Consider the following 52,999-nt stretch of genomic DNA (forward strand, 5'->3'; position numbering starts at 1 on the left):
CGGAGTTGCTGCTGGAACGCGGCGTGTACGTGATCGGCTTCTCCTACCCGGTCGTCCCGCAGGGCCAGGCCCGCATCCGCGTGCAGCTCTCGGCGGCGCACTCCACGGACGACGTGAACCGTGCCGTCGACGCCTTCGTCGCGGCCCGTGCGGAGCTCGACGCCTGACCGTCGCGCACCGCTGCATTTGAGACAATCGATCCCATGATCGAAGCGCGGCGGCTCCACATCCTCCGTGCGGTGGCGGACCATCGCACGGTCACCGCGGCGGCCGCCGCGCTGTACCTCACCCCCTCGGCCGTCTCCCAGCAGCTCACCGCGCTGGAGCAGGAGACCGGCCACCGCCTGGTCGAGCGCGGCGCCAGGGGCGTACGGCTGACCCCCGCCGGGGAGATCCTGCTCAGCCACGCCAACGCGGTCCTGGCCCAGCTGGAGCGCGCCGAGGCCGAGCTGGCCGCGTACGGGGCGGGGGAGGCCGGCACCGTCACGGTGGCCGCCTTCGCCACCGGCATCGCGCAGGTCGTCGCTCCCGCCGTGGCCCGGCTCTCCGCCACGGCGCCCGGCATCCGCATCCGGGTGCAGGACGCCGAGGGCGACGCCAGTCTCCCGATGGTCCTGGACCGGCAGGTCGACGTCGCCGTGGCGGTCGAGTACCGCGGGGCCCCGCCCGCCGACGACCCACGTCTCACCCATGTCCCGCTCTACGCCGAGCCGTTCGACGCGGTCGTGCCCGTCTCCCACCGCCTGGCCGACGGCCCCGAGGTGCCGCTCGCGGAGCTGGCCAAGGACTCCTGGATCGGCCCGTACCCCGGCAACCCGTGCCATGACGTGGTCGTGCTGGCCTGCGAGAACGCCGGCTTCCAGCCCCGGCTCGAACACCTCTCGGACGACTTCCGCGCGGTCGTCGCGCTCGCCTCCGCGGACGTGGGCGTGGCCCTCGTCCCCCGCTCGGCGCTGCGCGGGACGGACCTCACGGGCGTGGTGGTACGCCCGGTCGACGGCGTGGCCCCCACCCGCCGCGTCTTCGCCGCCGTACGCCGGGGCGCGGAGGGCCACCCCCTGATCCGCCCGGTCCTGGACGCGCTCCACGCGGCGGCCGAGGACGCCTGAGACCCCCTTCCGGGGCGCCCATATCAGGGATACAGTCCCGGATATGGGACAGCAGGAGACCGCCCCCGATCCCGTCGACGTGCGCCTGGGCGCGCGGCTGGCCGAACTCCGGGCCGAACACGACTGGTCCTTGGGCGAGTTGGCGGAGCGCAGCGGTGTCAGCAGGTCCACGCTGTCGCGGGCCGAGCGGGCCGAGACCAGCCCCACCGCCTCCCTGCTCAACCGGCTCTGCGCCGTCTACGGCAGGACGATGTCCCAGCTGCTCAGCGAGGTCGAGGCGGAGCCGGCACCGGTGGTGCGCGCCGCCGACCAGCCCGTGTGGCAGGACCGCGCCTCCGGCTTCGTCCGCCGCTCCGTGTCCCCGCCGCACGCCGGACTGCGCGGCGAACTCGTCGAAGGCCGCCTCACCGCAGGCGCGGACATCCCCTACGACCGGCCGCCGGTACCGGGCCTCGAGCAGCACATCTGGGTGCTCGAAGGCGCCCTCGCCGTCACCGCCGGAGGCGCCGAACACCGGCTCGACGCGGGCGACTGCCTCCGGCTGCGCGTCTGGGGCCCCACCCGCTTCCGCTGCCCCGGCCCCGGGGACGTCCGCTACGTGCTGGCGGTGGTGCGGCCGTGAACGTCGAACGCCCCGACGCCGCCCGCCTGCTGGAGCTGACCGGCACGCTGGCCGACCTGCTGACCGACACCGTGGCGAGCGGCGCGTCCGTCGGCTTCCTCGCCCCGCTCGACCGTACGGCGGCCCTCACCTGGTGGACCGAGCGGTGCGCGGACGTCGCCGCCGGCCGCCTCACGGTGTGGACGGCGTACGAGGAACCCAGCCGCGTGCTGGGCACGGTGAGCCTCGCCCTGCCCGCAGGCAAGCCCAACAGCGCGCACCGCGCCGAGCTGGTGAAGCTGATGGTGCACCGCACGGCCCGCGGCACAGGGCTCGGCCGCCGGCTCCTGGCGGTCGCGGAGGAGGCGGCGGCCGCCGACGGCATCACCCTCCTGCACCTGGACACCGAGACCGGCAGCCCCGCCGAACACCTGTACCGCACGTCCGGCTGGACGGAGGTCGGCGCGATCCCCGACTACGCGGCGAACCCGGCCGGGTCACTGCGACCCACGACGATCTATTACAAGCGACTGGCGGCGACGCGCCTCTAGGGGCGCGGGGAACTGCGCGAGCGGGGGTCCGGGGGCGGAGCCCCCGAAAAACAGGAGGGCAGGACGCCGAACGTCCGATACAAGCGCCTGGCCGTAACGCGTCTTCAGGGGCGCGGGGAACTGCGCGAGCGGGGGCCCGGGGGCGGAGCCCCCGAAAAACAGGAGGGCAGGACGCCGAACGTCCGATACAAGCGCCTGGCCGTAACGCGCCTTCAGGGGCGCGGGGAACTGCGCGAACGGGGGTCCGGGGGCGGAGCCCCCGAGAACGGGACCGCAGGCGCCGCCGGGTGACTGTCGGTCCCACCCACTACCGTGCGAGCCATGCCCGATGCCGAAGACGTACGACGGATCGCCCTGTCCCTGCCGGACACGACGGAGAAGATCGCCTGGAGCATGCCCACGTTCCGGGTCGCGGGGAAGATGTTCGCCACCTTGCCGGAGGACGAGACGTCGATCGCCGTGCGCTGCCCGAAGGAGGAGCGGGACGAACTGGCCCTCGCCGAGCCGGAGAAGTTCTGGATCGCGGACCACGAGGCGCAGTTCGCCTGGGTGCGGGTCAGGCTCGCGGCGCTGGAGGACGAGGGCGAGTTGCGGGACATCCTCGCCGACTCCTGGCGCCAGGCGGCCCCGTCCCGGCTGCTCGAGGCGCATCCCCGGCTGGGGCTGCCGCCGGAGGGCTGACGCAGTCGGGGCCGTGCGGCCCCCTCCCGTTGATGCTCCTATTGCTGTCAAGCGGCTCGGAGCCAGTCGCGGTAGGCGTGGGCGAGGCCGTCGTCCCTGCTGAGTCCCCTTTCGAGTCTGGAGATGGTGGTGGGCCAGACACCGAAGTGCTGGGCGACGGCGGTGAGGGTGATGTTCTTGGCCTGCCGCAGAGGCCGTAGGTCGGCTATGCCCGGAATGTTGACCGTGGTGGTGAGGCAGCGGAACACCTCCCGGGCGATGGCCCGCTTCAACATCCGGATGATCTCTTTCTTCGTCCGTCCGGCGGCGACCTGCCGTGCGACGTAGGCGCGGGTGCGGGCGTCGTCGGACATTCGGACCAAGGCGATGCGGTAGAGCGCGGAGTTGGCGGTCCGGTCACCGCCCCGGGAAAGGCAGTGACGGTTGGTTCGGCCGCTGGATGCGGGGACCGGGGCGGCTCCGCACAGAGCCGCGAAGGACGCCTCGGTTCGCATCCGTTCGGGATTGCCGCCCGCGGTGATCAGCAGCTGCGCGGCAGTGTCGGGGCCGACACCGTAGGTCGCCCGCAGGCCCGGATTGTGTGTGGTGACCTCGGCATCCAGGGCCCGCGTCAGTGCCTCGTGCTCGGCGGTGAGCTCCTTGACGCGGCGGGCGAGGCTTCTCAGCGCGGTCAGGACAGCGGTGTGCAGGGCGTCGCCGGCCGGCCGCAGCCGGGCCAGGGCCTCGGTGCGGTCGGTGCCCTTGAGCTGCCCGTACTTCGCGCGGATCGCCTCCGGAGAGGTGACGAGTACATGGCCGATCTGGTTGAGTGCGGCGGTGCGGGCCTTGACGGCCGAGCGGGCGGTGTTGTGCAGGGCACGTATCCCGCCGACCGTGTCGTCTTTGGGGGAGCTGGTGGCGCGTCCGGACAGGGCGGCGCGTGCGGCGGCGTAGGCGTCGATGGGGTCGGACTTGCCGGTGCGGCGGCGTTCGGCCTTGTCGAGGCGGTTGACCTCGATGACCTGGTGTCCGTGGGAGCGGGCAGTCCGGGTGAAGCCGGCCCCGTAGGACGAGGTGCCTTCCACTCCGATCGCGATCACCCGCCCGTGGGCGGTCAGGAAGGCCAGGGCCGCTGCGTATCCGGCGGTGGTGGTGGCGAACTCCGCGTCGGCGAGGTGGCCTCCGTTGTCGCTGATGACAGCGACGTGGACGGTGTCGGTGTGGGAGTCGACCCCGCCGAACACATCCTGGTCCTCGGTGTCCGCCGCACCCTCTGATGTCATGCTGATACTGCCTTCCCAGCCGAAGGTAGGCGCCGGCCGGGCGGCGCAGACAGGACATTGAAGGGGCTTCTGACCAAGCTCCTATCAGGTCATGTTCCGCCCGGCCGGAGCCATGAGAACAAGCCCCGGCGGCCGGACAGAACAACGCGAAGACAGCCCAGCAGGACGTCAGTCAGTGCCCGGGTCACGACCACCGGAACCCGAGTATCAGCATCAATGTCAGTGCCCCGTGGCATGATCCCGATCACGCGTGGCCGCCGGGTCCGGAGGGGGGTCCCGGCGGCCGCACCGCGCGCACCCCGCTCCCGGGCACGCGGGTCAGACGCCGGCGGGCACGGCCCCTGCGGTGAACAGGGTGATCCGCTCGCGCAGCGACCGCGCGTCCAGCCCGTGCGCCGCGAGATGCTCCTCGAACTGTCCGTAACGGCGCAGCTCGGCGCGCCCCACGCCCAGCCCCAGCACCCGGTGCGGCACATCGGCCAGCGCGTCGTTCGCCGCGGCCGTCGACGTCCCCGCCAGATACGGCTCCACCAGCACGACGTCCGTCCCCGCGGTCGCGGTGGCCCGGCGCAGCGCGTCCGCGTCGAAGGGGCGCACGGTGGTCGCGTACAGGACGGTCACGTCCAGGCCCTCCGTCGCCGCGAGCACGGCGTCCAGCATCGGCCCCACCGCGACCACCACGCCCGAGCGCCCCTCCCGGACCGTGAGGAACCGCTGCCCGTCCACGGGCCGCCCCTCGGCGCTGGACTGGAGGGACAGCCGCACGTACACCTTGTCGTCACCGGCGGCGACCGCGTGCCGCAGCAGCGTCTCGGCCTCGTCCGGATGACCCGGCACGTGCACCGTCCACCCGTCCAGGGTGTCGAGGAGCGCCACGTCGCCCGGCGCCATATGGGTGTGGCCGCCGGTGGGCCAGTCGAAGGACGCGCCCGCGCTCACCAGCACCGCGCCGGCGTCCTGGTGCCCGAGGTCAAGCTTGACCTGCTCGAACGGCCGCTCGACGAGGAAGCTGGCGAAGGTGTGCACCACGGGCCGCAGCCCGGCCAGCGCCATTCCGGAGGCGGCGCCGACCAGCAGCTGTTCCCGGATGCCGACGTTGACCGCCCGGTCCGGGTGACGGCGGAACGCCTCCGTGAAGCGGTCCGCGGTGACCTCCGCGAGGACCACGGCGACCCGCGGGTCCTCGTCCAGCAGCCGGGTGACGACGGAGGCGAAACGATCACGCATGGTGTCCATGGAAATCGTCCTTTCGATGAGGGGGACAACAAAACAGGCGGAGAGGGGAACCGCTCACGCGTTCTTGGGCTCGACCTGGGCCACGACCACCAGCGGCCTGCCCGGGTGCGGGGCGGTGAACGCGGCGTGCAGCGCCTCGTGGTCACGGCCGTCGACCGTGCGGGCGGACCAGCCGGCCGCCTCGAACCGCGCGGCGATCCCGCCCGGACGGGCGTACGACGCCGAGGAGTTGTCGACGACGACCGTGTGCAGCCGGTCGAGGCCGGCGGGACCGGCGAAGGCGATGGCCTCGTGGTTGCTGCCCTCGTCCAGTTCCGCGTCCCCGACCAGCGTCCACACCGCCGGGTCGTGCAGTTCCTGGGCGCGCAGCCCGAGGGCCGTGCCCACCGCGATCGGCAGCCCGTGCCCCAGCGACCCGCTGCCGATCTCCACGCCCGGGATCAGCGTCCGGTCAGGGTGATGGCCGAGCGGGGAGTCGTAGGAGCCGAAGCCGGGCAGCCACGCGGCCGGCAGGAACCCCTTGGCGGCGAGGACGGCGTAGTACGCCATCGGCCCGTGCCCCTTCGACAGCAGGAACCGGTCCCGTCCGGGGGCGTCGGCGCTCTCCGGCCCGACCCGGAGCACCCGGTCGTACAGCACCCACAGCACGTCCAGCGTGGACGTCGCGGCGGGCCCGTGCTTCTCGTCGCCGGTCATCAGCCCCATCAGACGCGGGAGATCGGCGTATCCGTAGGTCTGCGTGCGCTGTTCGGTGATCGTCATGGGAGCGATCGTGCGACCTCAACCAAACTTGAGGTCAAGTGCAGTCCGAAGGCGCCGTGCCCGGAGAAACGGACGCGCGCTGACCGTCCCGAGTGCGGTATGGTTTCCGTGCGCGTTCGGCCGGGGGAATCCCCAGGTCAGGCGGGCAACGGGACGTGGCGCAGCTTGGTAGCGCACTTGACTGGGGGTCAAGGGGTCGCAGGTTCAAATCCTGTCGTCCCGACTTGGTACAAGTCGCAGGTCAGGGCCGGTTTCGGATCATCCGAGACCGGCCCTGACCGTTTTCGCGCCACGGTGGACGCGGCGGCGTCAGGCGGGGGCGCCGAGAGGCGGGTGCTCGAGCACCCGGGGCCGGTACTCGACCAGCTGGAGGCCGCCCTCGAAGGTGCGGTGTCCGGTCATCTCCAGGGCCACGTCCGGATAGCCGTCGTAGATGCGCTCCGCGCCCGTGGCCCCGGTGATCACCGGGAACATCACGACCCGGAAGCGGTCGACGAGACCGGCGCTCAGCAGGGACCGGCACAGGCTGACGCTGCCGATCGTGCTGAGCAGCCCCGCGTCACCCGCCTTCATCGCGCGGACCGTCTCGACGGCGTCGTCGCGGACGAGCGTGCAGTTCGCCCACTTCAGCGGGTCCTCCAGCGAGGAGGAGAACACCACCTTGGGCGCCTGCGTGAGCTCGTCGACACTCTCCTGCTCCTCGGGCCGGAACTCGTCCTGCCCGGCCGGAACGTCGCCCGCGGCGAAGCCCGACATCAGACGGTAGGTGTTCGCTCCCATCAGGTAGGTGACCTTCGGCTGCTCGCCGAGCCACGCGAGGTACTCCGGGCTCTCCAGGCCCCAAAAGCCGGGCCATCCCTCTGCTGACGCGTAACCGTCGAGGGAGGTGATGAAATCGACGAGGAGCTCCGACATGGCGCTGTCCTTTCCTGAGGTGTCACGAGTGCGGACCGGCCGGGAGCCGAGAACTCATCGGTCCCGGCGCCCGGAGCGCTGCCCGGCCCCCTCCGACGGGTGCGCGCAGCCCGAAGAATCGTAGGTGTATGTCCTTGATGTCGCTTTCGTGACTATCTAACGTTCCGCCGGGGAGACACCGTCTGGGTTCCGAGGCCCGTGACGCCGTCCCGGAAGCGAGGTGTGGAGCGATTGCACGCGAGGTGCGGACGTCACCGGAGGCCGCGACGCGCACGGGCGCTGCTCGCCCTGACCGTGCTCGCCTCGGCGCTCGCCGCCTGCGGCGGTGACGACGAAGGAGCCCGCCCCACCCTCAACTGGTACAACTTCCCCGACGACTCCGGCGCCCTCCAGGAGGCCGCCGACCGGTGCACCCGGGAGTCCGGGGGGCGCTACCGGATCGTCTACAACAAGCTGCCCCGCGCGGCCGACGGCCAGCGGCAGCAGATGGTGCGGCGGCTCGCCGCCGAGGACGACTCCCTCGACATCCTCGGCCTCGACGTCACCTGGGCCGCCGAGTTCGCCGAGGCCCGCTGGATCAAGGAGTGGACCGGCGAGAACAAGCGCCGGGCCACCGAGGGCACCCTCGACGTGCCGCTCCAGACGGCCACCTGGAAGGGCAAGCTCTACGCCGTCCCGTACAACACCAACATCCAGCTGCTCTGGTACCGCAGGGACCTCGTACCGAAGCCGCCCACGACCTGGGCCGAGATGCTGGACATGTCCCGCGACCTCGCCCGGCAGGGCAAACCCCACTACGTCGAGATCCAGGGCGCCCAGTACGAGGGCCTCACCGTCTGGTTCAACTCCCTGATCAACAGCGCCGGCGGCACCATCCTCAACCCGAGCGCCACCGAACCCTCCCTCGGCCCGCCCGCCGTACGGGCCGCCTCGATCATGCGGGACCTCGCCCGCTCCCCGGCCGCCGACCCCTCCCTGCCCAACCAGATGGAGGACCAGAACCGGCTCGCCATGGAGTCGGGGGTGGCCGCCTTCGAGATCAACTACCCGTTCGTCTATCCGTCGATGAAGAGCAACAACCCCACGCTCTTCAAGAACTTCCGCTGGGCCGTCTACCCCCGCGTGGACGCCGACCGCCCCTCCCGCCCCACCATCGGCGGCATCGACCTCGCCGTCAGCGCCTACTCCCGCCACCCCGACCTGGCCTTCGACGCGGCCCTGTGCCTGCGCAACCGGGAGAACCAGCTCACCGCGGCGCTCAAGGGCGGACTCCCGCCCACCCTGCGCGCCCTCTACGACGAACCGGACTTCATGGAGCAGTACCCCTTCTCCAAGGAGGTCCTCGCCTCCCTGGAGTCGGCGAGCGTACGGCCGCTCACCCCCGCCTACCAGAACGTGTCGATCGCCGTCTCGCACACCCTGTCCCCGCCCTCCGGCATCCAGCCGGAGAGCGACGTCGCCACCATCAGGGAACAGATCGACAAGGCCCTGCGATCCGAGGGTGTGATCCCGTGAGCACCATGGCAGAGCCGGCGAAGGACACGGCACAGGACACCAAGGCGCTGTCGGCCGGCGCCCGGCAGGAGCGGCGGCTCGGCTGGCTGCTGTGCGCGCCCGCCGTGATCGTCATGCTCGCCGTGACCGCCTACCCGATCGGCTACGCGGTCTACCTGTCCCTCCAGCGCTACGACCTGCGCTTTCCCGCCCGCGCCGAGTTCATCGGCCTGAGCAACTACGGGGCCGTGCTGACCTCCCCGTTCTGGTGGGACGCCTTCTGGGTCACGGTGTTCCTCACCGCCGTGTCCGTGGCCATCGAACTGGTCCTGGGCATGGGCCTCGCCCTGGTCATGCACCGCACCATCTTCACGCGCGGCACGGTCCGCACCGCCGTCCTGATCCCGTACGGCATCGTCACCGTCGTCGCCGCCTTCTCCTGGCAGTACGCCTGGACCCCCGAACTCGGCTATCTCGCCGGGCTGCTGCCCAGCGGGGACGCCCCGCTCACCGAGCAGTGGCCCGCGCTGTGGCTGATCATCCTGGCCGAGGTGTGGAAGACCACCCCCTTCATGGCGCTGCTGCTGCTGGCCGGCCTCGCCCTGGTCCCCGAGGAGACGCTGAGAGCCGCGATGGTCGACGGAGCCACCCCCTGGCAGCGGTTCACCAAGGTGATGCTGCCGCTGATGAAACCGGCGATCCTGGTCGCCCTGCTGTTCCGCACCCTGGACGCCTTCCGGATCTTCGACAACATCTACGTCCTGACCGCGGGCGCCCACGGCACCGGATCGCTGTCCATCCTCGGCTACGACAACCTGTTCACCGCGCTGAACCTGGGCATCGGGTCGGCGATCTCGGTCCTGATCTTCATCTGCGTCGGGATCATCGCCTTCACCTTCGTCAAGCTGTTCGGCGCCGCCGCACCGGGCGCGGAGGTGAAGCGCTGATGGCCGCCGTCGGCAGGTCGCACGCGACGCGATGGGGCGTCGTCAACCTCGTGGTGGTGCTGTACGCCCTGTTCCCGGTTTGGTGGATCGTCGCCCTGTCGTTCAAGGCGCCCAGCACCCTCACCGACGGCAGCTACGTCCCCACCGACTGGACCTGGGAGAACTACAAGGGCATCTTCCAGACCTCCGAGTTCACCCGCGCCCTGATCAACTCCATCGGCATCGCGCTCATCGCCACGGTGATCGCGGTCGTCCTCGGCACCATGGCCGCCTACGCGGTGGCCCGGCTGCGCTTCCCCGGCAAGCAGGTGCTCATCGGGATGTCGCTGCTGATCGCCATGTTCCCGCCGATCTCCCTGGTGTCCCCGCTGTTCAACATCGAGCGGAGCATCGGCATCTTCGACACCTGGCCCGGTCTGATCATCCCGTACATGACCTTCTCGCTGCCGCTGGCGATCTACACGCTGTCGGCGTTCTTCCGGGAGATCCCCTGGGATTTGGAGAAGGCCGCCAAGGTGGACGGGGCGACGCCCGCGCAGGCGTTCCGGCTGGTCATCGTGCCGCTCGCCGCGCCGGGCGTGTTCACCACCGCCATCCTCGTGTTCATCTTCTGCTGGAACGACTTCCTCTTCGCGATCTCGCTGACCTCCACCGAGTCCGCGCGCACGGTGCCCGCCGCGATCGCGTTCTTCACCGGCAGCTCGCAGTTCCAGCAGCCCACCGGATCGATCGCCGCGGCCGCCGTGGTGATCACCGTCCCGATCATCATCTTCGTCCTGCTCTTCCAGCGGCGGATCGTCGCCGGCCTGACCTCCGGCGCGGTCAAGGGATGAGCCCGAAGGCAAGGAGGCAGCACCCATGGCCGAGATCGTCCTCGAGGGAGTCACCAAGCGCTATCCCGACGGATCCCTCGCCGTGCGGGACGTGAACCTCGACATCGCCGACGGCGAGTTCGTCATCCTGGTCGGCCCGTCCGGGTGTGGCAAGTCGACCACCCTGAACATGATCGCGGGCCTGGAGGACATCACCGAGGGCACCCTGCGCATCGGCGGGCAGGTCGTCAACGACCTCGCCCCCAAGGAGCGCGACGTCGCCATGGTGTTCCAGAGCTACGCCCTCTACCCCCACATGAGCGTGCGGGAGAACATGGGCTTCCCGCTGCGGCTGGCCAAGGTGGACAAGGCCACCATCGACCGCAAGGTGGACGAGGCCGCCCGGGTGCTCGACCTCGTCGAGTTCCTGGACCGCAAGCCGGCCAACCTCTCCGGCGGCCAGCGCCAGCGGGTGGCGATGGGCCGGGCCATCGTCCGCGACCCCAAGGCGTTCCTCATGGACGAACCGCTGTCCAACCTGGATGCCAAGCTCCGCGTGCAGATGCGCACCCAGATCTCCCGCATCCAGCGCCGCCTGGGCACCACCACCGTGTACGTCACTCACGACCAGACCGAGGCCATGACCCTCGGCGACCGGGTCGTCGTGATGCGCCAGGGGCTGGTCCAGCAGGTCGGCACCCCCGCCGAGCTGTACGACATGCCCCGCAACCTGTTCGTCGCCGGCTTCATCGGCTCCCCGGCGATGAACTTCGTCCAGGCCTCCCTGACCCCGGACGCCCTGCGCACCCCGCTCGGCGACCTGCCGCTGGACGACCGGATGCGCCGGGAGCTTCAGCGGCGGGACGCGCCCCGGGAGGTCATCGTGGGGCTGCGGCCCGAGGCGTTCGAGGACGCGAGCCTGGCCCGCGACACGGGCGGCCCGGTCATCACCGCCACCGTGGACGTGCTGGAGTCGCTGGGCTCCGACGCCTACGTGTACTTCAGCGCCGAGGGCGGCCCGGTGAGCACCGCCGAACTGGACGAACTGGCCTCGGACTCGGGCCTGAAGGACACCGGCGCCGGGGCGGACCAGCAGATCGTGGCCCGGCTGGACGCGGCGACCCGCGCCCGGGAGGGGGCGCCCGTCGAGCTCCGCGTGGACCTGTCGAAGGCGCACGTCTTCGACCCGTCGAACGGCGCCAACCTCACCCACCCGGAGGCCTGAGCCCCTGCCGTCCGGACCGCCCCGTACGCGGCGGTCCGGACGGCGGGGCGGGTCAGATCACGCAGCCCGCGTGCGCCAGCGCCTGCTTCAGCAGCACCCCGTGCCCGCCCGGCATCTCGCTCTGCACCGCCCGCGACACGGCCTCCTGCGGGGTGAACCACACCAGGTCCAGCGCGTCCTGCCGGGGCCGGCAGTCACCGGTCACCGGCACGATGTACGCCAGCGACACCGCGTGCTGCCGGGGGTCGTGGAACGGCGTGATCCCCTGTGTGGGGAAGTACTCCGCGACCGTGAACGGCTGCAACGACGCCGGGACCCGGGGCAGCGCCACCGGGCCGAGGTCCTTCTCCAGATGACGCAGCAGCGCGTCGCGCACCCGCTCGTGGTGCAGCACCCGGCCGGAGACCAGGGTCCGGCTGACCGTCCCGTCGGGCCCGATGCGCAGCAGCAGACCGACACTGGTGACCTCACCACTGTCGTCCACACGCACGGGGACGGCCTCGACGTACAGGATCGGCATCTGGGCGCGTGCCTGCTCCAGGTCGTCGGAGGACAGCCAGCCCGGCGTGGTCTCGGTCATGTCAGACATTGCTTGATCATACTTTCGAGGGTCAGGGCTTCACGGCCACCGCGCCGTACTGGGGCACCGGAGTGGCGCCGGGTTCGGCGTGCCACTGCGAGCAGGAGACCAGGCCGGGTTCGACCAGCTCCAGTCCGTCGAAGAACGCGGTGATGTCCGCCGCGCCGCGGGCGGTGATCGGGGGAGTGGCGTTCGCGTTCCAGAACTCCATCGCGGGGACCTGGAGTTCGCCGCCCACCTCGGGGTCGAACGTGGGGTGGGTGAGCGCCAGGAAGCTGCCGGAGGGCACCTCCGCCATGATCCGGCGGACGACCTCCCGGGCCCGCTCCGTGTCCAGCACGAAGTTGAGGATGCCGAGCAGCATCACCGCGACCGGCCGGGAGAAGTCCAGCGTCGCGGACGCCCGCTCCACGATGGCCTCCGGGTCGTGCACGTCGGCGTCGATGTAGTCGGTGGCGCCCTCGGGCGTGCCGGTCAGCAGGGTCCGGGCGTGGACGAGGACGATCGGGTCGTTGTCGACGTAGACGATCCGCGCGTCCGGCGCGATCCGCTGCGCGATCTCATGGGTGTTGTCCGCCGTCGGCAGCCCGGTGCCGATGTCGAGGAACTGCCGCACCCCGCGGTCGCGCGTCAGATACGTCACCGCGCGGCCCAGGAAGTCCCGGTCCGCGCGGGCGATGTCCCGGACGACCGGGTTGATCGACGCGACATGGTCCCCGACCTGCTGGTCGACCTCGTAGTTGTCCTTGCCGCCGATCCAGTAGTTCCACACGCGCGCGTTGTGCGCCACACCGGTGTTCAGCATCGCCGAGCCGCTCGTCGGGGTGTGGCTCTCACTCACAGTCTCTCCCTCTCCCTCTCCCGCGCCCGGCCCGTGCGGGCCGACCCGGCCATTGTGCCTCGCGGTGATCACGTTGTCCCGGGAACGGACCGGGTCGCCCCGTCAACAACCGGGGCGACCCGCAAGGGAGCTGAGCGAGGATCAGCGGGACTCCGCTCTGCGCAGGGTGTCCTCCGCGACGCGCTTGTCGAGCGCCGCCCGCACCAGCGCCGAGGACAGCACGGCCGGTTCCGTCCGGCCCGCGAGGCCGAGCAGCCGGTCCGGGTCCTCCGGCAGCCCGAGCCGCCGCGCGCCCTGGAGGGCCTTGGCGTCCACCAGCGGGGCCGCCTCGGGCCACACCGACTGCGCCTCCCGCAGGAAGATGGCCGCGCCGGACGGGCCGACGCCGGGGAACTCCTGGAGCAGACGCCGCAGTTCGTCCACGTCGCCGTCCGCCTCCGCGCGCAGCCGGCGCAGATCGCCGCCCCAGCGGTCCAGCAACAGCTCCGCCGCCTCGCCGAGTTGGGTGGCGGTGCGCTCGTCGTAGCGCCGGTAGCCGCCCCGGCCGAGGGCGTCGACCCGCTCCTGCCAATCCGCGGCGGCCATCCGGCGGGGGTCGCGCAGCCCCGCGTCGTGCAGGGCACGGGCAGTGGCCACGGCGACCGAGCCGCGGATGCGCGCGCTGAGCAGATGGGCCAGCACCAGCAGCCGGTACAGCGGCTGGGGCGTGTTCCGCAGGGCGATGCCCGCCTCGTGCGCGTACGTCTCGCCGTGCGCGTCGACGAGGACGCGCACCACGGCCCGTTCGTCCGCCCGCCCGGTGTCGCCGCCGGCCACGGTCACGCCTTGAGCGGGTCGTGGCCCAGGGTCATCAGCCGGTGGCGGCGGGCGGTGTCCCCGGCCACCGGCTCGTTCTCCGGGTCCGTCTCCTCGGCGACGGCGTCCACGACCTCCTCCATCACGCGCAGGTCGTCCTCGGTGAGGTCGGTGCGGCGCTTCTGCAGGATGGCCAGGACGTGCTGTCCCGTGTCGCTGCCCGCCCGGTCCGGCAGCGGCTCCGTCGTCTCGCCGGCGTCACCCACCCGCAGCCACGCGGCCAGTTCCGCCGACGTCATGTTCACCGCGCGGTGGAAGTCCTCCCACAGCGCGTCCCTCTCGAGGGCGTCGGTCATCGTGTGCCCCTTCGTTCCCGTACGTCGCGCACCCGGGTGCTCAGGACTCCCCGGGGTGGTTCTCCGCCTCGAACATCCAGCGCTGCTTCTCCAGGTCGGCGGTGATGGTGATCAGCAGGTCCTGCGTGACCAGGTCGGCCTTCTCGGTGGCGTCGATCCGCTCGCGCAGCCGCGTGATCGCCGCGCCCAGCGCGTCGGTCATCACCTCGACGGCCTCCGAGTCGCGCAGCCAGCCCTCCGCGGGCGCCGGCAGCGAGAAGACCTTGGCGATCGTCCCCGGGCGGCCGTCCGGCGGCACGCCGATGGCCGAGGCGCGCTCCGCCACCGTGTCCGCGTGCGTGCGCGCGGCCGAGACCACCTCGTCCAGCTGGAGGTGGACCGAGCGGAACCGCGGGCCCACGACGTTCCAGTGCGCCTGCTTGCCGATCAGGGACAGGCCGAGCAGGTCGACCAGGGTGTCCTGGAGGGCCTCGCCGGAGATCCTGCGGGCCTCGTCCGGAAGTGTGCTCCTCACGACGGTCATGAAGTGGTGTTCCTCCCAGTTGGCGCGCGCGTGGCGCCGTTGACGCGCTCGTCGCGCGGTTGATGAGCTCGTGGCGCGGGTGCCGGCCCGCGTGCGATGCGCCGCGCGGGCCGCGCTCCGCGACCACTCCGTGAACGCGCGGGTGCCCCCGGCCCCCCGGGACAAACCCGGACGGCGGCAGGGCGGGAGGGGCCATGACCTCCAGGATCTTCCCCGGGAGGGGCGGGGCGGTCTATAGTCCGAAACTAGCGGTGCTAATTAAGTGAGCCTCAGTGAGCCGCCGAGCGGCACCCCGCCGTCGGCTTGTCGGATCAGGAGTTTCCGTGCGTCCCGTCCACTTCGCGGCCGCCCGCCGCACCCCCATCGGCAAACTGCGCGGAGCCCTCTCCGGCGTACGGCCCGACGACCTCGCGGCCGCCGTGATCCGCGGCCTGGTCGCCGACGTGCCCGCGCTGGACCCGGCCCGCGTCGACGACGTCTACTGGGGCGCCGCCAACCAGGCCGGCGAGGACAACCGCAACGTCGCCCGCATGGCCGCCCTGCTCGCCGGCCTCCCCGAGTCCGTCCCCGGCGCCACCGTCAACCGCCTCTGCGCCTCCGGCCTGGAGGCCGTCACCACCGCCGCCCGCACCGTCGCGGCCGGCGAGGCCGACATCGTGATCGCCGGCGGCTCCGAGTCCATGAGCCGCGCCCCCTTCGTCCTGCCCCGCCCCGACGAGGCCCTCCCGCACCGCATCGAGACGTACGACACGCGGCTCGGCTGGCGGCTCGTCAACCCGGCGATGAAGGACCTGCACGGCCTGCTCGCGATGGGCGAGACCGCCGAGGAGGTCGCCGGCCGGTACGGCATCTCGCGCGAGCGGCAGGACGAGTTCGCCCTGCGCAGCCACCGGCGCGCCGCCGAGGCCCGCAGATGCGGCCGCTTCGACGACGAACTGCTGCCGGTGACCCGGCCGGACGGCGTGGTCGTCGACGCCGACGAGTGCGTCCGCGAGGACACCTCCCTCGAAAAGCTCGGCCGGCTGAAGCCGGTGTTCCGCGCGGGCGGCTCGGTCACCGCCGGCAACGCCTCCCCGATGAACGACGGCGCCGCCGGACTCATCCTGGTCAGCGAGGAGGCCCTGAACGACCTCGGCCTGGAGTCCCTCGGCCGCTACGTCGCCGGCGGCTCGGCGGGCGTCCACCCGGACGTCATGGGCATCGGCCCCGTCCCCGCCACCCGCAAGGTGCTCGCCCGCGCCGGCTGGGACATCGGCGACGTTCAGGAGGCCGAGTTCAACGAGGCGTTCGCCGCCCAGGCGCTGGCCTGCGTCGACCAGCTCGGCATCGACCCGGAGCGGGTGAACCCCGACGGCGGCGCCATCGCCCTCGGCCACCCGCTGGGCTGCTCCGGCGCCCGCATCCTCACCACCCTGCTGCACCGCATGCGCCGCACCGGCGCCGAACGGGGCCTCGCCACCATGTGCGTGGGGGTGGGGCAGGGCAGCGCGGTACTGGTCGAACGCCACTGACGGGCGGCCGGCGCGGCGGCCGCCCGGACGGTCACCAGGTGGGACGCGCCTTACCGGCGGCCGATACCTGCACGTAGCATCGGTCGCCGCATGAACACTGTGACCCTCTGGGACCTCACCGGCTGGGAATTCGCCGCGCTGGCCTTCGCGGCCCTGCTCGTCGGGTTCTCCAAGACCGCCGTCAGCGGGGCGAACACGGTGAGTCTCGCCGTGTTCGCCGCCGTCCTGCCCGCCCGCGCGTCCACGGGCGTCCTGCTGCCGATCCTGATCGCCGGGGACGTCCTCGCCGTGCTGACCTACCGGCGGCACGCGCACTGGCCCACCCTGTGGCGGCTGTTCCCCGCCGTCGCGGCCGGCGTGGTCGTCGGCACGGTGTTCCTCCTGTGGGCGGACGACGGGATCGTACGGACCTCGATCGGGGCGATCCTGCTGCTGATGGCCGGCGTGACGGTGTGGCGACGGCGCCGCGCCGACGCCGGCGCCGCCGCCGAGGACGAACCCGACGGGGTGGTCACCCGGGCCGGCCGCCTCAAGGCCCGCTCCTACGGCGTCCTCGGCGGCTTCACCACCATGGTCGCCAACGCGGGCGGCCCGGTGATGTCGATGTACCTGCTCTCCGCGGGCTTCCGGAAGCTCGGCTTCCTGGGCACGTCGGCGTTCTTCTTCCTCATCGTCAACACCTCCAAGCTCCCGTTCAGCGCAGGCCTCGGCCTCATCGACGCGGACTCGCTGCTGCTGGACGCGGCACTGGTGCTGTTCGTGGTGCCGGGGGCACTGCTCGGCAAGTGGGCGGTGACGCGGATCAACCAACGGCTGTTCGAACAACTGGTCATCGCGGCGACGGTGGTGGGGGGATTGCAGCTGCTCCTGCGGTGAGTGCCCGGGTTCCCACCCGGGCGGCTGTCCTGTCCGGCGCGACGGCACGGCTGCTGGATCCCTGCCGGCGGGCGACGGGGTGACCGACCGCACGGGTGGTCGAATCGCCGAGGGTCGGGGCCGTGCGGCGCGGTGACCGGTCGCGGCGGAGGACGGCGCGCGCGACGGGCAGGAGGCTGGGCATGTCTCCTGCCCGGGCCGGGCGCGCTGCGCAGCTCCGCCCGTGCGGGAGGCGACGGACGCGGCGATCGTCCCGCCCCGGCGGGTGCGGCCGACGGCAGTGCAAGGCGCGGTGCCTTGATTCTCGCGGCTCGGACCGTCAGGTCATCGGTGTCCGTGGGCGCCGTTTCGGGGGCTTCGCCCCCGGGCCCCCGTCGCGCAGTTCCCCGCGCCCCTGGGGCGGTCGGTCCCCCGCGCCCCGACAGAGGCGCGGGGAACTGCGCGAACGGCGGTACAGGGCGCGTAGCCCTGAATCTCGCCGCTGCGTCGCCCCGCCGTGCGGGAGAGCGGCGTCGCGGTGCCGGCCCAAGGCGCAGACTCAGGTGTCCGACGGGCCGCCCGGAGGTGTTGTCCGGCCGTGGTCCTCCGGGTGACGTGACCTGGCGCGGGGCCGGTGGAGGCGGGTGGGGGCCGCCGTGCGGCCCACGGTCGCCGCCAGTTTGCGCAGGCGGCGCCAGTCCAGGCGGGGTGGCCCGGGGGCGACCCCGGGGCGTTTGCGCGGGACGCGCACCCGTAGCGCGCCCGGTGCGATGCGGCAGCGGACCGGCGCGGGCAGCACCATCGCCTCGCCGTCGACGCCCGCCTCGATCTCGTCCCGGTCCGCCTCGATCACGACCTCCGGCGCGGTCAGCACCGTCAGCCCCGCCGGGTCGGGGTACAGCAGCAGCGCCGCCGCGCTGATCGCGCCCTCGACCTTGACCCCGAGGACGCCCAGCGTCCCCGAGTCCAGACGCTCGCGCCGGCCGAGCCCGAACGGGTCGCCGGTGCGGTACGGGTTGTTGCTGATCAGCACCGCCTGCGGCGCGGTCAGCGTGCGGTCACCGGCGCGGGCGACCAGCCGGGGCCCCTGCTGCCCGGTGAGCAGGTCCGGCAGCATCTCCAGACTCGTGCCGATCTTGTCGTCCCGGTACGCCGGACTCTGCACGATCGCCGCGTACGCGCCGAACGAGGCGTTGTTGACGAACGGCTGGTCCCCGGCGAACCCCAGGTCGACCCGGAGCTCCACCCCGTCCGTCAGCGCGTCCAGGCACGCCGCCGGATCACCCCGGTCCAGGCCGAGGTCCAGCGCGAAGTGGTTGCGGGTGCCCGCGCTGATCACCAGGAACGGGATGTCGTGCTCCGCGGCCACGGCCGCGACCAGCGCCTGGGTGCCGTCGCCGCCCGCCGCGCCCAGCAGGTCCGCGCCGTCCGCGACGGCCTGCCGGGCCAGCTCGGTCACGTCCGTCTGCCGCCCCGGCTCCAGCAGCACCACCCGCGCACCCAGCCGCTCCGCCTTCTCCCGCAGCCGGAACCGGCCCACCTTGCCGCCGCCCGACCGCGGGTTCATGATCAGCACCGGCTTACGGGGCGGCGGCAGCCGACGCTCCCGCACCGGGGTGTGCCCGCCCGTCCCGCGCAGCGCGTACCTGCCGCTCCACACCGCCAGACCCCACAGCGCCAGCGACACCAGCAGCGCCCAGAACAGCGTCACCGCGAACAGCGCCAGCAGCCCCGCCGGCACGCACACGGCGACCACCGCGGCCCCCCACCGCAGCGGCCCGCGCACCGTCAGCATCCACCACACGGCCGCCGCGCTCAGCCCCATCCCGGCCACCCCCAGCACCAGGAGCAGCAGTCCGCGCAGCCCGCCGTAGACCAGGGGGGTCGCCACCGCGAGCGCCGCCGCGAGCAACGCCCCCCGCGCCGCCCACCGCTGGGCGTGATAGCCCCGCCTGCTCCAGTCCACGGCCATGACTCCTTTGATAGCCCGGCGTCATCGTAGGGCGAACGGCACACGCGTGCGGGCCGACCGCGATCTTCGTCCCACGGGCCGCCGCCGGACGCCGTGCCCGGCCGCCGTACCCTCGGCACATGTTCCCGCACGTGCTGATCCTCGGCGGCACCACCGAGGCGCGCCGGCTCGCCGCCGCGCTGGCCGCCCGCCCCGGTACCCGGGTGACGACCTCGCTCGCGGGACGGGTGACCAGGCCGGGCGCACTCGACGGCGAGGTGCGCGTGGGCGGCTTCGGCGGGCCGGACGGACTCGCGGCCTGGCTCCGTGCGGAGAGCGTGGACGCCGTCGTCGACGCGACCCACCCGTTCGCCGCGACGATCACCGCGAACGCGGCCGCCGCCACCGCCGCCGCGCGCGTCCCCCTGCTGGTGCTGCGCCGCCCCGGCTGGGGGCCCGGCCCCGGCGACCGCTGGCACCCGGTCCCTTCCCTGGACGCGGCCGCCGCAGCGCTGCCCGGGCTCGGCCGCCGGGTGTTCCTGACCACCGGACGCCTCGGCCTCGCGGCCTTCGCGGGGCTCACGGAGCTGAGTTTCGTCGTACGGTCCGTCGAGCCCCCCGAGCCGCCGCTGCCCCCGCACACCGACGTGCTGCTGGCCCGCGGCCCGTTCACCGTGGCCGACGAGACGGCGCTGCTGCGCGAGCACCGCGTCGACGTGCTGGTGACGAAGGACAGCGGCGGCGCGGCGACCTCCGCGAAGCTCACCGCCGCCCGCGACCTCGGGCTCCCCGTCGTGGTCGTCCGCCGCCCGCCCCTGCCGGAGGGCATCACCGCGCTCCCGGACGTGCCGGCGGCGCTGGAACGGCTGGACGAAACCCTCGCCCCCCGCGCGCGGCCCTAGCGTTCGCCGGGGGAGCGGCGCAGCAGATACGTGTCCATGATCCACCCCTTGCGCTCCCGCGCCTCGGCGCGCAGCCGCTCGATGCGCGGGGCGGCCTCGGCGACCGGACCGGAGACCAGGATCTCGTCCGGGGTGCCGATGTACGCGCCCCAGTAGATGTCCACGTCCTCGCCGGCGAAGGCGCGGAAACGCTGATGCGCGTCCAGCATCACCACCACGTCGTCGACGCCCGGAGGGAAGCCCTCCTCCGCGAGCCGCCGTCCCGTGGTGATCTGCACCGGGCGCGCCACCCGGTTGAGGCCGGTGCGGTGCCGGGCGACGAGGGCCGAGACGCTGCTGACGCCCGGCACGACGTCGTAGTCGAAGGCGACCGCGCCCCGCTCCCGCACCTCCTCGAGGATGCCGAGCGTGCTGTCGTACAGCGCGGGGTCGCCCCACACCAGGAACGCGCCGGTCTCCTCCTCGCCCAGCTCCTGGGCGATCAGCCGCTCGTAGATGTCGGCGCGGGCGCTGCGCCAGTCGCCGACGGCGGGGGAGTACGCCGAGCCGCCCGCCGAGCGGTCCCGCTCCGGGTCACGCGCCTCGACGACGCGGTACGCCCGGTCCGCCAGATGCGTCCGGAGCATGTCCCGGCGCAGCCCGGTCAGGTCCGCCTTCGCCTCGCCCTTGTCGAGCAGGAAGAACACGTCCGTGTCCCGCATGGCCTTGACCGCCTGGAGGGTCAGCTGGTCGGGGTCGCCGGCGCCGATACCGATCACATGAAGAGTCCGCACGCCCCGAGTCTGCCGCACGCCCCCGGCCGCACCGCACCCAGGTCAGGCGCCGCCCCGCAGCCGAGGCGCACGCGCCCCCGCGTCCGGCGGACCGCCCTCCCCGCGCTCCACCTCCGCCGCCAGCTCCCGCGCCCAGGCGATCACCCCGGGCAGGTCGATCCCGTGCGGCCGGAGCTCGCCGCCCGCCGCCCACTCCTCGGCCGCGACCGCCCCGCGCCGCAGCAGCCGCGCCCCGCCGGTCACGTTGCCGCGCGCGGCGTGCGTGAGCCCGACCGCCATCTGGGCCAGCCCCCGCCACAGCTCCCGCTCCGCCTCGGGACCCGACTTCCAGGCGTCCTCGAACACCTCGTGCGCGTGGAACGGCTTCCCCTCGTCCAGCAGCCGCTGCGCCTCGGCGACGCTCTCCTCCGGCCGCCGCACCACCCCCTCCGGCTGCCGGGGCACGCCCTCCTCGCCGTACGGCAGGGGCCGCCCCAGCCCGTCACGCGGGCGGGCATTGCGCGCCCGCCCCTCGCTGTCCCGGTCCCGCGCGGCGGCCGTCCGGCCCGACGACGTGTTCTCCCTGCTACCCATACGCCGATTGTCCCGCGCCCCACCCGATTCGGGCCGCGCCGGGGGTGTGCGGTAAAGTGCTCCTCGCGCGATCACGCGGTTCACCCGCGCGACGCGCACCGGGACGTGGCGCAGCTTGGTAGCGCACTTGACTGGGGGTCAAGGGGTCGCAGGTTCAAATCCTGTCGTCCCGACTTGTGAGAGTCGCAGATCAGGGCCGGTTTCAGAGATCTCTGAAACCGGCCCTGACCGTTTTCCGGATCCGTCGGTGGACCGTGCGGCACTCAACGCAGTGCGACGCGCGCGCTCACCGGCAGGTGGTCGCTGCCGGTGGCGGGCAGGGCGCGGATGTGGGTGACGGTCGCCGAGCGGGCCATGACCTGGTCGATCCGGGCCAGAGGGAGGGCGGCGGGGAAGCTGAAGGCGAAGCCCCGCCGTGGCACGTCCATCCGTGAGGTGAGCGGGGCCAGTCCGCGGTCGTCGACCGTGCCGTTGAGGTCGCCCAGCAGGATCACCGTTTCCAGCGGCTCGGCGGCGACGGCCCTGCCCAGCAGGCCCGCGCTCTCGTCGCGCCGGGAGGACGCGAGGCCGCCCGCGCCCACACGGACCGAGGGCAGGTGCGCGACGTACGCCGCGATCTCACCGTGCGGCGTGCGGACCTGGGCCCGCAGACCGCGGGCCCAGGGCTCCGTGACGTCCCGCGGCTTGATGTCCAGCAGCCGGGCGCCGGCGAGCGGATGCTTCGACCACAGTCCGACGGTGCCCCGGACCGCGTGGTACGGGTAGTCCGGGGCGAGCGTCCTCTCGTACACCGCGAGCGCCGGGGGCACCAGTTCCTCCAGCGCGATCAGATCGGGCCCGGCGCCGGCCAGGGCGCGGGCCGTGCCGGCCGGGTCGGTGTTCTCGTCGCTGACGTTGTGCTGCACCACGACCAGGTCGTGCGGGCCGGGCTCCTCGGCCGGCAGGAGGAGGCCGCCGAAGAGCTGGGTCCAGGCCGCCGTCGGCAGGAGCAGCGCCATCACGGCGGCGGCCGAACGGCGCAGCAGGGCCAGGCCGGACAGTACGACGATCACCAGGCCCAGCCACGGCAGGAACGTCTCCAGCAGACTGGCCACCCGCCCTACGGAGTTGGGCACCGCCCGGTGGAACACCAGCGGTCCGGCCGTCAGCACCGCGAGAACGGCGGGCACCCGCCCCCGCGTCCACACCCGTCGGCACCACACTCCCGCGGACTCCGCGGCTGCTCGCTCCACCTGCGTTTCCCGTCCCCTCGACTCGTCGTCCAGGACGCGTCACGGGGCGGATCGGTTGCCGACGGCCCGACGCACCCCGCGAACGCTTGACTTGGAGCGCTCTTCAAGCGGAAGACTCCCCGTCCGTGCCCCGGAAGCCGGGGTGTGGAACGGGAGGGAACAGGCATGAAGTACCGCACCATCGGCACCGGCCCGAACCGCCGCGAGGTGAGCGTGCTCGCGCTCGGCGCGATGCTGTTCGGGTCGGTGACCGACGAGAAGACCTCCTTCGCCCTGCTCGACCGCTACGTCGAGGCCGGCGGGAACTTCGTCGACACGTCCGACAACTACGCCTTCTGGACCGACGGCGGCCAGGGCGGGCAGAGCGAGGAACTGCTCGGCCGCTGGCGCCGCAGCCGCGGGGCCGGTGACGAGATCGTCGTCGCGACCAAGCTCGGCGCCCGCCCCCTCGCCCCCGGCACCAGCTACACCGACAACCCCGAAGGCCTGTCCGCGAAGGTGATCCGGGAGTCCGCCGAACGCAGCCGCGAAAGGCTCGGCATGGAGCGGCTGGACCTGCTGTACGCGCACATCGACGACCACACCGTCCCCCAGCGCGAGACCGTCGAGGGCTTCGGTGCCCTGGTCGCCGAGGGCATGGTGGGGCTGCTCGGCGTGAGCAACCAGGCCGTCTGGCGGGTGGAGCGGGCCCGCGCCCTCGCGGCGGCGGCCGGCCTGCCCGGCTACGAGGTCCTGCAGTACCAGCACAGCTACCTGCGGCCCCGCACCGACGTCCCCGACGACCTCTTCCCCGACGGGAGCCTCGGCCACGCGGGCGCCGAACTCGCCGGCTATCTGCGCGCCGAGCCCGCCCTGACCCTGGTCGCCTACTCGCCGCTGCTCAAGGGCGCCTACGCCCGCCCCGAACGCCTGCCCGACGACTACGACCACCCGGGCACCCCCGCCCGCCTCGCGGTCCTGCGTGAGGTCGCCCGGGAGACCGGGGCGACGCCGGGCCAGGTGGTCCTGGCCTGGCAGATCGGCCACGACCTGCCGATCCTGCCACTGGCCGGGGTGTCGTCACTGGCCCAGCTGGAGGAGAACCTGGCGGCGGTGGACCTGGAACTGTCGGCGGAGCAGCGGGCCCGGCTGGACGCCGCGCACTGACCCGCCGCCCCCGCCTCATGGTCTGACCAGCAGCTGGAAGTCGAAGGAGTAGCGGGACGCCCGGTAGATGTGGCTGCCGTACTCCACCGCACGGCCCGTGTCGTCGTAGGCGGTGCGCTGCATGGTGAGCAGCGCCGCGCCCGCCTTCTCGTCCAGACGGGCGGCCTCCTCGGCGGACGCCGAGCGCGCGCCCACCGTCTGGCGGGCGCTGTGCAGGGTGATGCCGGCCGCGCGCATCATCCGGTACAGGCCCGTCGTCTCCAGGCGGGCGGTGTCCAGGTCGAGCAGGCCCGCCGGGAGGTAGTTGCCCAGCAGGGCGACGGGCAGGCCGTGGGTGCGGCGCAGCCGCTCCAGGAAGGTCACCTCGGCGCCCTCGGGCAGCCCCAGGGCGGCGGCCACGCCGGGCGGCGCCGGGACGGTCTCGTGGCGGACCACCTCCGTCGTCGGGGCCTGCCCGGCCGCCTCCAGGTCGTCGTAGAGGCTGGTCAGCTCCAGGGAGCGGCGCACCTGGCTGTGCACCACCTGCGTGCCCACCCCGCGCCGCCGCACCAGCAGCCCCTTGTCGACCAGGGACTGGATGGCCTGGCGGACGGTCGGCCGGGACAGCCCGAGGCGCATCGAGAGGTCCACCTCGTTGCCCAGCAGGTCGCCGGGCGCGAGCGTGCCGTCGGAGATGGCCGCCTCCAGCTGCTGGGCGAGCTGGTAGTACAGCGGCACCGGACTGCCCCGGTCCAGGGCGAAGTCCAGGGAGTACGCCGCCGGTCCGGCTGCGGCGCGTGCGGGGTCACCGGTCTTCGCCATGGACGTGCCTTCCTGTCGGGGCTGCCGGGCGGCGCGTGCGGGCGGGGTCACAGGTGGCGGCGGCGGCCGGCGACCTGGGCGTCGTACTGCTCGCGGGCCCGGACGGCGGCCTCGCGGGTGGCGACCTCCGCCACCGGCACGTCCCACCACGCCTCGGCCGGCGGCGCGGTCGGCGCCGGGTCGGTCTCGACGTACACACAGGTCGGACGGTCCGAGTTGCGCGCCTCGGCGAGGGCGGCCCGCAGCTCCCGCACCGTCTTCGCGCGCAGCACCTCCATGCCGAGGCTGGCCGCGTTCGCCGCGAGGTCCACCGGCAGCGGCGCGCCGGTGAAGGAGCCGTCGGCGGCGCGGTGGCGGTAGGCCGTGCCGTACCGCTCGGCGCCCACCGACTCCGACAGGCCGCCGATGGAGGCGTACCCGTGGTTTTGCACCAGAACCAGCTTGACCGGCAGGTTCTCCTGGACGGCGGTGACGATCTCCGTCGGGTTCATCAGGTACGTGCCGTCGCCGACCAGCGCCCAGACGGGCGTGCCGGGCGCGGCCTGCTGGACACCCAGCGCGGCCGGGATCTCGTAGCCCATGCACGAGTAGCCGTACTCCAGGTGGTACTGGCGCGGGCTGCGGGCGCGCCACAGCTTGTGCAGGTCGCCGGGGAGCGAGCCGGCCGCGTTGATCACCACGTCGTCGTCGCCGACCACCGCGTCCAGCGCGCCCAGCACCTGCGTCTGGGTCGGCACGGCGGTGTCGTCGTCGGCGCGCAGAGCCGCCTCGACGACCTCGTCCCAGCGTGCCTTCCCGGTGCGGTACTCCGCCTCGTAGACCTCGTCCACGCGGTACCCGGCCAGACCCTCGGCGAGCCGCTCCAGGCCGGTGCGCGCGTCGCACACCAGGGTCCGGGCGGCGAGCTTGTGGGCGTCGAAGCCGGTGACGTTGAGGTTCACGAACCGCACGCCGGGGTCGCGGAACAGGGTGCCGGAGGCGGTGGTGAAGTCGGTGTAGCGGGTGCCGACGCCGATCACCAGGTCGGCGGTGCGGGCCAGTTCGTCGCTGACCGCGGTGCCGGTGTGGCCGATGCCGCCCAGGTCGGCGGGGTGGTCGTGGCGCAGCGCGCCCTTGCCGGCCTGGGTCGAGGCCACGGGGATGCCGGTGGCGTCCACCAGCGCCCGCAGCGCGTCCTCCGCCTCGCTGTGGTGCACCCCGCCGCCCGCCACGATCAGCGGCCGCCGGGCCGCCCGTACCGCCGCCACGGCCGCGTCCAGCTCCACCGGGTCCGGGGCGGTCCTGCGCACCGTCCACACCCGGTCGGCGAAGAACTCCTCCGGCCAGTCGTACGCCTCCGCCTGCACGTCCTGCGGCAGCGCCAGGGTGACCGCGCCGGTCTCGGCCGGGTCGGCGAGCACCCGCATCGCGTTCAGCGCGGACGCGATCAGCGCCTCGGGGCGGGTGATCCGGTCGAAGTAGCGGGACACCGGGCGCAGCGTGTCGTTGACCGACACGTCGGCCTCGACGGGGTGCTCCAGCTGCTGGAGCAGCGGGTCGGCGGCGCGGGAGGCGAAGTAGTCGCCGGGCAGCAGCAGCACCGGCAGCCGGTTGATCGTGGCCAGCGCCGCGCCGGTGACCAGGTTGGTCGCGCCGGGGCCGATGGACGTCGTCACCGCCTGCGCCGACAGGCGGTTCAGCTGGCGGGCGTACCCGACGGCCGCGTGCACCATCGCCTGCTCGTTGCGGCCCTGGTGGTACGGCATGACGTCGCGGTACTCCACCAGCGCCTGCCCGAGACCGGCGACGTTGCCGTGTCCGAAGATGCCCCAGGTGCCCGCGATCAGCCGGCGGCGCACGCCGTCCCGCTCGGTGTACTGCGCGGACAGGAACCGCACCAGGGCCTGGGCGGTGGTCAGTCGGCGGGTGGTGGCGCTCATGCGGACCTCTCCGGTGCGGTGTAGAGGGGGAGTCGGGGGTCGACGGGCTGCTCGGGCCAGGTGTCGCGGATCCAGGCGTGGCCGGGGTGGTCGCAGATCAGCCAGGCGCGTTCGTCCTCGGGCCCCGCCATGACGTTGAGGTAGTACATGTGGTGGCCGGGCACCGCCATGGACGGCCCGTGCCAGCCGTCCGGGATGAGGACGACGTCGCCGTCGCGCACCTCGGCCAGCACGTCCGTGTCCCGGCCGGGTCCGGACGGGGAGACCCGCTGGTAGCCGAGGCCCGGCGTGCCGTCGTGGGCGGCGAACTCGAAGTAGTAGATCTCCTCCAGCACCGACTCCTCGCCCGGCCGGTGCTCGTCGTGCTTGTGCGGCGGGAAGGACGACCAGTTGCCGCCCGGGGTGAGGACCTCGACCGCGATCAGCTTGTCGCACTCGAAGACGCCGGCCGCGCCGAAGTTGTTGACCTGCCGGGAGCAGGAGCCGGTGCCGCGCAGCTCCACCGGCACGTCGGACGCCGGGCCGTACCGGGCCGGGAGCCGGCGGCTGCAGCGGGCGCCGGTCAGCGCGAACCGCCCGCCGCCCGCCGAGGACACGGTGACCCGGGCGTCGCGCGGCACGTAGGCGAAGTCGCTCACGCCGTCGAACACGCTCGTGCGGCCGGTGAGCGCGAACTCCTCGTGGCCGAAGTCGTCGTCCGAGACGACCGTGCAGGCGCCGCTCAGCGGCAGCACGATCCACTCGCTGTCCCCGGTGTCGAAGGTGTGCGAGCCGCCCGGCGCCAGAGGGAGCACCCGCAGGCTCGAGTGGTCCCAGCCGGCGCCCAGCGGGTTCACGTCCACGGCGTAGGGGCCGGCGACGGCCTTGCCGGCGGGAAGGTGATGCGTCATGCGTGCCTCCGTCTGCGTACGTCGTCGTACGGGCCCCTCACCAGGCGTGAGGGCTTCTCACCTGCCGTACGGCCTTCCACCGGCCGTACGGGCCGGTCACAGCAGGCCGACCGCCGTGTCCACCGCCTTCTCCACACTGCCCTCGGCCGGGTAGAGCAGTGAGCGGCCGACGACCATGCCCTGCACGCTGGGCAGCCGCAGCGCCTTGCCCCAGCGCTCGTAGGCCGCCTCCTGGTCGCCGACCTCGCCGCCGAGCAGCACCACCGGCAGCGTCGAGGTGCGCAGCACCTCCGCCATGTCGTCGGCGTTCTCGGTGACCGGCAGCTTCAGCCAGGTGTAGGCGGAGGTGCCGCCGAGCCCGGAGGCGATGGCGATGGAGCGGGTGACGGCCTCGGCGGACAGGTCGTTGCGGACCCGTCCGTCCACGCGGCGGGAGATGAACGGCTCCACGAACACCGGCAGCCTGCGCGCGGCCATCGCGTCGACGGCGCGGGCGGCGGACTCCAGGGTGGCGAGCGAGCCGGGGTCGTCGTAGTCGATGCGGACCAGCAGCTTGCCCGCGTCGAAGCCGAGCCGCTCGATGTCCTCGGCGCGGTGCCCGGTGAAGCGGTCGTCCATCTCGAAGGACGCCCCGGCCAGACCGCCGCGGTTCATGGACCCCATGACGACCTTGTTCTCCAGCACGCCCAGCAGGAGCAAATCCTCCAGGATGTCGGCGGTGGCCAGCACCCCGTCCACGCCCGGCCGGGACAGCGCGACGCACAGGCGTTCCAGCAGGTCGGCCCGGTCCGCCATGGCCAGCGGGCGATCGCCGGTGCCGAGCGCGCCCCGGGCGGGGTGGTCGGCGGCCACGATCATCAGCCGGCCGCTGTCGCCGATCAGCGGACGGCGGGCCCGGCGGGCCGCCGCCTCGGCGACGGCCTCGGGGTGCCGGGCGCGGACCGTGGTGAGGTCGGGGATGCTGAGTTTCAAGGAAGTGCTCCGTTCAGGACTGGCTCGGCCGGTCTGCCGCGTCCGGCGCCACGGTCCGCGCGAGGAGGTCGGCGACCTCCGGCGGGGTCGGCATGGCGGACGAGCAGGCGAGGCGCGAGGCGACGAGGGCGCCGGCCGCGTTGGCGTGGCGCATGGTCCGCTCCAGGTCCCAGCCGGCGAGCAGGCCGTGGCAGAGCGAGCCGCCGAAGGCGTCGCCGGCGCCGAGGCCGTTGACCACCTCGACCGGCACCGGGGGCACCGCGGCCCGGGTGCCGTCCCGGTGCACGGCCAGCACGCCCCGGGGGCCCTGCTTGACCACGGCCAGCTCAACCCCGGCCGCCAGCAGCGCCTCGGCGCACGCCTCGGGCTCACGCACCCCGGTGGCGACCTCGCACTCGTCGAGGTTGCCGACCGCGACGGTGGCGTGGCGCAGTGCCTCGCGGTAGTACGGGCGCGCCTGGTCCGGGTCCCGCCAGAACATGGGCCGCCAGTCCAGGTCGAACACGGTGGTGCCGGCCTTGGCGCGCGCCTCGAGGGCGGCGAGCGTGGCAGTGCGGCTGGGGTCCTCGCTCAGGCCGGTGCCGGTGATCCAGAAGATGCCGGCCGCGCGGATCGCCGGCAGGTCCAGCTCGTGCGGGTGGATCTCCAGGTCGGGGGCCTTGGGGCGGCGGTAGAAGTAGAGGGGGAAGTCGTCCGGCGGGAAGATCTCGCAGAAGGTGACGGGCGTCGGGTACGCGGCCACCGGCGTCACCCAGCGGTCGTCGACGCCGAAATCCTTCAGCGCCTCGTGCAGAAAGACGCCGAAAGGGTCGTCCCCGGTGCGCGTGATCACCGCGGTGGAACGGCCGAGCCGGGCCGCGGCGACCGCGACATTGGCGGCCGACCCGCCCAGGAATTTCCCGAACGTCTCGACTTGCGACAACGGCACCCCGGTCTGAAGGGGATAAAGATCGACCCCGATGCGACCCATGGTGACCAGGTCGAAATACTGTGGTGTGTCGGCCATTCAGCGACGCTCCTCGAGCTTCTGGGGATGCGGGTCCCAGGACGCCCTGCCACGGTGGGGACGTGCTTCCGGGGACCTGCCGCTTCCCAGGTGTAGGTCTCGAGGGGCGGCGGTGTCAATAGTTTGTACTTACATTCGGACGAGCGTGTGAAGTGATGTCTTAACAAAGTATTGACAGCGAGCGGTTCTCGGGGATTGGATCGCGTCCCAGCAGAACCGCCTTGTGTGATGGCACACACCCCGGACTCCCGAGGTTCCGGGCACGGACTCTCGGACTCCTCGCCCCCTTTCCCCGTGAAGCACAGTGAGGTGCAGGACTGATGGACCGCTCTTCCCACCCCCGCCACCGCAGAGTCGCCCCCCTCGTCGCGGCCGCGGCGGCAGCCGCCCTGGCCCTTACCGGCTGCTCCAGCGACTCCGGCGGCAAGAAGTCCGAGGAAGGCGGAGCGGACGCCTCGGCCGGCAAGGCCTCGACGCCGCAGATGACGGTCGCCCTGGTCACCCACCAGGCGCCCGGCGACACCTTCTGGGACATCGTCCGCAAGGGCGCGGAGACCGCCGCCGCCAAGGACAACGTCAAGTTGATCTACTCGGCCGACCCGAACGCCGGCAACCAGGCCAACCTGGTGCAGAACGCCATCGACCAGAAGGTCGACGGCATCGCGGTCACCCTCGCCAAGCCGGACGCCCTCAAGGACGTCATAGCGAAGGCCGAGAAGGCCGGCATCCCCGTCGTCGGCCTCAACTCCGGTCTGAGCGACTGGAAGGACCTCGGCCTGCTCGAGTTCTTCGGACAGGACGAGTCCGTGGCGGGCGAGGCGTTCGGCAAGAAGCTGAACGAGGTCGGCGCGAAGAACGCGGTCTGCGTCGTCCACGAGCAGGGCAACGTCGGCCTGACCCAGCGGTGCGACGGGGTGAAGAAGACCTTCGAGGGCGAGACCCAGATCCTCAACGTCAACGGCACCGACATGCCGTCGGTGAAGTCGACGATCACCGCGAAGCTGAAGCAGGACTCCTCCATCGACTACGTCGTCACCCTCGGCGCGCCCTTCGCGCCGACCGCGGTGCAGTCCGTCGAGGAGGCCGGCAGCGAGGCCAAGGTCGCCACGTTCGACCTGAACAAGGAGCTGACCGGCGCCGTCAAGGCCGGCGACATCCAGTTCGCCGTGGACCAGCAGCCCTACCTCCAGGGCTACCTCGCCGTCGACGGCCTGTGGCTCTACAAGAACAACGGCAACTACAGCGGCGGCGGCGAGCAGCCCGTCCTGACCGGTCCGGCCTTCGTCGACAAGTCCAACGTCGACGCCGTCTCCGAGTTCGCCGCGAAGGGCACCCGGTGATGAGCATGGCTCAACAGGCTGAGCCGGCGGCGACCACGCCGCCGGCCCCCGGCCCCGAGAAGCAGAAGGACGGGCGCACCGCGCGGCGCCCGCTGGCGCTGCGGCTGCTCGCCCGGCCCGAGGTCGGCGTCTTCCTCGGCGCCGTCGCCGTCCTGGTGTTCTTCCTGTTCACCGCCCCGCCGGTGCGCGACGGCAGCTCGATGGCGAACATCCTGTACCAGTCGTCGACCATCGGAATCATGGCGCTGCCCGTGGCGCTGCTGATGATCGGCGGCGAGTTCGACCTCTCGGCCGGCGTCGCCGTCGTCACCTCGGCGCTCACCGCGAGCATGCTGAGCTACCAGCTCACCCTGAACGTGTGGATGGGCGTCATCGTCGCCCTCGTGGTGTCCCTCGCCGTCGGCTTCTTCAACGGCTGGATGCTGGTCAGGACCGGGCTGCCGAGCTTCCTGGTCACCCTGGGCACCTTCCTGATCCTCCAGGGCGTCAACCTCGCCGTGACCAAACTCGTCACCGGCAACGTCGCCACCGACAGCATCGCCGACATGGACGGCTTCGACCAGGCCAAGGCCGTCTTCGCCTCCAGCTTCGAGGTCGGCGGCGTCCAGGTGAAGATCACCGTGATCTGGTGGCTCGTCTTCGCCGCGCTCGCCACCTGGGTCCTGCTGCGCACCAAGTACGGCAACTGGATCTTCGCCGTCGGCGGCAACAAGGACAGCGCCCGCGCGGTCGGCGTCCCCGTCACCTTCACCAAGATCAGCCTGTTCATGCTGGTCGGCTTCGGCGCCTGGTTCGTCGGCATGCACAACCTGTTCTCCTTCAACACCGTGCAGTCCGGCGAGGGCGTGGGCCAGGAGCTCATCTACATCGCCGCGGCGGTCATCGGCGGCTGTCTGCTCACCGGCGGCTACGGCTCGGCGATCGGACCGGTCTTCGGGGCCTTCATGTTCGGCATGGTGCAGCAGGGCATCGTCTACGCCGGCTGGAACCCCGACTGGTTCAAGGCCTTCCTCGGCGTGATGCTGCTCGGCGCCGTCCTCATCAATCTGTGGGTCCAGCGCACGGCGACCCGGAGGTGACCGCAATGACCGACAAGACGACCGGCACCGACGGTGCCGTCCGCACGGACACCCCGGCCGGCGGCGACCGCCCCCTGGTCGAACTCCGCGCCGCCGGCAAGTCCTACGGCAACATCCGCGCCCTGCACGGCGTGGACCTCACCGTCCACCCCTCCAAGGTGACCTGCGTCCTCGGCGACAACGGCGCCGGCAAGTCCACCCTCATCAAGATCGTCTCGGGGCTGCACCAGCACACCGAGGGCGAGTTCCTCGTCGACGGCGAACCGGTGCGGTTCTCCACCCCGCGCGAGGCGCTCGACAAGGGCATCGCCACCGTCTACCAGGACCTCGCGGTCGTCCCGCTGATGCCGGTGTGGCGGAACTTCTTCCTCGGCTCCGAGATGACCAAGGGCCCCTGGCCCGTCCGCCGCCTCGACATCGAGCGCATGAAGCGGACCGCCGACGAGGAACTGCGCAACATGGGCATCGTCCTGGACGACCTGGAGCAGCCCATCGGCACGCTCTCCGGCGGCCAGCGCCAGTGCGTCGCGATCGCCCGCGCCGTCTATTTCGGCGCCCGCGTCCTCATCCTCGACGAGCCCACCGCCGCCCTCGGCGTCAAGCAGTCCGGGGTCGTCCTGAAGTACATCGCCATGGCCCGCGACCGCGGCCTCGGCGTCATCTTCATCACCCACAACCCGCACCACGCGTACATGGTCGGCGACCACTTCAACGTGCTGCGCCTGGGCACCCTGGAGCTCAGCGCCGACCGCAGCGAGGTGACCCTCGAAGAGCTGACCAACCACATGGCGGGCGGCGCCGAACTGGCCGCGCTCAAGCACGAGCTGGCGCAGGTCCGCGGCGTCGACACGGAAGAGCTCCCCGAATCCGGCGACCTCCGGGCGCCCACGACCGCAACCCCGGAAGGGAAGTCCTGACATGGCCGTCGCCCTCGACCGCATCCGGGTCGGTTCCGCCCCCGACTCCTGGGGCGTCTGGTTCCCCGACGACCCCCAGCAGGTGCCCTGGCAGCGCTTCCTCGACGAGGTCGCCGAGGCCGGCTACTCCTGGATCGAACTCGGCCCCTACGGCTACCTGCCCACCGACCCCGCCCGCCTCACCGACGAGGTGCAGAGCCGCGGCCTGAAGGTCTCCGCCGGCACCATTTTCTGCGGGCTGCACCGCGGCCCCTCCGAGTGGGACGCCACCTGGGAACAGGTCAGCCGCGTCGCCGCGCTCACCCGGGCGATGGACGCGAAGCACCTGGTGGTCATCCCGTCGTTCTGGCGGGACGACAAGACCGCCGAGATCCTGGAGGCGCCCGAGCTCACCACCGAGCAGTGGGGCCACCTCACCCGGGGCATGGAGCGCCTCGGCCGCGAGGTGAAGGAGACGTACGGGCTCGACATCGTCGTCCACCCGCACGCCGACACCCACATCGACACCGAGGAGCACGTCGAGCGCTTCCTCGACTCCACCGACTCGCGCCTGGTCAACCTCTGCCTCGACACCGGCCACTACGCCTACTGCGGCGGCGACAGCGTCAAGCTGATCGAGACCTACGGCGAGCGCATCGGCTACCTGCACCTCAAGCAGGTCGACCCGGAGATCCTCGCCGACGTCGTCAAGAACCAGATCCCCTTCGGGCCCGCCGTGCAGCGCGGCGTGATGTGCGAACCGCCGGCCGGCGTCCCCGAGCTGGGCCCCGTCCTCACGGCCGCGCAGAAGCTGGGCGTGGACCTGTTCGCGATCGTCGAGCAGGACATGTACCCGTGCGAGCCGGACAAGCCGCTGCCCATCGCGGTGCGCACCCGCAAGTTCCTCCGCTCCTGCGGCGCCTGACCGCCACCCACCGGACCGGGAGGCGACACATGAACCGGCGCGAACCCCTCGGCGTCGCCGTCATCGGCACCGGCCGCATGGGCGCCGACCATGTGCGGCGGATCGACCGGGTGATCAGCGGGGCCCGGGTCGCCGCGGTCGTCGACCTCGACGGCGAACGGGCCAAGGCCGTCGCGGGCGGGATCGACGGCTGCGCCGCCCACACCGACGCGGCCGAGGCGATGGCGTCGCCGGACGTCGACGCGGTGCTCGTCGCCTCCTCCGGGCACGCCCACGAGGAGGCGCTGCTCACCGCGTTCGCGCACGACCTGCCCGTCCTGTGCGAGAAGCCGCTCACTCCCGACGCGGCGTCCGCGCTGCGGGTCATGGAGGCCGAACTGGCCCTCGGCCACCGCCGGGTGCAGGTCGGCTTCATGCGCCGCTACGACACCGAGTACGTCCGCCTCAAGGCCCTGCTCGCCGGCGGGCAGCTGGGCCGGCCGCTGATGCTGCACAACCGCCATCGCAACGTGGCCAGCCCGCCCTTCTTCACCAGCTCCATGCTGATCAGCGACTCCGTCGCCCACGAGGTCGACGCCACCCGCTGGCTGCTGGGGCACGAGATCACCGCCGTGACGGTGCTGCGGCCGGTCCCCTCCTCGGGCGCCCCCGAGGGACTGCGCGACCCGCAGTTCGTCGTCCTGGAGACCGACGGCGGCGCGCTCTCCGACGTCGAGATCTTCGTCAACTGCGGCTTCGGCTACCAGGTGCAGGCCGAGGCGGTCTGCGAACGCGGCACCGCCCGCATCGGCGACGGCCACGAGCTGGTCACCAACACGGCCGGACGCTGGGGCGGCACCATCGCCCAGGACTGGACCGAACGCTTCGCCCAGGCCTACGACGCGGAGGTCCAGGCGTGGGTCGACGCCACCCGCCGCGGCGAGGTCACCGGCCCCAGCACGTGGGACGGCTACGCCGCGGCGGCGGTGTGCGAGGCGGGGGTGCGGGCGCTGGAGGTTGGCGGCCGGGCCGCGGTCGAACTGGCGGAGAGGCCTGCGCTGTACGGGCGCTGAGGCCTGACGCCTCGGGCGCGGCGCCTTGCCCCCGGGGGGCTACTGGGGTGCCGGGGGCTGTCGGACGCCGGGTGCGGCCGCGTTGTGGCTGGTCGCGCAGTTCCCCGCGCCCCTGGAGGCGCCTGCCGACTGCGGGCAGTCGTGCCGCTGGGGCGGCACGGGTGGGCGCAGGCGGCACCTCGTCGGCGCCGAGTTGCGCCGACACCCCCCGGCCCGCACCGACACCGGTGCCCTGTCCAGCGCTCGAAGCGGACGCGCTTACGCCCGCCGTACCTCCTCCAGGGTCACGGGACGGTGCTCGTGCAGCGACAGCGTGCACGCCTCGGCGATCCAGCCCGCCTCCAGGGCGTCCTCGATCGTGCACGGCGACGGCCGGGTGCCCGCCACCACCTCGGTGAACGCGTGCAGTTCGGCGCGGTAGGCATCGGTGAAGCGGTCCATGAAGAAGTCGTGCGGCACCCCCGCCGGGAAGGCGACGCCCGGCTCCACCGACCGCAGCGGCAGCCTGTCCTCCAGGCCCACCGCGATCGAGTCGGTGAAGCCGTGGATCTCCATGCGCACGTCGTGCCCCCGGCCGTTGTGGCGGCTGTTGGAGACCACCGCGAGGGTGCCGTCGTCGAGGGTGAGGACCGCGCCCGTGGTGTCGGCGTCGCCCGCCTCCTTGATGTACGCGGCGCCCCGGTTGCCGCCGGCCGCGTACACCTCGGTCACCTCGCGGCCGGTCACCCAGCGGATGATGTCGAAGTCGTGCACCGAGCAGTCCCGGAAGATGCCCCCGGACGCGGCGACGTACGCGGCGGGCGGCGGCGCCGGGTCCAGCGTCGTCGAGCGCACGGTGTGCAGCGTGCCCAGCTCGCCGGACCGGACGGCGGCGCGCGCGGCGACGAAACCGGCGTCGAAGCGGCGGTTGAAGCCGATCTGCACCGGCACGTCCCGGCCGGCGACGGCCTTCAGCACCTCGACGCCCTCCGCGATGGTGCGGGCCACGGGCTTCTCGCAGAACACGGGCACGCCCGCCTCCACGCACGCGACGATCAGCTCCGGGTGGGCGTCGGTGGCGGCGGCGACGACCACGCCGTCCACCCCGGCCGCCAGCACCGCCTCGGGCGAGTCCGCGACCTGCGCGCCGAAGCGCTCCGCGGCGGTCTTCGCGGCGTCCGCGAACGGGTCGGAGACGACGAGGGACTCGACGGCGTCGAGCCCGGACAGGGTCTCGGCGTGGAAGGCGCCGATACGGCCGAGACCGAGGATTCCGATGCGCATGGGGCGATGCTCCTTGGAGTGCGGGTGGTGCCGGTGGTACGGGGCGGGGACGGAGAAGGTCAGTCGAGGCCGCCGAGGACGTTCTGGTCCCAGTCGACGACGGACCCGGTGACCACACCGGACCGGTCGGACAGGAGCAGGACCACGAAGTCGGCGATTTCGTCCGGTTGGCCGAGCTTGCCCATCGGCAGCCGCGCGGCGGCCTGCTCGCGCCAGTCGTCGCCGGCGCCGTGGAAGGCGCGCTGGGTGGCGTCCTCGCCCTCGGTCGCGGTCCAGCCGATGTTCAGGCCGTTGATCCGGATCCGGTCCCACCGGTGGGCGTGCGCCGCGTTGCGGGTCAGGCCCATCAGCCCCGCCTTGGCGGCGACGTACGGGGCGAGGAACGGCTGCCCGCCGTGCGCCGACGACGTGATGACGTTGACGATCGTGCCCGGCTCGGCGCGCCGCACCATGTCCGCGACCGCGGCCTGCATGGCGAAGAACGGCGCCTTGAGATTGATCGCGATGTGCTGGTCGAACAGCTCGGGCGTGGTGTCGAGGAGCGTGCCGCGCGAGGTGAGCCCGGCGGAGTTCACCAGGCAGTCGATCCTGCCGTACGCCCGCACGACCTGGGCGACGGTGTCCTTGGCCTGCCCGGCGTCGGCCAGGTCGGCCCGTACGAACATGGCCTTGGCGCCCTGCCCGGCCAGCTCGGCGACCAGCGCCTCACCCGGCTCCGCGCGCCGTCCGCTGACCGCCACGACCGCGCCCTCGCGCACCGCGGCCCGTGCGACGGCGGCGCCCACGCCCTGGCTGCCGCCGTTGACGAGGACGACCTTGTCGTCGAGAAGTCCCATGACGTCCTTCCGGATCCGTGTCGGTCCTGTGCGGGTCAGCTCGCGCGCCGGGCGGAGGCGGCCCGCAGCGCGTCCCGCAGGGCACGCGGAGGCCGGCCCTCGGCGAGGGCTCGGCGCACCATGTCCGCCTGGGAGGGCGGGGCGAGGCCGTCGACCGGCGGGTCGTTGTCCAGGTTGGTGGGGAACGGGTAGCCCTCGGCGCTCGCCGCGATCACGTTCTCCAGCCACCGCTGAGGGGCGCCCTCGGCCTTGCGGGCCAGCAGCACCGGGTAGACGGCGCCCACCACGGCCTCCCGGTCCACGGTCTCCATGGCCCGCCCGAACGCGGACGACACCTGGAGCAGGTTGGCCGTGCGCCGGATGTCCGCCGAGTGGTTCGTGCCGGCGGCGTGGAACAGCGCCGGGTTGAAGAACACCGCGTCGCCCTTGGACAGCGGCAGCTGGACGTGGTGCTCCTCGAAGTACGCCCGGAACTCGGGCAGCCGCCAGGCGAGGTAGCCCGCCTCGAACTTCTGCGAGTGCGGCAGGTACATCGTCGGCCCGGACTCCACGGGCATGTCGCAGTGCGCGACGGCACCCTGGAGGGTGAGCACGGGGGAGAGGCGGTGCACGTGCGCCGGGTGGGCGGCCGCCGCCTCGTTCGACAGGAAGCCCAGGTGGTAGTCGCGGTGCACGGTCTGTGCCGCGCCGCCCGGGTTGACCACGTTGACCTGCGAGGTCACCTGGTAGCCGGGGCCCAGCCAGGCCGTCGACACCAGAGCGACGACGTCGTTGGCGTAGTAGTCGGCGAACACCGCCGGGTCGTGCAGCGCGGCCTTCTCCAGGGCGTTCCACACCCGGTCGTTGGCGCCCGGCTTCGCGAAGTGGTCGCCGGCGGCGGCGCCCGAGGCGCGCTGCTGGGCGATCAGGGCGTCGAACACGGCGGTGGTCCGGTCCACCACCGAGGTGTCGGGGAAGGCGCCGCGGATCACCACGATGCCGGGGCCGTCGGCGAGGGCGCGGACCAGTTCGGCCTGCGCGGTGCGGCGGTCCGCGAGCGCGAGCCGCTCGGCGTCGTAGAGCAGGACGTTCCGCTCGACGGCGGAGGCCAGCGGGTGTGCGGAGCGGTCGGTCGGCCGCTCGACCAGGGCGCGGAAGGCGTCCAGGTCGCAGTCCCGCTCCGACAGCCAGACGGCCGGCGCGGGGGTCTGCACGGAAGACGATGCGGACATGAAGTCGTCCCTTCGGGTCACGGAGCGACGCGGGTGATGTCATTCTTGTCAGAACAAACCCCTCGCACCACCATCAGGAACCCATCAAAAACCCCTCAGGAGCAGTCGCATGGGGCACCCCTTCCCGATCCGCGAAATCGCACGTCAGGCCGGATTGAGCGAGGCCACCGTGGACCGGGTGCTCAACGGCCGCGGCGGGGTGCGGGAGAGCACCGCGCGCGAGGTGCACCGGGCCATCGCCGACCTGGACCGCCAGCGCACCCAGGTCCGCCTGGTCGGCCGCACGTTCATGGTGGACATCGTCATGCAGTCCCCGGAGCGCTTCTCCACGGCCGTCCGCGCCGCCCTGGAGGCCGAACTGCCCTCCCTGCACCCGGCGGTGGTGCGCTCCCGCTACCACTTCCGGGAGACCGGACCGGCGGAGGAACTCGTCGCGGTCCTCGACCGGATCGCCCGCCGCGGCTCGCAGGGCGTGCTCCTCAAGGCGCCCGACGTCCCCGAGGTCACCGCCGCGGTCGGCCGGCTCGCCGCGGCCGGCGTCCCCGTCGTGACGCTGGTGACGGACCTGCCGGTCAGCGCCCGCGTCGGCCACGTCGGCAGCGACAACCGCGCGGCGGGGGCCACCGCCGCCTACCTGATGGGCCAGTGGCTCGGCGACCGGCCCGGCAACGTGCTCACCAGCCTCTCCAGCGGCTTCTTCCGCAACGAGGAGGAGCGCGAGATGGGCTTCCGCAGCACCATGCGCGCCCGCCACCCCGAGCGCACCCTCGTCGAGATCGCCGAGGGCCAGGGCCTGGACGCCACCCAGTACGACCTGGTCCGCGCCGCCCTGGAACGCGACCCGGAGATCCGCGCGGTCTACTCGATCGGCGGCGGCAACATCGCCACCCTGCGCGCCTTCGAGGACGCCGGACGCGAGTGCGCCGTGTTCATCGCCCACGACCTCGACCACGACAACACCCGGCTGCTGCGCGAGCTGAGACTGTCCGCCGTCCTCCACCACGACCTGCGTCACGACCTGCGCGAGGCGTGCCACCTGGTGATGCGCGCGCACGGCGCGCTGCCGCCCGCCGGACCGACCCTGCCGTCCGCGATCCAGGTGGTCACGCCGTACAACATGCCCGCCCCCGTCGTGGCCGGGTGACCCGCCTGGCGTGGGACGCCCCGCGCCCGGCCGGCCCCGCCTACCGTCGGGCGCATGAGGAAACCCACCACGGAAGGCGGGCCGGAACGGCTGGTGGCGCTGTCCGACGGCGTCTTCGCCATCGCCGTCACCCTGCTGGTCCTGGACATCGACGTACCGCCGGGGCTGAACGACGCGGGGTTCCACGAGGCGCTCGGCGACGTCCTGCCCAACCTGGGCGCCTACGCGCTCAGCTTCGCCGTGCTGGCCGGGTTCTGGCGCGACCACCGGGCGATCTTCCACCGGGTGCGGCTGGTGGACGCCGACGTGATCGGGCTGACCGTCCTCGGCCTGGGCCTCGCCGCCCTGCTGCCGTTCCCCACCGCCCTGGTCTCCGAGTACGGCGACCAGCGCGTCTCCGTCGTCGTCTACTCGGCGGCGGTGGCCTCCCTCGGCGCCGTCCACCTCGCCCTCGCCGCCGTCGTCGCCCGCCGCCCCTGGCTTCACGGCGGCACCGAGCCCCTGCGCAACGAGAACCTCTACGCCGTCGACGCGGGCGTCACGGTCGTGGTGTTCGTGGTGACCATTCCGCTGGCCCTGCTGGTGGGGCCGCCCGCCATGTGGTGGTGGCTGGTCCTGGTCCCGGTCAAGGTGTGGCTCGGACGCAGGGAGGACGCGGAGGCGGCGAGCTGAGGGCAGGACGGGGCCGGGGACGTCACGCGGGCGCGTCCACCGTCACCCACGCCCGCTCCTCGGCCGACCGCGCCATCGCGTCCAGCACCGTCGCGCTGCGCACCGCGTCCGCGAGGGTGGCGCCGTACGGGACGCCCTCGGCGACCGACCGCAGAAAGCGGTACGCCTCGATCACCTTCAGGTCGTCGTAGCCCATGGCGTTGGCCGCGCCCGGCTGGAACGCGCCGAACTCGCCGTCGCCCGGCCCGACGTACACCGTGCTGACCGGCTGGTCCTGGTAGCCGGTGCCGCGGCTGACGCCCAGTTCGTTCATCCGGCGGAAGTCCCAGAACACCGCACCCTCGGTGCCGTGCACCTCGAAGCCGTAGTTGTTCTGCTCGCCCACGGAGACCCGGCAGGCCTCCAGCACGCCGCGCGCGCCGGACGCGAACCGCAGCAGGCAGTTCACGTAGTCCTCGTTCTCCACCGCGCCCATCTCGCCGCCGCTCGCCCGGGAGTGGCCGGCGGTGGCGCCGGTCGGGCGGGCCCGCTCGGGCAGGAAGACGGCCGTGTCGGCGCTCAGCGAGGTGATGTCGCCGAGCAGGAAACGCGCCAGGTCGGCGCCGTGCGAGGCCAGGTCGCCCAGCACCCCGCTGCCGCCCCGCTCCCGCTCGTAACGCCAGGTCAGCGCGCCTTCGGGGTGGGCCGCGTAGTCGCTGAACAGCCGGACGCGGGCGTGCGTGACCCGGCCGATCCCGCCGGAGGCGATCAGGTCGCGGGCGGCCTCCACGGCGGGCGCGTTGCGGTAGTTGAAGCCGACCGCGCCCTGGACGCCGGCCTTGGCGACCGCGTCCGCGACCGCCCGCGCGTCCTCGGCGGTCAGTCCGACCGGCTTCTCGATCCAGATGTGCTTGCCGGCCTCGGCCATGGCCACGCCGATCTCGCGGTGCAGGAAGTTCGGCGCGGTGATGCTGACCGCGCGCACGCGGGGGTCGGCGGCCACGTCACGCCAGTCGCGGGTGGTCGAGGCGAACCCGTACTGCGCGGCGGCTTCCTCCGCGCGCCCCGGGACCTCCTCGGCGACCACGACCGGCTCCGGGCGCAGCGGCAGTCCGGGGAAGTGGTGCACCACCCGCGCGTACGCCTGGGTGTGCACCCGCCCCATCCAGCCGAATCCGACGACGGCGACGCCCAGCGCATCCACCATGACTGCCTCTCTCCGGCCGGGTCCTGTTCTGCCCGCCCACCTTCGGGCCCGGCCCGGTGTCCTGTCAACCATTTGACAGGACAATCGGGCGATCGCCCCGTCCGTGCACCCGGCTCACCCTCCGCTCCGCATACGGTAGGGTTGACCTGCGAGATCACGCGGTTCGCCGCGAGAGTCGCATCGGGACGTGGCGCAGCTTGGTAGCGCACTTGACTGGGGGTCAAGGGGTCGCAGGTTCAAATCCTGTCGTCCCGACGATGCGAGGACAGGGGGCCCGTCGGCAGCCGGCGGGCCCCCTGACGCATGCCGTGCGGGCGCAGGGCACCTCCCAGCGGCCCCCTGTGCGGGACCGGATGCGTCTTCTAGGGTCATGCGTATGACGACCGACACGGGGACCACCGCCGGCCTGCTCTTCGAGGCCCTGCGGGCGGACGCCCTCACCAGCACGGAACAGCTGCGCGAGCTGTACCCGGAGCCGAACGCGAACGCGGTCCGCAAGGAGACCGACCATCTCACCGAGGAGACCCGGGCGCTGATCGGCTGCGCCTCCCTGGTGTTCATCGGCAGCACGGACGCCGAGGGCCGGGCGGACGTCACCCCGCGCGGGGGGCCGCCCGGGTTCGTGGCGGTGCTGGACGACCGGACGCTGGCGATCCCCGACGCGACGGGCAACAAGCGGCTCGACACCCTGCACAACGTGGTGGAGACCGGCCGGGTCGGTCTGCTCTTCGCCGTCCCCGGCCGCACCACCACGCTCCGCGTCAACGGCCGTGCCTTCGTCTCGGCCCGCCCCGAACTGCTCGGCCGGCTGACCGCCGTGGGCAAGCCGCCGGTCTCCGCGATCGTGGTGCGGGTCGAACAGGCCTACCCGCACTGCCCCAAGTCGCTGATGCGCGGCAACGCCTGGCAGCCGGACCGCTGGCTGCCCGCCGACGCCCAGCCGAGCAGCGCCCAGGTGACGCTGGCCCAGCTGAACCTGCCGGGCCTGACGCTCGAACAGATCGAGGAGACGGAGCGCGAGTCGCTGCGCTCACGCTACGAGTGAGGGCCCTCCCGCGCCGGACGCCCGGCGCGGGACCCGCCGGCCAGCCCCGCGATCAGCACGGCCCCCACGGCCAGATGCATGAGCGCCAGCGTGACCCGGGTGCCGCCGTCCATGCCGTCGCCGGCCAACGGCAGGAGGGACACGGCCAGGACGGCGACGGCCACGCCCGTCCAGACCGCTCGTGCACGCCCCGGGGCGAACCGCTCCAGTGCGGCCAGTAACGCCCAGGCGGCGAGGGACGCGAGGAGGGAGGCGACCGTGACGGCCGCGGCCCCCACGGTCATCGTGTCCCCGCCGTCGGTCATGCGGAGCCGGTGGCCCAGCACGGGATCGGCGACCGCCCATATGACCAGTGCGACCGCCACGGCCACCGCCGTGGTCCCCGACCGCCTCGCCCGGGCGCTCACGACGCGCTCCCGGTGAGCGCCCCGCCGAGGAAGACCTCCACCAGCTCGCGTGGGGTGAGGTCGGGTTCGCCGTCCGTGCGCGGCTGGGTGAAGAGCAGCCCGATGAACAGGGCCGCGATCTGCTCCGGCGGCCGGCGCAGGGCGTCCTTCTCGGGCTCCAGCAGGTCCGCGAGGGCCGCGCGGACGCGGGAGGTCGACTCCTCGCGGCCGGCGCCGCGCACCGTGCCGGGGTGCTTGCCGCCGTGATGCCCCAGGGAGCCCATGATCGCGCCGAGCCGGTCCATGTGCGCCTGGAGCGCCTCGGCCGCCTCCGCGAGCCGGTCGGGCAGCGGCTGGGACACGTCGATCGCGTCGAGTTCGCGTACGGCGTGGTCGGGGGAGAGGGCCTCGGCGACGCACGCCTGCAACAGCTCCTCCTTGTCGGCGAAGACCCGGAAGATCGTGCCCTCGCCGATGCCCGCCGCGCGGGCGATCTTCGCGGTCGTCACGGCGGAGCCGTACTCGGTGAGCAGGGGAAGCGCGGCCTGGACGATCATCGCCCGCCGCTGCTCCGGTGACATGCCGGGAGCGCGGCGACGCGCGGGTGCGGTGGGTTCCTTCTTGACTGCTGTCATGGGCACAGCGTACGGAGTGAGTACTCACTCCGTCAATGAGTGAGTACTCACTCCGCTCGTGTCGGGGTGGCCGGTCCGCCCGGCACGCCGCCCGTCAGGCCGCCCCGAACGCCGTGAAGGCCCAGCCCGTCGCCCGGTGCAGCGGGTCCGGGGGGAGGGCCGCCCGTGCGTCGCGCAGCGCCTCCGGGAGCGGGAGCCCCGCGGCCAGGCCCTCGTGCAGGGCGAGCATCAGCGGGACCACCGCCGCGTCGTTGACCGGGGCGCTGCACGCCACCACGCCCGCCGTGCCCAGCGGCAGCAACGCCGTGACCAGACCCAGCAGTTCGTCCGCGCCGACCGTGGCGAAGCGGGCCGTGTCGCAGCAGGACAGGATGATGCGGTACGGGCTGCGGCCGAGCCGTTCGAAGTCGTGCACGATCAGCGGGCCGTCGGCCATCCGCAGCGAGGAGAACATCGGGCCGTCCGTGCGGAACGTGCCGTGCGCCGCGATGTGCGCGAGACCCGCCCCGTCCAGTTCCGCGAGCACCCGCGGCACCGACGCCTCCCCGTGCTCCAGCACCGTCGCCCCGCTGTAGCGGGCGGCCAGCCGGGTCACCTCCGCGCCGCCCGTCGCCAGACCCGGGCCGCGCACCAGCACCTTGCGCCCGCCGCGCGGCGGACGCGTCTCCCGGGCACGCAGCCAACTGCTGGCCGACGGCGACACGCTGACGACCCGTTCCCGCAGCGACGGCAGCAGCGCCCACGGCACCCGGTGCAGCCGCCCCGGCGGCACGATCACCACCGGCCCCTCGCCGAGGTGCGCCGCGGCGGGCCCCAGCAGCAGCTCCTCCAGACGGCGGCCCGCCGCCTCCACCACCGGCAGCCGCGCCTGCGCCCCCGGATGGGCGAGCCGCCGCAGCCCCGCCTGCACATGCTCGGCCTCCGCCTCGGCCGCCGCCAGCAGCCCCGCCTCGAACCGGCGCACCCGGCCCTGCCCGCACAGCAGCACCTGCACCCGCCCGTCGACCACCGCCAGCTCCACCAGCCGCACGCCGTCGCCCAGTCGCTCCAGGAGGCGGCCGGCGTCGAAGCGGGCGTCGTCGCCGTGCGCCTCGCCCCGCATGTGCAGGGTGCGGGAGCGGATCGCCCGCTCCAGGCGGCGCTGCTCCCGCTCCAGCGCCGGCACCGGCCTGCCCTCCATCCGGGCCTCCTCGGCGCGGGCCGCGATCTCCCGGTAGGCGGTCATGTGGCTCAGCAGCTCCGGGTCGGCGGGAGGCCGGGTCGGCGGCGCGGACAGCGCCGTCGCCCGCCAGCGCTCGCTCCACACCAGCAGCCGCCGCGGCCCGCCCGACCGCAGCGCCGCCTGCTGCGCCAGCGCCGCCAGTTCCGCGCCCTGCGCCGTGGCCCGCGCCCGCAGCTCCGACGCGCCCAGCGTCATCCGGTGGTCGTCCAGCACGTCCAGCCCGCGCCGGCACGCCTCCAGCACGCCCCGCGTCGAGCCGGCCGCCCGCGCGCGCAGCGCCTGCGCGGCCCAGCCCGTCATCCGCGCGAGCGGCGGCCCGTTGTGCCGGCTGCGCGCGGCCACCGCCAGATACGGCTCGGCGTCCGCCGGCCGGCCCAGGTCCAGCGCGATCCGCCCGGCCAGCAGGAACGCCTCCGGGGCGGCCGGCGCGCCCAGCCCGGCCAGCGTTCCCGCCACCGCCGCCGCGTCCGCGACCAGCTTCCCGGAGCCCTTCCCGGCCGCGTGCCGGGCGCCGATCAGCACCAGCCGGGCCTGCGCCTCCCACCAGGTGCGCCGCTGCCCCGCGAACAGCCGCACGGCCAGTTCCGCCCGCGCCGTCGCCGTCGCCGGGTCGTCGGCCTGCCGGGCGGCCCGCGCCGCCGCCAGCAGCAGCTCCGCCTTGCGCGTCGACTGCCCGCCGATGGAGTCCAGTTCGGCGATCGCCGTGTCCGCCTCGGCCAGCGCCTCCGCCGCCAGACCGGCCGCCATCAGCACCTCGCACCGCCGGATGCTCAGCATGAACGTCGGCGTGCCCAGCTTCGCGTACCGCTCCTCCGCCTCGTCCAGCAGCCGCAGCGCCGCCGGCACGTCACCGGAGCGGAACGCGGCCAGCCCGCGGCTCTCCACCGCGTCCGCCTTGTCGTGTTCCTGGTCCGTGACCGCCCACAGGTCCTCCGCCGACGCGAAGTCCGCCTCCGCCCGCTCCACCGCGCCCAGCGCCAGATGCACCGTCGCCCGCAGGGTCAGCGCCCGCGCCGTCCAGATCACGTCCCCCGCGTGCCGCAGCACCGGGACGGCCCGCCTCACGTCCTCCAGGGCCTCCTTGTGATGGCCCAGCACCCACCACGCGTACGCCCGCCGGAACAGCACCCGGGCCCGGGTGTGGCCGGTGCCGCGCCGCACGCCCCGGCCCAGGGCGTCCAGCCCCTGCCGTGTGCGCCCCGAGTGCACCAACGCGACCCCGAGCGTGGCGAGGACGTCCGCCTCCCGGTCCGCCGAACCCGCCCGCGCCGCCCAGTCCCGCGCCCGCCGCAGATGCCGCAGGGCGAGCCGCGTGTCCCCGAAGTCGCGCTGCCAGATGCCGATCACCTGATGGGCGACGGAGGCGTGCAGGGGAGTGGGACGGCGGCGCAGCACGGCCTCGGCCTGCGTCAGCGCCTCGTTCGGGGCGGCGAACACCAGCGGAAGGAGGTCCTGCACCGCGTCGCTTCCCGCTGTCACCTCCACGATGGTAGTGGCCTTCAACCACACCTCACAGATGCGGCGTTGTATCAGAGGGCCGTCCTGGGGCTCTTCTTCACGAAAGCTCCGCGGCCCAGGCCCCGTCGCCCCAAGTGGAGGACTCGCCATGCCACCTCGTCGCTTCCATGAGCAGTACCGGCAGATCCAGCGCTCCATGCCCGACGTCCCGCTGGCCGTGGGACCCGACGACGCGGGCGAGTTCCTCTACGAGAAGGGCGTCGTCCTCGCCCGCGAGGGGGAGGAGGCGCAGGTCGTCGAGGACACCGTGCGCGGGCACTTCCGGACCTTCGCCGCCGGCGTCCCGGACCGCGTCCGCCGCCTCGGCCCCGCCGGCGACCGCTCCGGCGTGGTCCGCATCCAGGTGTCCGACCCCGGCGAGGGCGACGCCGCAGGCGACCCGGCCGTCACGGGCGCGCTGCGCGCGCTCGCCGCGGTGGAGGGCCGCACCGGACGCCGCATGGTCAGCCGCAACCACGTGGTGCACATCGCCGTCAACGCCTGCCCCGGCGACGAGCCGGTGCCCGTGTCGCGCGACGCCTGGCCCAACCCGGCCGTCGCCGAGGCCGACGGCGAACCCGGCGGGGACGCCGCCCGGGTCTTGGTCGTCGACACCGGCCTGATGCACGACTACCGCGACTACCCGCCGCTCGCCCGCACCCAGGGGGACGCCCAGGTCGCCGAGTGCGACGACGACGGCATCCTCCAGCAGTACTGCGGACACGGCACGTTCATCGCCGGGCTGGTCGCCGCCGTCGCCCCGCACACCGACATCACCGTCAGCAACGCCCTCAACGACGCGGGGGCGGTGCTGGAGCACGAGTTCGGCGAGAAGCTCTTCGACGCCGTCGACGCGGGCGGCTGGCCCGACGTCCTCAGCCTCTCCGCCGGCACGACGAACGGCCGCACCGACGGCCTCCTCGGCGTCGACGCCTTCATGCGCGAACTGCGCGGGCAGCACACGCTGCTGGTCGCCGCCGCGGGCAACAACGCCAGTGCGACACCGTTCTGGCCCGCCGCCTACGCCGACCTGCCCGGCTACGAGGACGCCGTGCTGTCGGTCGGCGCGCTGCGCGCGGACGGCGCGTCCGGCGCCTGCTTCACCAACCACGGCGGCTGGGTGAAGGCGTACGCCCCCGGCGAGCGGCTGACCAGCGCCCTCACCGGGTTCGGGACACCCGTCCCCTACGTGTACCAGCACTCCACGTACGACACCTGCCGCTACGGCTTCAGCTACCCCTGCACCTGCCATCACCCGCGTCACACGGGCGTGTTGAGCGAGGACGGCGCTTCCGCCAAGCCGGACCAGGTGATGTTCGAGGGGCTCGCCCAGTGGAGCGGCACCTCGTTCGCCGCCCCCGTCGCGGTGGGCATGATCGCCGCGCACATGACGGCGCGCGGTGTGCGCGACCCGCGTGCGGCCCGGCGTGAACTGCTCGACGACGTCGACGAGTTCGTGGACGTGCGCGGGGCGCACAGGCCGGCACTGCTGCCGCCCACCTGGCGCCCCGTGCGCGTCCCCCCGGCGCCCACCGCGCGACCACGATGAACGGAACCGTCCCCTCCGCGGCGTACCATGACGTGCCGTACACGAGGGGTGGCACCGTGGAGCGTTCGGAAGTCGGCGCGTTGGTCCGGTCCGCTGTCGACGGTGACGCGGCGGCCTGGAAGGCGATCGTGGAGGGCCTGGGCCCGCTGGTCTGGTCCGTGGTGCGGGCGCACCGGCTGTCCGACGCCGACGCCCACGAGGTGTACCAGACCGTCTGGTTCCGCTTCACCCAGCACCTGGACCGGCTGCGCGAGCCGGAGAAGGCGGGCTCCTGGCTGGCCAGCACCGCCCGCCACGAGTGCCTGAAGGTGCATCGTCAGGCGCGGCGGCTGGTCCTGACCGACGACCCGCAGGTGCTCGACACGGTCAGCGAGGACGGCGCGCCCGAACAGGCGCTGCTGGAGACCGAGGAGGCCGCCGCCCACGGGGAGCGGGTGCGGCGGCTGTGGCAGGCGTTCGAGGAACTGGGCGAGCGGTGCAGGCAGTTGCTGCGCGTGCTGATCTCCTCGCCGCCGCCCAGTTATCAGGAGGTGTCCGCCGCGCTCGACATCGCGGTGGGCAGTATCGGGCCGATGCGCCAGCGCTGTCTGCGCCGGCTGCGGGCCCGGCTGGAGGCACGGGGGACGGCATGAACGACGACATCGACGACGGCACGGGCTTCGGCGACGGTACGGACTCCGGCGACGGTCCGGGCGTCGAGGAGGAACTGCTCGAGGAGGAGCTGCGGCAGGCCGCGTCCCTCCTGGACCCGGTGCCCCCGGCACTGCTCCAGGCCGCGGTGGACGCGTTCGCGCTCCGCGACCTGGAGGCGCGGGTCGCCGAGCTGACCTTCGACTCGCTCCTCGACGCGCTTCCGGTGCGGGGCGCGGCGGCGGCCCCGCGGATGCTGACGTTCAGCGCGGGCGAGGTGACGCTGGACGTCGAGCTGACCGAGGAGGGCCTGATCGGCCAGGTCCTCCCCCCGGCCCCCGCCCGCATCGACCTCCTCACGGCCTCCGGCCCGGCCACCCCGCTCACCACCGACGACATGGGCCGCTTCACGGCCCCGGCACCACCGCACGGCCCCTTCGCCCTCCGCCTGCACACACCGGAGGAGACGGTCATGACGGAGTGGCTGCGGGCCTGAGGGACGCGCCCGCCTCACACCGCGTCGATCAGCGACGCCAAAGCCGACGCCAAGCGGGTCACCCCTTCGTGGGACGGGCCGCCCGGTTCCGTCATGTAGGTGTCGCGGCGGATCTCCACCATCAGGGCCGTGACCTCCGCCCGCCTGCCGTAGTACGTCAGCGGTACGTACGTGCCGGCGAACGGGCTGTCGAGCCCTGTCTCCCCGCACGCGGCGAACGCCTCGCGGGCCGCCGTGAGCAAGGCAGGCGGGGTGTGGAAGGCGTCGGTGCCGAGGCACACCGGCGGGCGCGGGCCGGCGCCGTGGAGCTCGTAGGGCAGCGCGGCCGTCGGGTACGAGTGGACGTCGACGATCACGCACCGCCCCGTCGCCGCGAGCCGGTCCGTCACCGCCTCCTCCATCGCCCGCGCGTACGGGTGGAAGTACCGCTCGATCAGCGGGCCCGCGTCGAAGCCGTCGGGGCGCAGCACGTCCTTGTGCGTCGTCCGCGTGTAGACCGCGCCCATACCGACGGCCAGCATCTCCTCCCGCTCGTCCGGGAACCGCTCCGGGTCCACGACCAGCCGCGACAGCCGGTTCACGAACCGCCACGGTGTGACCCCCGCCGCCCAAGCCGCCTGCTCGGCGATCGCCGCGGTGTGCGCGTCGGTGATGTGGTCCAGCTCCCGCTCCAGCGCGGCGTCGTCCAGGACGATCCCGGACCGTACGTCCCCCGGTATCTCCCGCGCCGAGTGCGGCACATGCAGGATCACAGGGGAGGCGGGGTCGCCGGGGAGGAGGTCGAACGAGGGCGGCACGACGGTCATGCGCTGCTCCAAAGGTGCTGTCGGTTGTGTACGACGATCAAGGTGCCACACGCCACTGACAACGGCCCCGCAGCCCCCGCGTCGAGCCCTGGACACGACTCCGCCCCGGCCGGGCGCGTGGCCGGCCGGGGCGGAGTGCGGGAGGCGTCAGGTCAGCTCAGGGACGCCAGCAGCTCGTTCCACGTGGTGGACGGGCGCATGACCGCGGAAGCCTTCGCCGGGTCGGGCTGGTAGTAGCCGTCGATGTCGGCCGGCTTGCCCTGGACGGCGGCCAGCTCCTCGACAATCTTCGCCTCGTTGGCCGCGAGGGTCTCGGCGAGCGGCGCGAACGCCTTCGCCAGGTCCGCGTCCTCGGTCTGCGCGGCCAGCTCCTGCGCCCAGTACAGGGACAGGTAGAAGTGGCTGCCGCGGTTGTCGATGCCGCCGACGCGACGGGTCGGGGACTTGTCCTCGTTGAGGAAGGTCGCCGTGGCGCGGTCGAGGGCGTCGGCGAGCACCTTGGCACGGCCGTTGCCGGTCGTCGTCGCGTAGTGCTCCAGCGACGGCACCAGCGCGAAGAACTCACCGAGGGAGTCCCAGCGCAGGTAGTTCTCCTTGACCAGCTGCTGCACGTGCTTCGGCGCCGAGCCGCCCGCGCCCGTCTCGAAGAGGCCGCCGCCCGCCATCAGCGGCACCACCGACAGCATCTTGGCGCTGGTACCCAGCTCCAGGATCGGGAACAGGTCGGTCAGGTAGTCGCGCAGCACGTTGCCGGTGACCGAGATGGTGTTCTCGCCGCGGCGGATGCGCTCCACCGACAGCTTGGTCGCCTCGACCGGGTTGAGGATCTGGATGTCCAGGCCCTCGGTGTCGTGCTCCGGCAGGTAGGCCTTCACCTTGGCGATCAGGTTGGCGTCGTGCGCGCGGGTCTCGTCCAGCCAGAAGACGGCCGGGTCGCCGGTGGCGCGGGCGCGGGTGACGGCCAGCTTCACCCAGTCGCGGATCGGCGCGTCCTTGGTCTGGCAGGCGCGGAAGATGTCACCGGCGGACACGGCCTGCTCGATGACGGCGTCGCCGTTCCGGTCGACCAGGCGGACCGTGCCGGTGACGGGGATCTCGAAGGTCTTGTCGTGGCTGCCGTACTCCTCGGCCTTCTGCGCCATCAGACCCACGTTCGGGACCGAGCCCATCGTCGACGGGTCGTAGGCGCCGTGGGCGCGGCAGTCGTCGATCACGGCCTGGTAGACGCCGGCGTAGGAGGAGTCCGGGAGCACCGCGAGGGTGTCGGCCTCCTGGCCGTCGGGGCCCCACATGTGGCCGGAGGTGCGGATCATGGCCGGCATGGAGGCGTCCACGATGACGTCCGAGGGGACGTGCAGGTTGGTGATGCCCTTGTCGGAGTCGACCATCGCCAGCTCCGGGCCCTCGGCGAGCTCGGCGTCGAAGGACGCCTTGATCTCGGCGCCCTCGGGCAGGTTCTCCAGGCCCTTGTAGATGCCGCCCAGACCGTCGTTCGGGGTGAGACCGGCGGCGGCCAGCTTGTCGCCGTACTGCGCGAACGTCTTCGGGAAGAAGGCGCGCACCACGTGACCGAAGATGATCGGGTCGGAGACCTTCATCATCGTGGCCTTCAGGTGCACGGAGAACAGCACGCCCTCCTGCTTGGCGCGGGCGACCTGCGCGGTGAGGAACTCGCGCAGCGCGGCGACGCGCATCACGGAGGCGTCGACGACCTCGCCCTTGAGGACCGGCACCGACTCGCGCAGCACGGTGGTGGAGCCGTCGTCGCCCTTGAGCTCGATGCGCAGCGCGCCGTCCTCGGCGATCACGACGGACTTCTCGGTGGAGCGGAAGTCGTCCTGGCCCATCGTGGCCACGTTGGTCTTGGACTCGGCGGTCCAGGCGCCCATGCGGTGCGGGTGGGCCTTGGCGTAGTTCTTCACCGAGGCGGGGGCGCGGCGGTCGGAGTTGCCCTCGCGCAGGACCGGGTTCACGGCCGAGCCCTTGACCTTGTCGTAGCGGGCCTGGATCTCCCGCTCCTCGTCGGTCTTCGGGTCGTCCGGGTAGTCCGGCAGCGCGTAGCCCTTGGCCTGAAGCTCGGCGACGGCGGCCTTGAGCTGCGGGATGGACGCCGAGATGTTCGGCAGCTTGATGATGTTGGCCGCGGGCGTCTTCGCCAGCTCACCGAGCTCGGCGAGGGCGTCCGGGATGCGCTGGTCCTCGGTGAGGTACTCCGGGAACACGGCGATGATGCGCCCGGCCAGCGAGATGTCCCGCGTCTCCACGGCGACACCCGCCTGCGAGGCGTACGCCTGGACCACCGGCAGGAAGGAATACGTCGCCAGGGCCGGGGCCTCGTCAGTGTGCGTATAGATGATGGTCGAGTCAGTCACCGGGTGCTCCGCTCCACGTCTGCAACATTGCTCGACATCAAGATATCTTGTGACGGGCCCGTGCTCGACAGGGGTCCACGCCGAGTTGTCCGGGAACACCCGTCGCGGGGCCCCGCACGCCGGGCCGCAGCGCCTCGCGGCCGCCGCGGCCCGCCGCCGTCGGACCGGCCCGCCGCCGTCGGACCGGCCCGCCGCCGTCAGACCGGCCGGCCCGTGGTCATGTCGTCCGGCGCCGCCGACGCGTCCCGCTGGGACGGGATCAGCACCGTGCCCTGCTGGAGGGCGACCGTGCGCGCGGGGGACGGGATGCGGATGCCCTCCTCGCGGTAGCGCCGGTGCAGCCGCTTGATGAACTCGTGCTTGATCCGGTACTGGTCGCTGAACTCGGCCACGCCCAGGATCACGGTGAACCCGATGCGCGAGTCGCCGAAGGTGTGGAACCGCACCGCCGGCTCGTGCTCCGGCACCGCCCCGGTGATCTCGGTCATCACATCGGCGACGACCTCCTTCGTCACCCGCTCCACGTGCTCCAGGTCGCTGTCGTACGACACGCCGGCCTGGACCAGGATGGTCAGCTGCTGCTGGGGCCGCATGAAGTTGGTCATGTTCGTCTTGGCGAGCTGGCCGTTGGGAATGACCACCAGGTTGTTCGACAGCTCACGGACGGTCGTCTGGCGCCAGTTGATGTCCTCGACGTAACCCTCCTCGCCGCTGCTCAGGCGGATGTAGTCGCCCGGCTGCACGGTCTTGGAGGCGAGGATGTGGATGCCCGCGAAGAGGTTCGCGAGCGTGTCCTGGAGCGCCAGCGCGACCGCCAGACCGCCCACGCCGAGGGCGGTGAGCAGCGGGGCGATGGAGATGCCCATCGTCTGGAGCCCGACGAGGAAACCGATCGCCAGGACCACGATCCGGGTGATGTTCACGAAGATCGTCGCGGACCCGGCCACGCCGGACCGCGACTGGGTGACCGAGCGGACCAGATCCGCCACCACCCGGGCGGTCGCCACCGTCGCGACGAAGATCACCAGCAGGGTCAGCGTCTGGTTGGTCGTGTGCTGCACGGTGCGCGTCAGCGGCAGCGCCGCCGCCGCGGAGGCCGCGCCGCCGGCCATGGCGGCCCACGGGACCACCGTGCTCAGCGCCTGCACCATGATGTCGTCGCCGCGCCAGGCGGTGCGCTCGGCGTGCCGACCCAGCCAGCGCAGCAGCATGCGGAGCAGGAACGCCGCCAGCAGTCCGGCGGCGAGGGCGATACCGGCCTGCACCAGATCGTCCACGGTGAGGGAGCGGGTCACCGCGCACCCCCCGCGCACCCCTGGGCCGACGGCCGCCTCTCCTGGGCCGAGAGCCGTATGTGAAGTCGTGTCACGTGAAGTCACCTGCTCGAGGTATACGGGATCCACCGGTGCCGCACCCGCGTTGACCTGCGGGGGCACCGTCGCTCATCCTGCCGTATTCCGCAGGGCAGTTCGTACCACGCGCCTCGTCCCACGCCGGCCCGAACGCCGTGGCGGACCCCCGACGCGAACCGGGCCG

General features: G+C 73.0%; 52 protein-coding genes and 3 tRNA genes. 27 read left to right on the forward strand and 28 right to left on the reverse strand.

Going from position 1 to position 52,999, the window contains the following annotated elements; genetic code table 11:
* The 5 genes from CCN29_RS34990 to CCN29_RS21275 form a co-directional block, all read left to right on the forward strand.
* Positions 1 to 167, forward strand: a 167-nt coding sequence (locus CCN29_RS34990) for an aminotransferase class I/II-fold pyridoxal phosphate-dependent enzyme (protein WP_143661356.1), incomplete at its 5' end; no start/stop codon positions are given.
* A 36-nt stretch (positions 168 to 203) separates the two neighbouring features.
* Positions 204 to 1,109 (forward strand): LysR family transcriptional regulator, encoded by a 906-nt coding sequence (locus CCN29_RS21260; RefSeq protein WP_086683750.1) that lies wholly within the window; start codon positions 204 to 206, stop codon positions 1,107 to 1,109.
* A gap of 43 nt (positions 1,110 to 1,152) precedes the next feature.
* Positions 1,153 to 1,731, forward strand: coding sequence for a helix-turn-helix domain-containing protein (locus CCN29_RS21265; protein ID WP_006130354.1), 579 nt, complete (start codon positions 1,153 to 1,155; stop codon positions 1,729 to 1,731).
* Positions 1,728 to 2,261 carry a GNAT family N-acetyltransferase gene (locus CCN29_RS21270; protein ID WP_031067059.1) on the forward strand — a complete coding sequence of 178 codons (534 nt, stop codon included), beginning with the start codon at positions 1,728 to 1,730 and terminating at the stop codon, positions 2,259 to 2,261. The genes CCN29_RS21265 and CCN29_RS21270 overlap by 4 nt, the downstream gene beginning before the upstream one ends.
* Positions 2,262 to 2,582: 321 nt before the next feature.
* Positions 2,583 to 2,942, forward strand: a complete 360-nt coding sequence (locus tag CCN29_RS21275) for an MmcQ/YjbR family DNA-binding protein (RefSeq protein ID WP_006130352.1) — start codon at positions 2,583 to 2,585, stop codon at positions 2,940 to 2,942.
* Between the two features lie 47 nt (positions 2,943 to 2,989).
* Here CCN29_RS21275 and CCN29_RS21280 read toward each other — a convergent pair whose 3' ends face one another.
* The 3 genes from CCN29_RS21280 to CCN29_RS21290 form a co-directional block, all read right to left on the reverse strand.
* Complete coding sequence (locus CCN29_RS21280) at positions 2,990 to 4,204, reverse strand: IS110 family RNA-guided transposase (protein ID WP_031065823.1); 1,215 nt, start codon at positions 4,202 to 4,204, stop codon at positions 2,990 to 2,992.
* Between the two features lie 318 nt (positions 4,205 to 4,522).
* Positions 4,523 to 5,440, reverse strand: a complete 918-nt coding sequence (locus tag CCN29_RS21285) for a transketolase family protein (RefSeq protein WP_006130351.1) — start codon at positions 5,438 to 5,440, stop codon at positions 4,523 to 4,525.
* A gap of 54 nt (positions 5,441 to 5,494) precedes the next feature.
* Positions 5,495 to 6,202, reverse strand: coding sequence for a thiamine pyrophosphate-binding protein (locus tag CCN29_RS21290; RefSeq protein WP_006130350.1), 708 nt, complete (start codon positions 6,200 to 6,202; stop codon positions 5,495 to 5,497).
* A gap of 149 nt (positions 6,203 to 6,351) precedes the next feature.
* On the opposite strand from CCN29_RS21290, the gene CCN29_RS21295 reads away from it, so the two are divergent.
* A tRNA-Pro gene (locus CCN29_RS21295) sits at positions 6,352 to 6,425 on the forward strand.
* A gap of 86 nt (positions 6,426 to 6,511) precedes the next feature.
* Here CCN29_RS21295 and CCN29_RS21300 read toward each other — a convergent pair.
* Complete coding sequence (locus CCN29_RS21300; protein ID WP_006130349.1) at positions 6,512 to 7,117, reverse strand: dihydrofolate reductase family protein; 606 nt, start codon at positions 7,115 to 7,117, stop codon at positions 6,512 to 6,514.
* 222 nt (positions 7,118 to 7,339) lie between these two features.
* Here CCN29_RS21300 and CCN29_RS21305 point away from each other — a divergent pair, with 222 nt between their 5' ends.
* The 4 genes from CCN29_RS21305 to CCN29_RS21320 are packed head-to-tail and all read left to right on the forward strand — an operon-like array spanning position 7,340 to position 11,595.
* On the forward strand, positions 7,340 to 8,632 hold the full coding sequence (locus CCN29_RS21305) for an ABC transporter substrate-binding protein (protein WP_228731037.1): 1,293 nt from the start codon (positions 7,340 to 7,342) through the stop codon (positions 8,630 to 8,632).
* Between the two features lie 5 nt (positions 8,633 to 8,637).
* Positions 8,638 to 9,558 carry a carbohydrate ABC transporter permease gene (locus CCN29_RS21310; RefSeq protein WP_006130347.1) on the forward strand — a complete coding sequence of 307 codons (921 nt, stop codon included), beginning with the start codon at positions 8,638 to 8,640 and terminating at the stop codon, positions 9,556 to 9,558.
* On the forward strand, positions 9,558 to 10,391 hold the full coding sequence (locus tag CCN29_RS21315) for a carbohydrate ABC transporter permease (RefSeq protein ID WP_031065827.1): 834 nt from the start codon (positions 9,558 to 9,560) through the stop codon (positions 10,389 to 10,391). The genes CCN29_RS21310 and CCN29_RS21315 overlap by 1 nt, the downstream gene beginning before the upstream one ends.
* 25 nt (positions 10,392 to 10,416) lie before the next feature.
* Positions 10,417 to 11,595: an ABC transporter ATP-binding protein gene (locus CCN29_RS21320; protein WP_006130345.1), complete on the forward strand. Its 1,179-nt coding sequence runs from the start codon at positions 10,417 to 10,419 to the stop codon at positions 11,593 to 11,595.
* 52 nt (positions 11,596 to 11,647) lie between these two features.
* Here CCN29_RS21320 and CCN29_RS21325 read toward each other — a convergent pair whose 3' ends face one another.
* From CCN29_RS21325 to CCN29_RS21345, 5 genes are all read right to left on the reverse strand, one after another.
* Positions 11,648 to 12,175, reverse strand: a complete 528-nt coding sequence (locus tag CCN29_RS21325) for an NUDIX hydrolase family protein (RefSeq protein ID WP_006130344.1) — start codon at positions 12,173 to 12,175, stop codon at positions 11,648 to 11,650.
* 31 nt (positions 12,176 to 12,206) lie between these two features.
* Positions 12,207 to 13,016, reverse strand: a complete 810-nt coding sequence (locus CCN29_RS21330) for an SAM-dependent methyltransferase (protein WP_031022960.1) — start codon at positions 13,014 to 13,016, stop codon at positions 12,207 to 12,209.
* A gap of 141 nt (positions 13,017 to 13,157) precedes the next feature.
* On the reverse strand, positions 13,158 to 13,838 hold the full coding sequence (locus CCN29_RS21335; RefSeq protein ID WP_189481548.1) for an HhH-GDP family DNA glycosylase: 681 nt from the start codon (positions 13,836 to 13,838) through the stop codon (positions 13,158 to 13,160).
* Positions 13,835 to 14,167, reverse strand: coding sequence for a DUF3140 domain-containing protein (locus tag CCN29_RS21340; protein WP_006130341.1), 333 nt, complete (start codon positions 14,165 to 14,167; stop codon positions 13,835 to 13,837). The genes CCN29_RS21335 and CCN29_RS21340 overlap by 4 nt, the downstream gene beginning before the upstream one ends.
* 40 nt (positions 14,168 to 14,207) lie before the next feature.
* Positions 14,208 to 14,690 (reverse strand): Dps family protein, encoded by a 483-nt coding sequence (locus tag CCN29_RS21345; RefSeq protein ID WP_006130340.1) that lies wholly within the window; start codon positions 14,688 to 14,690, stop codon positions 14,208 to 14,210.
* Between the two features lie 323 nt (positions 14,691 to 15,013).
* Here CCN29_RS21345 and CCN29_RS21350 point away from each other — a divergent pair, with 323 nt between their 5' ends.
* Together CCN29_RS21350 and CCN29_RS21355 are read left to right on the forward strand one after the other, a co-directional pair.
* The gene (locus CCN29_RS21350; RefSeq protein ID WP_086683765.1) at positions 15,014 to 16,201 is read left to right on the forward strand and encodes a thiolase family protein; all 1,188 of its coding nucleotides are present in this window, start codon (positions 15,014 to 15,016) and stop codon (positions 16,199 to 16,201) included.
* A 90-nt stretch (positions 16,202 to 16,291) separates the two neighbouring features.
* On the forward strand, positions 16,292 to 17,077 hold the full coding sequence (locus CCN29_RS21355; protein ID WP_086683768.1) for a sulfite exporter TauE/SafE family protein: 786 nt from the start codon (positions 16,292 to 16,294) through the stop codon (positions 17,075 to 17,077).
* 538 nt (positions 17,078 to 17,615) lie between these two features.
* Here the strand turns inward: CCN29_RS21355 and CCN29_RS21360 are convergent.
* Entirely contained in the window at positions 17,616 to 19,028 is a 1,413-nt protein-coding gene (locus CCN29_RS21360) for a diacylglycerol/lipid kinase family protein (protein WP_086683774.1), read from the reverse strand.
* A gap of 119 nt (positions 19,029 to 19,147) precedes the next feature.
* On the opposite strand from CCN29_RS21360, the gene CCN29_RS21365 reads away from it, so the two are divergent.
* Positions 19,148 to 19,909 carry a cobalt-precorrin-6A reductase gene (locus CCN29_RS21365; protein WP_031022962.1) on the forward strand — a complete coding sequence of 254 codons (762 nt, stop codon included), beginning with the start codon at positions 19,148 to 19,150 and terminating at the stop codon, positions 19,907 to 19,909.
* Here CCN29_RS21365 and cobF read toward each other — a convergent pair.
* The gene (gene cobF, locus CCN29_RS21370; protein ID WP_031022963.1) at positions 19,906 to 20,682 is read right to left on the reverse strand and encodes a precorrin-6A synthase (deacetylating); all 777 of its coding nucleotides are present in this window, start codon (positions 20,680 to 20,682) and stop codon (positions 19,906 to 19,908) included. The two genes, CCN29_RS21365 and cobF, sit on opposite strands and share 4 nt — an antisense overlap.
* Positions 20,683 to 20,724: 42 nt before the next feature.
* On the reverse strand, positions 20,725 to 21,255 hold the full coding sequence (locus tag CCN29_RS21375) for a DUF309 domain-containing protein (protein WP_031022964.1): 531 nt from the start codon (positions 21,253 to 21,255) through the stop codon (positions 20,725 to 20,727).
* 99 nt (positions 21,256 to 21,354) lie between these two features.
* Between CCN29_RS21375 and CCN29_RS21380 the strand changes: the two genes are divergently transcribed.
* Positions 21,355 to 21,428: transfer RNA gene (locus CCN29_RS21380), tRNA-Pro, on the forward strand.
* A gap of 90 nt (positions 21,429 to 21,518) precedes the next feature.
* On the opposite strand, the gene CCN29_RS21385 is transcribed toward CCN29_RS21380, so the two are convergent.
* The gene (locus tag CCN29_RS21385; protein ID WP_086683777.1) at positions 21,519 to 22,457 is read right to left on the reverse strand and encodes an endonuclease/exonuclease/phosphatase family protein; all 939 of its coding nucleotides are present in this window, start codon (positions 22,455 to 22,457) and stop codon (positions 21,519 to 21,521) included.
* Between the two features lie 195 nt (positions 22,458 to 22,652).
* Between CCN29_RS21385 and CCN29_RS21390 the strand changes: the two genes are divergently transcribed.
* The gene (locus CCN29_RS21390) at positions 22,653 to 23,633 is read left to right on the forward strand and encodes an aldo/keto reductase (protein WP_086683781.1); all 981 of its coding nucleotides are present in this window, start codon (positions 22,653 to 22,655) and stop codon (positions 23,631 to 23,633) included.
* 15 nt (positions 23,634 to 23,648) lie between these two features.
* Here the strand turns inward: CCN29_RS21390 and CCN29_RS21395 are convergent, their stop codons facing one another.
* The 5 genes from CCN29_RS21395 to iolC all read right to left on the reverse strand — a co-directional run bounded on the left by CCN29_RS21395 (position 23,649) and on the right by iolC (position 29,221).
* Entirely contained in the window at positions 23,649 to 24,434 is a 786-nt protein-coding gene (locus CCN29_RS21395; protein ID WP_086683784.1) for a GntR family transcriptional regulator, read from the reverse strand.
* A 47-nt stretch (positions 24,435 to 24,481) separates the two neighbouring features.
* Entirely contained in the window at positions 24,482 to 26,353 is a 1,872-nt protein-coding gene (gene iolD, locus CCN29_RS21400) for a 3D-(3,5/4)-trihydroxycyclohexane-1,2-dione acylhydrolase (decyclizing) (RefSeq protein WP_031022969.1), read from the reverse strand.
* Positions 26,350 to 27,243, reverse strand: a complete 894-nt coding sequence (iolB, locus tag CCN29_RS21405; protein ID WP_086683788.1) for a 5-deoxy-glucuronate isomerase — start codon at positions 27,241 to 27,243, stop codon at positions 26,350 to 26,352. The genes iolD and iolB overlap by 4 nt, the downstream gene beginning before the upstream one ends.
* 96 nt (positions 27,244 to 27,339) lie before the next feature.
* Entirely contained in the window at positions 27,340 to 28,215 is an 876-nt protein-coding gene (locus CCN29_RS21410) for a Cgl0159 family (beta/alpha)8-fold protein (protein ID WP_006130328.1), read from the reverse strand.
* Positions 28,216 to 28,228: 13 nt separating this feature from the next.
* Positions 28,229 to 29,221 (reverse strand): 5-dehydro-2-deoxygluconokinase, encoded by a 993-nt coding sequence (iolC, locus tag CCN29_RS21415; RefSeq protein WP_086683791.1) that lies wholly within the window; start codon positions 29,219 to 29,221, stop codon positions 28,229 to 28,231.
* Positions 29,222 to 29,541: 320 nt separating this feature from the next.
* Here iolC and CCN29_RS21420 point away from each other — a divergent pair, with 320 nt between their 5' ends.
* The 5 genes from CCN29_RS21420 to CCN29_RS21440 are packed head-to-tail and all read left to right on the forward strand — an operon-like array spanning position 29,542 to position 34,513.
* Entirely contained in the window at positions 29,542 to 30,561 is a 1,020-nt protein-coding gene (locus CCN29_RS21420) for a sugar ABC transporter substrate-binding protein (protein WP_006130326.1), read from the forward strand.
* Entirely contained in the window at positions 30,561 to 31,640 is a 1,080-nt protein-coding gene (locus CCN29_RS21425; RefSeq protein ID WP_006130325.1) for an ABC transporter permease, read from the forward strand. Before CCN29_RS21420 ends, CCN29_RS21425 begins: the two co-directional genes overlap by 1 nt.
* A gap of 5 nt (positions 31,641 to 31,645) precedes the next feature.
* The gene (locus CCN29_RS21430) at positions 31,646 to 32,557 is read left to right on the forward strand and encodes an ATP-binding cassette domain-containing protein (protein ID WP_006130324.1); all 912 of its coding nucleotides are present in this window, start codon (positions 31,646 to 31,648) and stop codon (positions 32,555 to 32,557) included.
* A gap of 1 nt (position 32,558) precedes the next feature.
* Positions 32,559 to 33,461 (forward strand): sugar phosphate isomerase/epimerase family protein, encoded by a 903-nt coding sequence (locus CCN29_RS21435; RefSeq protein WP_086683794.1) that lies wholly within the window; start codon positions 32,559 to 32,561, stop codon positions 33,459 to 33,461.
* A 29-nt stretch (positions 33,462 to 33,490) separates the two neighbouring features.
* Positions 33,491 to 34,513 (forward strand): Gfo/Idh/MocA family protein, encoded by a 1,023-nt coding sequence (locus tag CCN29_RS21440; RefSeq protein WP_086683797.1) that lies wholly within the window; start codon positions 33,491 to 33,493, stop codon positions 34,511 to 34,513.
* A gap of 258 nt (positions 34,514 to 34,771) precedes the next feature.
* Here CCN29_RS21440 and CCN29_RS21445 read toward each other — a convergent pair whose 3' ends face one another.
* Genes CCN29_RS21445 through CCN29_RS21455 form a run of 3 tightly spaced genes read right to left on the reverse strand, consistent with a single transcriptional unit; the run spans position 34,772 to position 37,823 of the window.
* On the reverse strand, positions 34,772 to 35,776 hold the full coding sequence (locus tag CCN29_RS21445; RefSeq protein ID WP_086683800.1) for a Gfo/Idh/MocA family protein: 1,005 nt from the start codon (positions 35,774 to 35,776) through the stop codon (positions 34,772 to 34,774).
* A 59-nt stretch (positions 35,777 to 35,835) separates the two neighbouring features.
* Positions 35,836 to 36,612: an SDR family oxidoreductase gene (locus tag CCN29_RS21450; RefSeq protein WP_006130320.1), complete on the reverse strand. Its 777-nt coding sequence runs from the start codon at positions 36,610 to 36,612 to the stop codon at positions 35,836 to 35,838.
* Between the two features lie 35 nt (positions 36,613 to 36,647).
* Positions 36,648 to 37,823, reverse strand: a complete 1,176-nt coding sequence (locus CCN29_RS21455; protein WP_086683803.1) for a phytanoyl-CoA dioxygenase family protein — start codon at positions 37,821 to 37,823, stop codon at positions 36,648 to 36,650.
* Positions 37,824 to 37,932: 109 nt separating this feature from the next.
* Here CCN29_RS21455 and CCN29_RS21460 point away from each other — a divergent pair, with 109 nt between their 5' ends.
* Positions 37,933 to 38,967, forward strand: coding sequence for a LacI family DNA-binding transcriptional regulator (locus CCN29_RS21460; protein ID WP_006130318.1), 1,035 nt, complete (start codon positions 37,933 to 37,935; stop codon positions 38,965 to 38,967).
* 93 nt (positions 38,968 to 39,060) lie between these two features.
* Positions 39,061 to 39,639 carry a TMEM175 family protein gene (locus tag CCN29_RS21465; RefSeq protein WP_031022977.1) on the forward strand — a complete coding sequence of 193 codons (579 nt, stop codon included), beginning with the start codon at positions 39,061 to 39,063 and terminating at the stop codon, positions 39,637 to 39,639.
* Positions 39,640 to 39,661: 22 nt separating this feature from the next.
* Here the strand turns inward: CCN29_RS21465 and CCN29_RS21470 are convergent, their stop codons facing one another.
* Complete coding sequence (locus CCN29_RS21470; RefSeq protein ID WP_006130316.1) at positions 39,662 to 40,825, reverse strand: Gfo/Idh/MocA family protein; 1,164 nt, start codon at positions 40,823 to 40,825, stop codon at positions 39,662 to 39,664.
* A 181-nt stretch (positions 40,826 to 41,006) separates the two neighbouring features.
* Between CCN29_RS21470 and CCN29_RS21475 the strand changes: the two genes are divergently transcribed.
* Together CCN29_RS21475 and CCN29_RS21480 are read left to right on the forward strand one after the other, a co-directional pair.
* Positions 41,007 to 41,080, forward strand: a tRNA-Pro gene (locus CCN29_RS21475).
* A 121-nt stretch (positions 41,081 to 41,201) separates the two neighbouring features.
* Positions 41,202 to 41,870 carry an MSMEG_1061 family FMN-dependent PPOX-type flavoprotein gene (locus CCN29_RS21480; protein WP_006130315.1) on the forward strand — a complete coding sequence of 223 codons (669 nt, stop codon included), beginning with the start codon at positions 41,202 to 41,204 and terminating at the stop codon, positions 41,868 to 41,870.
* On the opposite strand, the gene CCN29_RS21485 is transcribed toward CCN29_RS21480, so the two are convergent.
* The 3 genes from CCN29_RS21485 to CCN29_RS21495 form a co-directional block, all read right to left on the reverse strand.
* Positions 41,861 to 42,235, reverse strand: coding sequence for a DUF6069 family protein (locus CCN29_RS21485; RefSeq protein WP_442538438.1), 375 nt, complete (start codon positions 42,233 to 42,235; stop codon positions 41,861 to 41,863). The genes CCN29_RS21480 and CCN29_RS21485 overlap by 10 nt on opposite strands.
* Positions 42,236 to 42,273: 38 nt before the next feature.
* Entirely contained in the window at positions 42,274 to 42,813 is a 540-nt protein-coding gene (locus CCN29_RS21490; protein ID WP_006130313.1) for a TetR/AcrR family transcriptional regulator, read from the reverse strand.
* 172 nt (positions 42,814 to 42,985) lie between these two features.
* On the reverse strand, positions 42,986 to 45,592 hold the full coding sequence (locus CCN29_RS21495; protein WP_078883020.1) for a CHAT domain-containing protein: 2,607 nt from the start codon (positions 45,590 to 45,592) through the stop codon (positions 42,986 to 42,988).
* A gap of 127 nt (positions 45,593 to 45,719) precedes the next feature.
* On the opposite strand from CCN29_RS21495, the gene CCN29_RS21500 reads away from it, so the two are divergent.
* From CCN29_RS21500 to CCN29_RS21510, 3 genes are read left to right on the forward strand one after another with little or no spacing between them, the layout of a single operon-like run.
* Positions 45,720 to 47,159 (forward strand): S8/S53 family peptidase, encoded by a 1,440-nt coding sequence (locus CCN29_RS21500; protein WP_086683806.1) that lies wholly within the window; start codon positions 45,720 to 45,722, stop codon positions 47,157 to 47,159.
* 56 nt (positions 47,160 to 47,215) lie between these two features.
* Positions 47,216 to 47,791 (forward strand): RNA polymerase sigma factor, encoded by a 576-nt coding sequence (locus CCN29_RS21505; RefSeq protein ID WP_006130310.1) that lies wholly within the window; start codon positions 47,216 to 47,218, stop codon positions 47,789 to 47,791.
* Positions 47,788 to 48,285 (forward strand): hypothetical protein, encoded by a 498-nt coding sequence (locus CCN29_RS21510; RefSeq protein WP_031022982.1) that lies wholly within the window; start codon positions 47,788 to 47,790, stop codon positions 48,283 to 48,285. Before CCN29_RS21505 ends, CCN29_RS21510 begins: the two co-directional genes overlap by 4 nt.
* A gap of 14 nt (positions 48,286 to 48,299) precedes the next feature.
* Here CCN29_RS21510 and CCN29_RS21515 read toward each other — a convergent pair whose 3' ends face one another.
* The 3 genes from CCN29_RS21515 to CCN29_RS21525 form a co-directional block, all read right to left on the reverse strand.
* Positions 48,300 to 49,091 carry an N-formylglutamate amidohydrolase gene (locus tag CCN29_RS21515; RefSeq protein ID WP_006130308.1) on the reverse strand — a complete coding sequence of 264 codons (792 nt, stop codon included), beginning with the start codon at positions 49,089 to 49,091 and terminating at the stop codon, positions 48,300 to 48,302.
* A gap of 152 nt (positions 49,092 to 49,243) precedes the next feature.
* A complete protein-coding gene (locus CCN29_RS21520; protein ID WP_031022983.1) occupies positions 49,244 to 51,463 on the reverse strand; it encodes an NADP-dependent isocitrate dehydrogenase in 2,220 nt (739 codons plus the stop codon).
* Between the two features lie 197 nt (positions 51,464 to 51,660).
* Positions 51,661 to 52,758 (reverse strand): mechanosensitive ion channel family protein, encoded by a 1,098-nt coding sequence (locus CCN29_RS21525; protein ID WP_006136133.1) that lies wholly within the window; start codon positions 52,756 to 52,758, stop codon positions 51,661 to 51,663.
* Positions 52,759 to 52,999 lie beyond the last annotated feature (241 nt).

Origin of the sequence: Streptomyces pseudogriseolus (assembly GCA_002154585.1) — a bacterium.
In the GTDB taxonomy this organism is placed as follows: Bacteria; Actinomycetota; Actinomycetes; order Streptomycetales; family Streptomycetaceae; genus Streptomyces; species Streptomyces pseudogriseolus.

What these genes read in the sequence shown, in the direction of transcription:
- CCN29_RS21340 (WP_006130341.1), bottom strand. Translation starts at nt 14,167, where the DNA reads ATGACCGACGCCCTCGAGAGGGACGCGCTGTGGGAGGACTTCCACCGC.
- CCN29_RS21390 (WP_086683781.1), top strand. Translation starts at nt 22,653, where the DNA reads ATGAAGTACCGCACCATCGGCACCGGCCCGAACCGCCGCGAGGTGAGC.
- CCN29_RS21440 (WP_086683797.1), top strand. Translation starts at nt 33,491, where the DNA reads ATGAACCGGCGCGAACCCCTCGGCGTCGCCGTCATCGGCACCGGCCGC.
- CCN29_RS21275 (WP_006130352.1), top strand. Translation starts at nt 2,583, where the DNA reads ATGCCCGATGCCGAAGACGTACGACGGATCGCCCTGTCCCTGCCGGAC.
- CCN29_RS21265 (WP_006130354.1), top strand. Translation starts at nt 1,153, where the DNA reads ATGGGACAGCAGGAGACCGCCCCCGATCCCGTCGACGTGCGCCTGGGC.
- CCN29_RS21490 (WP_006130313.1), bottom strand. Translation starts at nt 42,813, where the DNA reads ATGATCGTCCAGGCCGCGCTTCCCCTGCTCACCGAGTACGGCTCCGCC.
- CCN29_RS21345 (WP_006130340.1), bottom strand. Translation starts at nt 14,690, where the DNA reads ATGACCGTCGTGAGGAGCACACTTCCGGACGAGGCCCGCAGGATCTCC.
- CCN29_RS21460 (WP_006130318.1), top strand. Translation starts at nt 37,933, where the DNA reads ATGGGGCACCCCTTCCCGATCCGCGAAATCGCACGTCAGGCCGGATTG.
- CCN29_RS21500 (WP_086683806.1), top strand. Translation starts at nt 45,720, where the DNA reads ATGCCACCTCGTCGCTTCCATGAGCAGTACCGGCAGATCCAGCGCTCC.
- CCN29_RS21445 (WP_086683800.1), bottom strand. Translation starts at nt 35,776, where the DNA reads ATGCGCATCGGAATCCTCGGTCTCGGCCGTATCGGCGCCTTCCACGCC.
- CCN29_RS21455 (WP_086683803.1), bottom strand. Translation starts at nt 37,823, where the DNA reads ATGTCCGCATCGTCTTCCGTGCAGACCCCCGCGCCGGCCGTCTGGCTG.
- CCN29_RS21435 (WP_086683794.1), top strand. Translation starts at nt 32,559, where the DNA reads ATGGCCGTCGCCCTCGACCGCATCCGGGTCGGTTCCGCCCCCGACTCC.
- CCN29_RS21510 (WP_031022982.1), top strand. Translation starts at nt 47,788, where the DNA reads ATGAACGACGACATCGACGACGGCACGGGCTTCGGCGACGGTACGGAC.
- CCN29_RS21300 (WP_006130349.1), bottom strand. Translation starts at nt 7,117, where the DNA reads ATGTCGGAGCTCCTCGTCGATTTCATCACCTCCCTCGACGGTTACGCG.
- CCN29_RS21430 (WP_006130324.1), top strand. Translation starts at nt 31,646, where the DNA reads ATGACCGACAAGACGACCGGCACCGACGGTGCCGTCCGCACGGACACC.
- CCN29_RS21320 (WP_006130345.1), top strand. Translation starts at nt 10,417, where the DNA reads ATGGCCGAGATCGTCCTCGAGGGAGTCACCAAGCGCTATCCCGACGGA.
- CCN29_RS21280 (WP_031065823.1), bottom strand. Translation starts at nt 4,204, where the DNA reads ATGACATCAGAGGGTGCGGCGGACACCGAGGACCAGGATGTGTTCGGC.
- CCN29_RS21515 (WP_006130308.1), bottom strand. Translation starts at nt 49,091, where the DNA reads ATGACCGTCGTGCCGCCCTCGTTCGACCTCCTCCCCGGCGACCCCGCC.
- iolD (WP_031022969.1), bottom strand. Translation starts at nt 26,353, where the DNA reads ATGAGCGCCACCACCCGCCGACTGACCACCGCCCAGGCCCTGGTGCGG.
- CCN29_RS21425 (WP_006130325.1), top strand. Translation starts at nt 30,561, where the DNA reads ATGAGCATGGCTCAACAGGCTGAGCCGGCGGCGACCACGCCGCCGGCC.
- CCN29_RS21470 (WP_006130316.1), bottom strand. Translation starts at nt 40,825, where the DNA reads ATGGTGGATGCGCTGGGCGTCGCCGTCGTCGGATTCGGCTGGATGGGG.
- CCN29_RS21310 (WP_006130347.1), top strand. Translation starts at nt 8,638, where the DNA reads ATGGCAGAGCCGGCGAAGGACACGGCACAGGACACCAAGGCGCTGTCG.
- CCN29_RS21260 (WP_086683750.1), top strand. Translation starts at nt 204, where the DNA reads ATGATCGAAGCGCGGCGGCTCCACATCCTCCGTGCGGTGGCGGACCAT.
- CCN29_RS21355 (WP_086683768.1), top strand. Translation starts at nt 16,292, where the DNA reads ATGAACACTGTGACCCTCTGGGACCTCACCGGCTGGGAATTCGCCGCG.
- CCN29_RS21420 (WP_006130326.1), top strand. Translation starts at nt 29,542, where the DNA reads ATGGACCGCTCTTCCCACCCCCGCCACCGCAGAGTCGCCCCCCTCGTC.
- iolC (WP_086683791.1), bottom strand. Translation starts at nt 29,221, where the DNA reads ATGGCCGACACACCACAGTATTTCGACCTGGTCACCATGGGTCGCATC.
- CCN29_RS21375 (WP_031022964.1), bottom strand. Translation starts at nt 21,255, where the DNA reads ATGGGTAGCAGGGAGAACACGTCGTCGGGCCGGACGGCCGCCGCGCGG.
- CCN29_RS21315 (WP_031065827.1), top strand. Translation starts at nt 9,558, where the DNA reads ATGGCCGCCGTCGGCAGGTCGCACGCGACGCGATGGGGCGTCGTCAAC.
- CCN29_RS21365 (WP_031022962.1), top strand. Translation starts at nt 19,148, where the DNA reads ATGTTCCCGCACGTGCTGATCCTCGGCGGCACCACCGAGGCGCGCCGG.
- CCN29_RS21480 (WP_006130315.1), top strand. Translation starts at nt 41,202, where the DNA reads ATGACGACCGACACGGGGACCACCGCCGGCCTGCTCTTCGAGGCCCTG.
- CCN29_RS21290 (WP_006130350.1), bottom strand. Translation starts at nt 6,202, where the DNA reads ATGACGATCACCGAACAGCGCACGCAGACCTACGGATACGCCGATCTC.
- CCN29_RS21450 (WP_006130320.1), bottom strand. Translation starts at nt 36,612, where the DNA reads ATGGGACTTCTCGACGACAAGGTCGTCCTCGTCAACGGCGGCAGCCAG.
- CCN29_RS21360 (WP_086683774.1), bottom strand. Translation starts at nt 19,028, where the DNA reads ATGGCCGTGGACTGGAGCAGGCGGGGCTATCACGCCCAGCGGTGGGCG.
- iolB (WP_086683788.1), bottom strand. Translation starts at nt 27,243, where the DNA reads ATGACGCATCACCTTCCCGCCGGCAAGGCCGTCGCCGGCCCCTACGCC.
- CCN29_RS21325 (WP_006130344.1), bottom strand. Translation starts at nt 12,175, where the DNA reads ATGACCGAGACCACGCCGGGCTGGCTGTCCTCCGACGACCTGGAGCAG.
- CCN29_RS21395 (WP_086683784.1), bottom strand. Translation starts at nt 24,434, where the DNA reads ATGGCGAAGACCGGTGACCCCGCACGCGCCGCAGCCGGACCGGCGGCG.
- CCN29_RS21285 (WP_006130351.1), bottom strand. Translation starts at nt 5,440, where the DNA reads ATGGACACCATGCGTGATCGTTTCGCCTCCGTCGTCACCCGGCTGCTG.